Annotated in this window: 49 protein-coding genes and 1 tRNA gene (1 of these 50 running past the window's edge); 36 read left to right on the forward strand and 14 right to left on the reverse strand. The window is 70.6% G+C overall.

Going from position 1 to position 57671, the window contains the following annotated elements; translation table 11 throughout:
* From CAP_RS52660 to CAP_RS29115, 7 genes are all read left to right on the forward strand, one after another.
* On the forward strand, positions 1–225 hold a 225-nt coding region (locus CAP_RS52660; protein ID WP_044246931.1), incomplete at its 5' end, for a hypothetical protein.
* A 25-nt stretch (positions 226–250) separates the two neighbouring features.
* A complete protein-coding gene (locus CAP_RS45780) occupies positions 251–715 on the forward strand; it encodes a low affinity iron permease family protein (protein ID WP_052376254.1) in 465 nt (154 codons plus the stop codon).
* 146 nt (positions 716–861) lie between these two features.
* Complete coding sequence (locus CAP_RS45785; protein WP_081865371.1) at positions 862–3579, forward strand: FG-GAP repeat protein; 2718 nt, start codon at positions 862–864, stop codon at positions 3577–3579.
* 85 nt (positions 3580–3664) lie between these two features.
* Complete coding sequence (locus CAP_RS29100) at positions 3665–5287, forward strand: ABC-F family ATP-binding cassette domain-containing protein (RefSeq protein ID WP_044246932.1); 1623 nt, start codon at positions 3665–3667, stop codon at positions 5285–5287.
* A 195-nt stretch (positions 5288–5482) separates the two neighbouring features.
* Positions 5483–5929: a hypothetical protein gene (locus CAP_RS51070; protein WP_052376257.1), complete on the forward strand. Its 447-nt coding sequence runs from the start codon at positions 5483–5485 to the stop codon at positions 5927–5929.
* A gap of 118 nt (positions 5930–6047) precedes the next feature.
* Positions 6048–6884 (forward strand): hypothetical protein, encoded by an 837-nt coding sequence (locus CAP_RS29110; protein ID WP_156041230.1) that lies wholly within the window; start codon positions 6048–6050, stop codon positions 6882–6884.
* A 21-nt stretch (positions 6885–6905) separates the two neighbouring features.
* Positions 6906–8159, forward strand: a complete 1254-nt coding sequence (locus CAP_RS29115; RefSeq protein WP_156041231.1) for a DUF3570 domain-containing protein — start codon at positions 6906–6908, stop codon at positions 8157–8159.
* Positions 8160–8367: 208 nt separating this feature from the next.
* Here CAP_RS29115 and CAP_RS29120 read toward each other — a convergent pair whose 3' ends face one another.
* From CAP_RS29120 to CAP_RS29130, 3 genes are read right to left on the reverse strand one after another with little or no spacing between them, the layout of a single operon-like run.
* The gene (locus CAP_RS29120) at positions 8368–9165 is read right to left on the reverse strand and encodes a hypothetical protein (RefSeq protein WP_044246935.1); all 798 of its coding nucleotides are present in this window, start codon (positions 9163–9165) and stop codon (positions 8368–8370) included.
* Positions 9152–9406 (reverse strand): DUF4266 domain-containing protein, encoded by a 255-nt coding sequence (locus CAP_RS52665; protein WP_052376259.1) that lies wholly within the window; start codon positions 9404–9406, stop codon positions 9152–9154. The genes CAP_RS29120 and CAP_RS52665 overlap by 14 nt, the downstream gene beginning before the upstream one ends.
* A 19-nt stretch (positions 9407–9425) precedes the next feature.
* Complete coding sequence (locus CAP_RS29130; RefSeq protein WP_044246936.1) at positions 9426–10103, reverse strand: DUF2271 domain-containing protein; 678 nt, start codon at positions 10101–10103, stop codon at positions 9426–9428.
* A gap of 112 nt (positions 10104–10215) precedes the next feature.
* Between CAP_RS29130 and CAP_RS29135 the strand changes: the two genes are divergently transcribed.
* Both CAP_RS29135 and CAP_RS29140 read left to right on the forward strand, forming a co-directional pair.
* A complete protein-coding gene (locus tag CAP_RS29135) occupies positions 10216–10710 on the forward strand; it encodes a hypothetical protein (RefSeq protein ID WP_044246937.1) in 495 nt (164 codons plus the stop codon).
* Positions 10707–11234 carry a hypothetical protein gene (locus tag CAP_RS29140; protein ID WP_044246938.1) on the forward strand — a complete coding sequence of 176 codons (528 nt, stop codon included), beginning with the start codon at positions 10707–10709 and terminating at the stop codon, positions 11232–11234. The genes CAP_RS29135 and CAP_RS29140 overlap by 4 nt, the downstream gene beginning before the upstream one ends.
* Before the next feature lie 39 nt (positions 11235–11273).
* On the opposite strand, the gene rsgA is transcribed toward CAP_RS29140, so the two are convergent.
* Positions 11274–12383 (reverse strand): ribosome small subunit-dependent GTPase A, encoded by a 1110-nt coding sequence (rsgA, locus tag CAP_RS29145; RefSeq protein ID WP_052376261.1) that lies wholly within the window; start codon positions 12381–12383, stop codon positions 11274–11276.
* A gap of 339 nt (positions 12384–12722) precedes the next feature.
* Between rsgA and CAP_RS29150 the strand changes: the two genes are divergently transcribed.
* From CAP_RS29150 to CAP_RS29160, 3 genes are all read left to right on the forward strand, one after another.
* Entirely contained in the window at positions 12723–13568 is an 846-nt protein-coding gene (locus CAP_RS29150; protein ID WP_231511753.1) for an alpha/beta fold hydrolase, read from the forward strand.
* 61 nt (positions 13569–13629) lie between these two features.
* Positions 13630–14604, forward strand: coding sequence for a serine/threonine-protein kinase (locus CAP_RS29155; RefSeq protein ID WP_044246940.1), 975 nt, complete (start codon positions 13630–13632; stop codon positions 14602–14604).
* Between the two features lie 4 nt (positions 14605–14608).
* Complete coding sequence (locus tag CAP_RS29160; RefSeq protein ID WP_044246941.1) at positions 14609–15115, forward strand: endonuclease V; 507 nt, start codon at positions 14609–14611, stop codon at positions 15113–15115.
* Positions 15116–15191: 76 nt separating this feature from the next.
* Here CAP_RS29160 and CAP_RS29165 read toward each other — a convergent pair whose 3' ends face one another.
* Positions 15192–16625 (reverse strand): pyridoxal phosphate-dependent decarboxylase family protein, encoded by a 1434-nt coding sequence (locus tag CAP_RS29165; protein ID WP_044246942.1) that lies wholly within the window; start codon positions 16623–16625, stop codon positions 15192–15194.
* A 102-nt stretch (positions 16626–16727) separates the two neighbouring features.
* Complete coding sequence (locus CAP_RS29170; protein WP_044246943.1) at positions 16728–17699, reverse strand: alpha/beta fold hydrolase; 972 nt, start codon at positions 17697–17699, stop codon at positions 16728–16730.
* Positions 17700–17876: 177 nt separating this feature from the next.
* On the opposite strand from CAP_RS29170, the gene CAP_RS29175 reads away from it, so the two are divergent.
* Entirely contained in the window at positions 17877–18671 is a 795-nt protein-coding gene (locus CAP_RS29175; RefSeq protein ID WP_044246944.1) for a hypothetical protein, read from the forward strand.
* Positions 18672–18675: 4 nt separating this feature from the next.
* Here the strand turns inward: CAP_RS29175 and CAP_RS45790 are convergent, their stop codons facing one another.
* The gene (locus CAP_RS45790; protein WP_052376263.1) at positions 18676–19818 is read right to left on the reverse strand and encodes a hypothetical protein; all 1143 of its coding nucleotides are present in this window, start codon (positions 19816–19818) and stop codon (positions 18676–18678) included.
* A gap of 109 nt (positions 19819–19927) precedes the next feature.
* Between CAP_RS45790 and CAP_RS29185 the strand changes: the two genes are divergently transcribed.
* The gene (locus CAP_RS29185) at positions 19928–22099 is read left to right on the forward strand and encodes a hypothetical protein (protein WP_044246945.1); all 2172 of its coding nucleotides are present in this window, start codon (positions 19928–19930) and stop codon (positions 22097–22099) included.
* A gap of 59 nt (positions 22100–22158) precedes the next feature.
* Here CAP_RS29185 and CAP_RS29190 read toward each other — a convergent pair whose 3' ends face one another.
* A complete protein-coding gene (locus CAP_RS29190) occupies positions 22159–23889 on the reverse strand; it encodes a L,D-transpeptidase (protein WP_156041233.1) in 1731 nt (576 codons plus the stop codon).
* 221 nt (positions 23890–24110) lie between these two features.
* On the reverse strand, positions 24111–24965 hold the full coding sequence (locus CAP_RS29195; protein WP_044246984.1) for an aldo/keto reductase: 855 nt from the start codon (positions 24963–24965) through the stop codon (positions 24111–24113).
* A 603-nt stretch (positions 24966–25568) separates the two neighbouring features.
* Between CAP_RS29195 and CAP_RS29200 the strand changes: the two genes are divergently transcribed.
* Entirely contained in the window at positions 25569–26228 is a 660-nt protein-coding gene (locus CAP_RS29200; RefSeq protein ID WP_044246947.1) for a Uma2 family endonuclease, read from the forward strand.
* Here CAP_RS29200 and CAP_RS29205 read toward each other — a convergent pair.
* Both CAP_RS29205 and CAP_RS29210 read right to left on the reverse strand, forming a co-directional pair.
* Positions 26205–26519 carry a hypothetical protein gene (locus CAP_RS29205; protein ID WP_044246948.1) on the reverse strand — a complete coding sequence of 105 codons (315 nt, stop codon included), beginning with the start codon at positions 26517–26519 and terminating at the stop codon, positions 26205–26207. The two genes, CAP_RS29200 and CAP_RS29205, sit on opposite strands and share 24 nt — an antisense overlap.
* A gap of 9 nt (positions 26520–26528) precedes the next feature.
* Positions 26529–26939 (reverse strand): hypothetical protein, encoded by a 411-nt coding sequence (locus CAP_RS29210; protein WP_197041400.1) that lies wholly within the window; start codon positions 26937–26939, stop codon positions 26529–26531.
* Between the two features lie 455 nt (positions 26940–27394).
* Here CAP_RS29210 and CAP_RS29215 point away from each other — a divergent pair, with 455 nt between their 5' ends.
* Complete coding sequence (locus tag CAP_RS29215; protein ID WP_044246950.1) at positions 27395–27961, forward strand: hypothetical protein; 567 nt, start codon at positions 27395–27397, stop codon at positions 27959–27961.
* Between the two features lie 15 nt (positions 27962–27976).
* Here CAP_RS29215 and pgm read toward each other — a convergent pair whose 3' ends face one another.
* Positions 27977–29626 carry a phosphoglucomutase (alpha-D-glucose-1,6-bisphosphate-dependent) gene (pgm, locus tag CAP_RS29220; RefSeq protein WP_044246951.1) on the reverse strand — a complete coding sequence of 550 codons (1650 nt, stop codon included), beginning with the start codon at positions 29624–29626 and terminating at the stop codon, positions 27977–27979.
* Between the two features lie 69 nt (positions 29627–29695).
* On the opposite strand from pgm, the gene CAP_RS29225 reads away from it, so the two are divergent.
* Complete coding sequence (locus CAP_RS29225; protein ID WP_044246952.1) at positions 29696–31435, forward strand: thioredoxin fold domain-containing protein; 1740 nt, start codon at positions 29696–29698, stop codon at positions 31433–31435.
* Between the two features lie 117 nt (positions 31436–31552).
* Positions 31553–32284, forward strand: a complete 732-nt coding sequence (locus tag CAP_RS45795) for an FmdE family protein (RefSeq protein ID WP_052376267.1) — start codon at positions 31553–31555, stop codon at positions 32282–32284.
* 170 nt (positions 32285–32454) lie between these two features.
* On the opposite strand, the gene CAP_RS45800 is transcribed toward CAP_RS45795, so the two are convergent.
* Positions 32455–33657, reverse strand: coding sequence for a TerB N-terminal domain-containing protein (locus CAP_RS45800; protein WP_081865374.1), 1203 nt, complete (start codon positions 33655–33657; stop codon positions 32455–32457).
* Between the two features lie 173 nt (positions 33658–33830).
* Here CAP_RS45800 and CAP_RS52670 point away from each other — a divergent pair, with 173 nt between their 5' ends.
* A complete protein-coding gene (locus CAP_RS52670; protein WP_197041401.1) occupies positions 33831–36542 on the forward strand; it encodes a DUF4215 domain-containing protein in 2712 nt (903 codons plus the stop codon).
* Between the two features lie 4 nt (positions 36543–36546).
* On the opposite strand, the gene CAP_RS29245 is transcribed toward CAP_RS52670, so the two are convergent.
* The gene (locus CAP_RS29245) at positions 36547–36927 is read right to left on the reverse strand and encodes a VOC family protein (protein WP_231511754.1); all 381 of its coding nucleotides are present in this window, start codon (positions 36925–36927) and stop codon (positions 36547–36549) included.
* Positions 36928–37025: 98 nt separating this feature from the next.
* On the opposite strand from CAP_RS29245, the gene CAP_RS29250 reads away from it, so the two are divergent.
* The 17 genes from CAP_RS29250 to CAP_RS29330 all read left to right on the forward strand — a co-directional run.
* Positions 37026–39335, forward strand: a complete 2310-nt coding sequence (locus CAP_RS29250; protein WP_081865380.1) for a S9 family peptidase — start codon at positions 37026–37028, stop codon at positions 39333–39335.
* 106 nt (positions 39336–39441) lie between these two features.
* A tRNA-Pro gene (locus CAP_RS29255) sits at positions 39442–39515 on the forward strand.
* Positions 39516–40779: 1264 nt separating this feature from the next.
* The gene (locus CAP_RS29260; protein ID WP_052376273.1) at positions 40780–41178 is read left to right on the forward strand and encodes a hypothetical protein; all 399 of its coding nucleotides are present in this window, start codon (positions 40780–40782) and stop codon (positions 41176–41178) included.
* Entirely contained in the window at positions 41175–42509 is a 1335-nt protein-coding gene (gene tssK, locus CAP_RS29265; RefSeq protein ID WP_044246953.1) for a type VI secretion system baseplate subunit TssK, read from the forward strand. Before CAP_RS29260 ends, tssK begins: the two co-directional genes overlap by 4 nt.
* Positions 42510–42516: 7 nt before the next feature.
* On the forward strand, positions 42517–43314 hold the full coding sequence (locus CAP_RS29270) for a DotU family type IV/VI secretion system protein (RefSeq protein ID WP_044246954.1): 798 nt from the start codon (positions 42517–42519) through the stop codon (positions 43312–43314).
* Entirely contained in the window at positions 43311–47333 is a 4023-nt protein-coding gene (locus CAP_RS29275) for a type VI secretion system protein (RefSeq protein WP_044246955.1), read from the forward strand. Before CAP_RS29270 ends, CAP_RS29275 begins: the two co-directional genes overlap by 4 nt.
* A 25-nt stretch (positions 47334–47358) precedes the next feature.
* Entirely contained in the window at positions 47359–48429 is a 1071-nt protein-coding gene (gene tssA, locus CAP_RS29280; RefSeq protein WP_052376275.1) for a type VI secretion system protein TssA, read from the forward strand.
* 206 nt (positions 48430–48635) lie between these two features.
* On the forward strand, positions 48636–49136 hold the full coding sequence (tssB, locus tag CAP_RS29285; RefSeq protein WP_044246956.1) for a type VI secretion system contractile sheath small subunit: 501 nt from the start codon (positions 48636–48638) through the stop codon (positions 49134–49136).
* Positions 49137–49174: 38 nt separating this feature from the next.
* The gene (gene tssC, locus CAP_RS29290; protein WP_044246957.1) at positions 49175–50662 is read left to right on the forward strand and encodes a type VI secretion system contractile sheath large subunit; all 1488 of its coding nucleotides are present in this window, start codon (positions 49175–49177) and stop codon (positions 50660–50662) included.
* A 137-nt stretch (positions 50663–50799) separates the two neighbouring features.
* On the forward strand, positions 50800–51288 hold the full coding sequence (locus CAP_RS29295; RefSeq protein ID WP_044246958.1) for an Hcp family type VI secretion system effector: 489 nt from the start codon (positions 50800–50802) through the stop codon (positions 51286–51288).
* Between the two features lie 18 nt (positions 51289–51306).
* Positions 51307–51768: a type VI secretion system baseplate subunit TssE gene (tssE, locus tag CAP_RS45810; protein WP_052376277.1), complete on the forward strand. Its 462-nt coding sequence runs from the start codon at positions 51307–51309 to the stop codon at positions 51766–51768.
* Positions 51765–53564, forward strand: a complete 1800-nt coding sequence (gene tssF / locus CAP_RS29305) for a type VI secretion system baseplate subunit TssF (protein ID WP_044246959.1) — start codon at positions 51765–51767, stop codon at positions 53562–53564. The genes tssE and tssF overlap by 4 nt, the downstream gene beginning before the upstream one ends.
* Entirely contained in the window at positions 53528–54583 is a 1056-nt protein-coding gene (tssG, locus tag CAP_RS29310; RefSeq protein ID WP_044246960.1) for a type VI secretion system baseplate subunit TssG, read from the forward strand. The genes tssF and tssG overlap by 37 nt, the downstream gene beginning before the upstream one ends.
* Positions 54584–54602: 19 nt before the next feature.
* Positions 54603–55634 carry a DUF2169 family type VI secretion system accessory protein gene (locus CAP_RS29315; protein WP_044246961.1) on the forward strand — a complete coding sequence of 344 codons (1032 nt, stop codon included), beginning with the start codon at positions 54603–54605 and terminating at the stop codon, positions 55632–55634.
* The gene (locus CAP_RS29320) at positions 55631–56704 is read left to right on the forward strand and encodes a hypothetical protein (protein WP_052376279.1); all 1074 of its coding nucleotides are present in this window, start codon (positions 55631–55633) and stop codon (positions 56702–56704) included. Before CAP_RS29315 ends, CAP_RS29320 begins: the two co-directional genes overlap by 4 nt.
* An 11-nt stretch (positions 56705–56715) precedes the next feature.
* Positions 56716–57099 (forward strand): DUF4150 domain-containing protein, encoded by a 384-nt coding sequence (locus CAP_RS29325; RefSeq protein ID WP_044246962.1) that lies wholly within the window; start codon positions 56716–56718, stop codon positions 57097–57099.
* 21 nt (positions 57100–57120) lie between these two features.
* Positions 57121–57671 carry the 5' portion of an AHH domain-containing protein gene (locus tag CAP_RS29330; RefSeq protein ID WP_044246963.1) on the forward strand. 229 nt of this gene lie beyond the right edge of the window, so the window shows 551 of its 780 coding nt (coding positions 1–551); the start codon lies at positions 57121–57123; the stop codon falls past the right edge of the window.

Raw genomic sequence — 57671 nt, forward strand, 5'->3', positions numbered from 1 at the left:
CTCGTCGTAGAAGTAGCCGAGCTGGGGGCGGGCGCAGGCGCCACGGGCGACGACTTGCTCGTCTGGGGGAGGGGGTGCGCGTGCACGACGGGCAGCGCCTCGGAGCGAGGTGGCCTCGGCGCGGGCTGGCTCCTGCTCGGGGTGCTCGGCTTGCGCCGCGCCCGCGGGCGTCGGGGGAGCGGGCGCCTCGCGGAAGCGTCCTCGCGCGGGCTCCGGGCGGCGTGACGGGCGTGACGGAAGGAGGCACGAGGTGAGTGGGAGGGCTGGCAAGCACGCAGGGCGCCGCAAGGCGAAGAAGTCGGGATCGGCCGTGGGGCGCTGGCTCGAGCGCGCCACCGGGACGACGATCGTCACGTTCCTGATGGTGTTCCTGATCCAGCGCAGCCAGAACAAGGACTCGCTGGCGGTGCAGATCAAGCTGAACGAGCTGGTGGCCGCGATGAAGGGGGCGAGCAACCGTCTCATCGACGTCGAGGACCTGAGCGAGGACGAGCTGCGTCTGCTGCACAAGCACTTCGCGGCGCTCGCGGCCCTGGCGAAGCGGGACGGGAACCTCGGCGAGTCGCATTCCGTGGAGGAGGCGGAGACGCGGCATGGCCGCAAGAGGAAGCCTGCGAAGGAGCCCGCCCGCGAGGGAGCCTCGGGGAGCGCGGAACCGCCGATCGAAGGCAAGACGGGAGAGCACACCTCGGCCTGGGACGACGGGACCGGCTGAGGGTCCTCCGCGGAGGCGCGTGCCGGGCACCGCCATTCCCACCCGTACGCACAAGCGTCGCTGGATGCCGACACGCGCATCCACCGAGCGGCGCGACGCCGGAGGATTTCCAGGGACACCGGGGTGATTGTGATAGTGCTGGAAGAATGAGCCCCAAATCGCCCCAGTTTCGGAGGCCACAGACGTTTGGAGCATTCGCCTCGCTGCTGATGGTGGCGTCGTGCGGCGCGGATGCGTCGCCCGACATCCCCGAAATGCACGCGGGTGGCGCAGCTCCTCCAGCCGCCGCGGTGGAGACGCCACCGCAGGAAGCGACGACCCCGGAGCCCTCACGAGCGCTGCGCGCGGCGTACATCGCGGCCGTGCAGGCCGACGCTCCGACGGAGTACGAGGCGATCGCTGGCGCGGCCGGCGTCATCGCCGACAACCCTGCCCAGGGCCTGATCACGGAGCTGTCGGCGGCCGGGGTGTGGCTCGCGCCGACGCGCGGAGACGCCGGGTGGAGCTTCGGGCTCACGCCGCGGGCCTGGGGCTGCGCTGACGCGGGAGGTCTCGCGGAGGACGCGCAGGAGCGCCTCGCCGCGCAGGCCGTGGAGCCCGAGGTGGACGGCAACCGGGTGACGTTCGCGCGCGAGGGCCTGACGGAGTGGTACGTCAACGGGCCGCTGGGGCTGGAGCAAGGCTTCACCTTGCCGGAGCGGCCCTGCGCGGTCGCGGGGAGCGCCGGGGGCGCGGGGCTGGCCATCGAGGTGGAGATCGGGGGAGACCTCGCGGCGACCCTCACCAGCGCGGGCGATGCGCTCTCGCTGCGCGACGGCTCCGGGGAGGAGGTGCTGCGCTACAGCGATCTGCACGTGGTGGACGCGGCGGGGAAGGTGCTCCCGGCGCGGCTCGCGCTCGACGAGGGGACGTTGACGATCCACGTCGACGACGCAGGCGCGACCTATCCGGTGGTGGTCGATCCGCTGGTGTGGACGGAGCAGCAGAAGCTCCTGCCCGTCAATGCGCCACAGACTGCGGAGGTGGGACAGCATGTGGCCGTCGCCGGCAACACGGCCGTGATGACCTGGTACAGGACCAACTTTGGAGTCCCCTGGGGAGGCTCCGCTTACGTGTTCGTGCGCTCGGGGGAGGTCTGGAGCCTGCAGCAGCAGCTCGTGCCGAGCGACGCGTCTTCCGGGAGCAAACTCGGCTCGTTCGTGTCGCTGTCCGGGGACACCCTGGCCGTGGGGGGAGGACGCGCGATCGGGGGCCTGAGTCATTTCGTCTATGTCTTCGTGCGCAGCGGCGGGGTCTGGACGGAGCAACAGAAATTTCAGGCACCTTCTCAACGGGCATTCCGCTCCGGCGCCATCTCGGGAGACACGCTGATCCTGGGCGCCCCCGAAGAGAACGCGCCCCTCTTTCAAGCCGGGGCAGCCTACGTCTTCACGCGGGCGGGCGGGGTGTGGACCGAGCAGCAGCGGCTGGTCCCCTCGACGCCGAGCGCCGACGCCGACTTCTCCAGGTCGGTGGCGATCTCCGGAGACACGGCGCTCCTCGGCGCCGAGGATCAATCCAGCCCCACGGGCAGCATGGGAACGACCTACGTCTTCGTGCGCTCGGGAGGTGTCTGGACCGAGCAGCAGAAGCTGTTCCCGGAGAACGGCGACAGCACCTACCGCTTCGGCCACGACCTCGCGCTCTCCGGCGATACGGCGGTCATCGGCGCCCTCAACGACAACGCGAACACCGTCTCGAACGAGTACTCGGGCGCCGCGTATGTGTTCAGCCGCTCCGGCGCGCTCTGGTCACAGCAGCAGAAGCTGCTCCCCTCCGACGCGCTGGAGGACGGCATCGGCCGGGCCGTCGCCATCTCGGGCAACACCATCCTGCTCGGCGCGTCCGCGGACGACACCCATGGGACGTTCGCGGGCGCGGCCTACGTGTTCGCGCGCTCCGGCGGCGTCTGGGTCGAGCGCCAGAAGCTGTTCCCGGCCGATGCCAGTCAATCCGATCAGTTCGGCGGCGCGATCGCGCTCGACGGGGGCACGGCGCTCCTCGGCGCCCCGTTCAGTGACGGGGGCAGAGGTTCCGCGTACATCTTCATCGGGCTGATGGAGGGGGAACTCGGTGAGCCGTGCGTCGACGCGGACGGGTGCCTGAGCGGGTTCTGCGCCGACGGGGTCTGCTGCGACGTGGCGTGCGACGACGACGCGTGCCAGGCGTGCTCCGTGGCGGCCGGCGCCTCGTTGAACGGGACCTGCGGGCCAGCGACCGGCAAGCCATGCGACGACAGCAACGCCTGCACGGTGGCCGATACCTGCCAGGCCGGCGTCTGCGCGGGCGGCTCGGCGGTGGTGTGCGCGGACCCGGTGGGGGAGGTGTGCCAGGCGGGGAGGTGCGATCCGGCGAGCGGCGCGTGCCTCGCGGTCGACAAGGAAGACGGCACGCCGTGCCCCGACGGGGAGTGTCTGGACGGTGAGTGCGCCGTCGATCCGGGCGCGGGCGGCGGTGGCGCGGGCGGCGGTGGCGCGGGCGCTGGGGGCAACGGGGCTGGAGGCGCGGGCGTCGGCGGCAACGGCGCCGGGGGGAATGGCACCGGGGGCAACGGCGCTGGAGGCGCGGGCGTCGGTGGCAACGGCGCTGGAGGCGCGGGCGTCGGCGGCGGGGGGGCCGCACCTTCCGGGACGACTGGCTCTGGCGCCGGGGCGACGGCGGACGAGGCGCTGCTCTGGGGAAGAGGCTGCGCGTGCACCACGGGCGCCACACCGGAGCGCGGTGGTCTCGGCGCAGGTTGGCTCCTCCTCGGGGTGCTCGGCCTGCGCCGTGGACAGCGGACTCGAGCACGCGAGCGCGCCCGTGCCCTCCGGCCGCTTGTCTGAGGCGCTCGCAGGGAAGCCGAGGCGTGTGATAGACCCGCGGGCCCTTTCGCGTCCCCGAGTCCTCTAGCCGTCGGCACGCCATTCCATGATCCGCCTCGATTCCATCAGCAAGCAACACGGTCGGCAGATTCTGTTCCTGGAGGCCAGCGCCGCGATGAACCGCGGCGAGAAGATCGGCCTGGTGGGGCCGAACGGCGCTGGCAAGACCACCATCTTCCGGCTCATCACCCGCGAGGAGGCTCCCGATGACGGGCAGGTCGCCGTCGATCGCGGGGTGACCATCGGCTACTTCAGCCAGGATGTCGGCGAGATGAGCGGCAAGACGGTGGTCGCCGCGACGCTCGACGGCGCAGGCCCCGTGTCGGCGGTGGCGGCGGAGCTCGCGGAGCTGGAGCACGCGCTCGCGGATCCGGAGCGGATGGACGAGATGGACACGCTCGTGGAGCGGTTCGGCCACGTGCAGGCGCGCTACGAGGAGCTGGGCGGGTACGCGCTCGACGCGCGGGCGCGGGAGATCCTGGCGGGGCTCGGGTTCGCGCAGGAGGTAATGGACGGCGACGTGGGGGCGCTCTCCGGCGGGTGGAAGATGCGCGTCGCGCTCGCGCGCATCCTGCTCATGCGTCCCGACGCGCTGCTGCTCGACGAGCCGACCAACCACCTGGATCTGGAGTCGATCCTGTGGCTGGAGAGCTACCTGAAGCAGTACGAGGGCGCGCTGCTCATGACCTCTCACGACCGGGAGTTCATGAACCGGATCGTCTCGAAGATCCTGGAGATCGACGGGGGCGAGCTGACGACGTACTCGGGGAACTACGACTTCTACGAGAAGCAGCGCGCGGTGCACGAGCAGCAGGCGGAGGCGCAGTACGAGCGGCAGCAGGCGATGCTGGCGAAGGAGATGCGCTTCATCGAGCGGTTCAAGGCGCAGGCCGCGAAGGCGGCGCAGGTGCAGTCGCGGGTGAAGAAGCTCGAGAAGATCGAGAAGGTGGAGCCGCCGCGCCGAAGGAAGACGCTGACCTTCGACTTCAGGTCGCCGCCGCGCTCGGGCGAGGACGTGGCGCGGGTGGAGGGGCTGAAGAAGGCGTACGGGAAGAGGCCCATCTACAGCGGGCTCGATCTGCTCATCCGGCGACGCGAGCGCTGGTGCGTGATGGGGGTGAACGGGGCGGGGAAGTCGACGCTGCTGAAGCTCATCGCGGGGGAGTCGAAGCCCGACGCGGGGCGGATCAACGTGGGGGGCAGCGTGAAGATGGCGTACTTCGCGCAGCACGCGATGGAGCTGCTCGACCCGGCGCAGAGCGTGTGGGAGACGCTGACCGGGGCATTCCCGCTGGCGTCGCCGGGGGCGCTCCGGACGCTGGCCGGGGTGTTCGGGTTTCCGGGCGACGACGTGGACAAGCCGTGCCGGATCCTGAGCGGCGGAGAGAAGGCGCGGCTCGTGCTCGCGAAGATGCTCTACGACCCGCCGAACTTCCTGGTGCTCGACGAGCCCACCAACCACCTCGACATGGCGACGAAGGAGATGCTCATCAACGCGCTCGCCGACTTCGAGGGGACGATGCTGTTCGTGTCCCACGACCGGCACTTCCTCGGGGCGCTGTCGAACCGGGTGCTGGAGCTCTTGCCGGAGGGACCCCGGGTCTATGGCGGCGGCTACCTGGAGTACGTGGCCCAGAGCGGTCACGAAGCTCCCGGGATGCGGAGCTGACGAACGGGCGCGCGGCGAAGAGACGGGGGGCGTGCGGGTGTTGACACCCAGCCGCGTCCTCCACTAGCGTGAAGTTGAAAGTTATTTTCACATCTTCACCGCTCGCTTCGTGAGCAGCGCACCGGACGGCAACTCACCGGACCTGTGGGCGCTGCAACGGAGCCGTGTGCTGCGCAAGCCAACCGAGGAACCCGCATGGGACTCCGCATCAAGCGTCCGACTCTGACTGCCCTCGCAGGATTCGCTTTCCTCTTCGCCGCCCCCATCGTCGCGCCCGCGTGCGCGGCGATGGATGAGCTGGACTACGGCGACGGGGACACCTCGTCCCAGGACGGCACGACCGGCACCGGCGTCGGGGGCGATGGCGGAACCGGTGGCGCAGGTGCCAGTGGCAGCGGAGGCGCTGGCGCTGGCGTCAATGGCAGCGGAGGCGCTGGCGCAGGAACCGGCGGCGACGACAGCGACGACGACGACGACGACGACGACGACGACGACGATGACGACGATGACGACGATGACCTGCCGGATGGCGGGGTTGGTGATGGGGGTGGCACCGGCGGCGCTGGCGGCGCTGGGGGTGGCACCGGCGGCGCTGGGGGCGGCACCGGCGGTGGCGGCATAGGCGGGAACGTGATCGGCTAGAGGCTCCTTGGACGCCCCCACGGGAGGGGTGGGCGGCCGTCGCGGAATGAACATGCTGTGGTCGTCCAGGTTGGGCGCGCCCCGTGCGACGCTCAGACGCGCTCTCCTTTCCCTCAGCGTGGTCACGGCCTCGCTGCACACCACGCTCGCCGAGGCCTCTCCCGGAGGCGTGTCGGCCGGGCAGCTCGGCGGGCAGCCAGTGCAGGCCCAGGCGGCTTCGACGGCTGCACCGATCGCACCGACCGCAACGGCCGCACCGGCGGCATCACCAGGCAGACCGGCGTGGTGGATCGGCTCTGCGCTGCAGATGGATACCGTGCTCCTGCCAGGCGGCGACGTGTGCGGCCGCGAAGGTCAATCCACAGGGCGCTATGCGTGCTTCCGGCAGGACGGCGAGCAGTACCTGGGAGCGCCAGCGGGAGCGTCGGGCGAAGGCGCAGCGACGCTGGCCTACGGGACGACGCGGATCCTGCTGCACGCGGAGCGATCGCTGCTGCCGTGGTTGAGCGCGGGAGGACGGCTCGGGATCGCGTTCGGCGGTGGGCCGCAGTCGGCGCAAGGGGCGGCGTTCATGCCGCTGCACATGGAAGGACGGGTCGCGTTCTGGGTGCTGGGCGGGCTCGACTCCGAGCAGCCGTTGAACCTGTTCGTGACGGCGCTCGGCGGGCTCGGGCAGGTGGATGCGTCACGGAAGATCGCCGTGGAGGAGTGCCAGGCGACGGGCGGAGGGTGCACACCGGCGAGCAACGAGCAGCCCGGTGGGCCGAACCCGGTGCGGCAGGAGCTGGATGCCTACGTGAAGCTCGGTCAGGGCTTCGCGGGGCTGGGGTTCGGGGTGATGTACCGGTTCTTCGGGGAGAGCGCGGCCGTGGCCGACCTGCGGGCCGTGCAGACCTTCCCGAGCAGCGGGACGTCGTTCTCGCTGTCGCTGTCGTATGTCGTCCGGGCGCCCTGAGTGGTGAGGGTGGTGGGCGCGATGCGTCAGCCGAGGGCTTCGCGCGGGCGGTGGCTCGGCCTGGGGTTGCTCGTGGCGTCCTTCGTCGCGGGAGTCACGCGCGCTGACAGCGCAGAGCCGGGTGGAAGCATCGGGGCCGCAGGCGCAGCGGGCGCCGCCGGGTCCCGGGAGATCGCGCTCTCGGATCTCACGGTGACGGTCAGCTCCGAGGTCTCCGGGTACACGGACGACACCGATGTGCACGTGCTCACGCCGACGGTGGCCACCACGATCGAGAGCCCCACGGGGGGATGGTCGGTGGGTGGGCGCTACCTGGTCGACGTGGTGACCGCAGCATCGCCGGACATCGTGGCGACGGCTTCGCCTGCGTGGACGGAGCACAGGCACGCAGGGTCGCTGCATGGCGATGTCCAGTCCGGGGATTACCGGGTGGGGGTGCAAGGGTCGGTGTCCGTGGAGCCGGATTACCTGTCGCTCTCGGCGGGCGGGCAAGGGTCGCTCGATCTGGACGAGAAGAACTACACGGTGCTGCTGGGGTACGCCTTCCGGCACGACACCGCCGGGAGGGCGGGGACGCCGTTCGCGGTGTTCCAGCGGGTGCTCACCCAGCACGCGCTGACCGGGGGGCTCACGGTGGTGATCAATCCAGACGCGGTGGCGGCGTTCGGCGTCGACGCGATGCTGGAGCGAGGGAACCAGGCGAAGCCTTACCGGTACGTGCCGCTGTTCGACCCGACGGTGGCCGGCGGCGTGCCGGTGGGGGCGAGCGTGGCGGAGGTGAGCGCGCTGCGGCTGGACGCGCGGCCGCTGGAGGCGCTGCCGCTGCACCGGGAGCGGTTCGCGCTGACGGGGAGGCTCGCCTACCGGTTCCGCGGAGCGACGCTGCGGCTGGAGGAGCGGGCGTACGCGGATACGTGGAGCGTCGTCGCCAGCACCACGGACGCGCGGTACATGTTCGACGTGGGGCGGCGGGTGACGCTGTGGCCGCACCTCCGGGTGCACGTGCAGAGCGGGGCGTTCTTCTGGGAGCGGGCCTACGGGGCCTCGCGGGGTGCATCAGGGGCGATCGAGGCGCCCACGCTGCGCACGGGAGACCGAGAGCTGGGGCCGCTGAACTCGCTCACCGGAGGCGGCGGGATGTCGGTGCTGCTCGCGACGGGATGGACGGCGACGCTGCAGGTGGACAGCATCTTCACCCATTACCTGGATACAGTTTACCTGACCCATAGGCAGGCGCTGTTCGGGGCGCTATCGGTGCAAGCGGTCTACGACTGACAGGGCGTCGGCAGACGGTACGCCGGCCGTGACGCCAGCACTCCGTTTCCCACGTTCTTCCCGGGTCCTCGGCTCGGCGTTCGCGCGAAGTCACGGGGGTAGCGACCAACGGGAGCGTAGGGGCCGCAAGGCCCCTGCTTCAGGGTACGCAGTACCGACCAACGGGAGCGTAGGGGCCGCAAGGCCCCTGCTTCAGGGTACGCAGTACCTAAAAGCCGAGCAGGAAGCCCAGCTCGGGGGAGGCGATGGTGCCTGAGGAGGGGAAGAAGCGGGCGAGGCGGAGGCCGAGGGAGAAGCCTGCAGCAGGGGTGACGGCGTAGGTCGCGGTGGCGCCGCCGCCGAAGAAGCCGGTGCCGGAGCGCTGGTAGGCGCTCAGGGTCTGGGTGGGAGGGTTGTCGAGCTGGCTGACGGGGGGCGGGACTGACTGGTCTTCGCGGATGAAGACGCGGTGCTCGGTGTCGACCTGGGCCACGCCGGCGTTGACGAAGAGCGCGAAGCGCAGGCCGGCCTCGCGGAACGGCGTGGCGCCGAAGGTGTAGGCGGCGCGCAGCTCACCATGAAAGGGCAGGAAGCTAGAGCCGTCGGTGCCGCTCTCGCGGGGGCCGCCGCCTTGGAGCACGTAGCCGAGGCGGAGGCCGAGGGAGAGGTTCTCTGTGAGGACGCGATCGTAGCCGACGAGGATGCGCGCCGTGGCGGGCTGGAGGAAGGAGCCGATCTCGCCGCCGCGGCCAGGCTCGGGGGTGCCGTGGTACTGGGTGCCGCCGCTGCGAAAGCACGCGAAGCCCTCGTCGAGCTGGCTTTGCCTGGAGCAGACGTCTGCGCCCGTGCCCAGGCCGAAGTCCTGCACGAGAGAGAGGGTGAGGAGGTTCGCGCGCTGCGGAGGCAAGACGGGAGGGCGAGGCTCGGCCGCGCGTGCACGCCCAGGGAGGGCGGCGACGAGGAGGGCGGTGAGGAGGGCGGCGCGGGCGCGGTGCGGGCGCCGCGGGGGGGCGTCAGTTGCAGCCACAACCGCTCTCTGCGCCGACGGCTCCGCCGGTCGCGCCTTCGTGGACCGCCTGCATGTGGGACTCACCAGGTCCGGCGGAGGGACCGATCGCCATGGTGGGGTGCGCGAGGCGGGCGCGGTCGTAAGGCACCACGTGGGTGCACGCGGAGAGGGCCAGAAGGCCAGCGAGGAGCGCGTTCAGAGCGAGGACGCGGCCGAGGGGAAAGGCGCGCGGGGTGAAGCGTCGTGCGATCGCGGTCATGGGGGAGAGGACGCTGCGGTCAGGGCGTGAGGGACAGGTGAATGCCGGCGAAGTTGCGCTGGTCGGGGACCGCGCGCTCCTCGGGGGCAGAGCCCTTCGTGAAGTCGATGGACATCCAGGGGCCGGCAGGCTCTCCCTCGGAGGAGTTGTCCTCGGTGAACTCGACGTAGATGCGGTAGGCCCCATCGGGAACGGTCTGCCCGCCGTTGTCGGTGCCGTTCCAGAGAGACTGGTGGGCGACGTGGGTATGGCGGGTGGCGCGGGTGATGGCGTCGACGACGTCGTGGCCCGCCGAGGCGGACTGCCATTTGATGAGGTGCTCGTCGCGCTTTCCGGCCCAGACTTCGAGGGTCTTCACGAAGGTGTCCTGCGCGTCGGTGACCCACACCGCGCCCACGTTCTCGGGCTCGTACTCGCCACCGACGGTGGCGGTGGTGAAGCTGAGGGTGAGCAGGGTGTCCGCAGGCGTCGGCGTGGTGCTGCCGCCGCTCGTGGTGGAGGTGCTCGACGGGCCGGAAGGTTCGGGCTCCGGCTCGCCGCCGCTCGTGTCACCGGCGTGAGGTGCCCAGAACTCGGGGTCGCTGTGGGTCGCGGGGGTGCATCCAGCCGCGAGGAGGGTGAGGGCTGCCAGGAGCGCGGGGGGCGCCGCGTATCGCTGAGCGCCCAGGGTGCGGGGGCGTGTCGTTGACGGGACCAAGGTCGTCCAGGTATGGAGTGGCGTGAGAAGTTGAATGTCGTTTTCACTCTAGGAGACGGCCGGGCGTGTGACAAGCATCATGGTGGGTCTGAGAACGAGGGGGGGTGCGGTCGTGCTGGGGTCTGGCCTCGTTTTCGCGCAGCTCGGATGCACCGATCCCGTGCAGGAGGAGGCGATCCTCGCGCTCGGTCCCGAAGCTCCGGGCGTCGCTCCCGGTCCGCTGCACCGGCCAGGGCAGCCGTGCCTCGTGTGCCATGACGGCGCGACGGCGACGCCGCTGTCGGTGGGTGGAACGATCCACCGGCTGGCCGAGGAGCGCGCGGTGGCGCCGTTCGTGCGCGTGAGCCTCGTGGACAGCCGGGGGGAGACGTTCGAGGCAGCGACGAACTGCGCGGGGAACTTCTTCGTGCGGCCGGGGGATTACACGCCGGAGTACCCGATGTGGGTGACGATCTCGCGCGGCGAGTGGCAGCAGGAGATGGAGTCGCCGGTGAACGGGGACGGGTCCTGCGCGACGTGCCACACGGCCGAGGCGGGCCCGCGGTCCGCAGGGCGAGTGTACCTCCTGCCGTTCGAGGTGGGCGACGAGGAGACCGGGTGCCCATGAAGCGCACCGAGAGAGCGGCGGGGAGGTGCAGCGGGAGCGCTGCGGCGCTGATCGCCACCGCGATGCTCGTGGCGTGTGGACCTCTGAGCGAACCCGCGGGGGAGCTGCGCGTGCCCGACCGGGAGACGTTTCCGCAGGTCTCGGACGCCCTGGAGCACCGGTGCGCGACGCTGGACTGCCATGGCAAGCCGGAGCGGAACCTGCGGCTCTACGGGAGCAGCGGGCTGCGGCTGTCCGCGGAGGACGCGCCGGGCTCGGGGTCGACCACGGACGAGGAGTACGGGGCGAACTACCAGGCCATGGTGGGGCTCGAGCCGGAGATCCTGAGCCAGGTGGTGGACGAGGGGGGATGGCAACCGGAGCGGCTGACGCTGGTGCGGAAGGGACGCGGCACGGAGCACCACAAGGGAGAAGCGGTGCTGGTGCCCGGGGAAGACGCAGACCGCTGCCTGACGAGCTGGCTGGCATCGGCAGTGGACGAGGAGGCGTGCACGCGGGCGAAGGATTTCGGGGCGCCCCGGTAGTCCTGGGGCATCCGATCTCCAGCGCGCGACGCCTGACGATCAGCCCTTGGGGTGGCGCCGGAGCGAGCGGCTGATCTGCTTGAAGTGGCGCTTGGTCTCGGCGCGGGCGCGGGCGTCGTGGCGCTCCCGGAGGTAACGGCCCTCGGCTTCCAGCTTGTGGAAGCCTTCGAGGCGGTCAGGGACGAGGGTGCCGTCGGCGAGCGCGCGCTCCACGGCGCAACCAGGCTCGCCCTGGTGGGAGCAGTCGCGGAAGCGGCAGGACGCGGCGAGGGCGCGGATGTCGTCGAAGCCTGCGGGGCCTCCCTCCCCGAGGTTCCACGGTTCGAGCTCGCGGATGCCAGGCGTGTCGATGAGGAGGCCGGCGTCCGGGAGCAGGAAGATCTCCCGCCCCGTGGTGGTGTGGCGGCCTCGCTCGTCGTGCTCGCGGATGTGTCCTTCGCGCTGCACGCTGACCCCGAGCAGACCGTTGACGAGGGTGGATTTGCCGACCCCGGAGGAGCCGACGAAGACCACCGTCTCCCCTGCGCCGACATGCGCACGAAGCGCGTCGAGGCCCTGCCGGAGGAGGGCACTGACGAGGACCACGGGCGCCGACGGGGCGATGGCCTGGACCGCATCGAGAAAAGGGGCGGCGTCCTCGCAGAGGTCGGCCTTGCTGAGGACGAAGACGGGCCGGGCGCCGCTGTCGAGGACGACTTCCAGGTAGCGCTCCAGGCGGCGGGGGTTGAAGTCCGCGTTGAGGGAGCTGACCACCATCACCGTGTCCACGTTGGCAGCGAGGACCTGAGCCTCGGCCTTGCGCCCCGCGCCCTTGCGAAGGAGGCAGGTGCGTCGGTCGAAGCGGTGCACGAGGAGGCCACCGCCTCCCGGACGGAGGCCCACCCAGTCACCGACGGCGGGCAGGGCTGCAGGCTCGTCGGCTTGATGGAGGAGCCGGCCGCTCAGGGTGGCGCGCTCTGGACCGCGCTCGGTGAGGACCTGGTAGGTGCCTCCGCCACCCGAGGCGATGCGCGCCGGCGCCACAGGGTCGGCGAGCGCCGCGCGCTGCTGCTCGAAGAAGGGGCCCCATCCGAGGCGATCGAGAGACGAAGACAGGGAAGACGCGGACGAGAACGAAGAAGACGCGGACGCATTCGAGAGAGAGTTCATTCGACGCGAGCTCCGAGCGCTGACATGCCGCGAGGGCATGGCGTTGCAGCCAGGGGCGCGCAGGCGAGGGGCCAGCGCGCCCGGGAACGGGGGTCTCGGCGAGGCCGAGCACAGCGCCCGTCCAGGGCTGCTCGAACGCGAGCGCGCGCAACCGGCAGGTGGCCGGGTCAGCGCGGAGAGGTCGCGGGCTTCTGGTGCATCACGCCCCCGGGGTGTGGGGGCGGAGCGACGTCAGCAGCGCGGGCTCGCGGCGGCGAGGACGGGTCGGGAGCTGGAGACGACTCTGGCTACAATCACGGCGCCTTCCCTTCTCGCTGTCTGGTCGAGCGAGCGGCAAGGATGCGCTTTCATCGCGGCCCCGTCAACTGCGGCACGGGCGTTCGCGGCGTGGGAAAGTGCGGCATGGTGAGCTTTCTGGAGGTCGATGGAACCCGGCTGGAAGTGGAGCGGATTGCCGGGCACGGGGCAGCCGCGGGGACGACGCTCGTGTTCCTGCACGAAGGCCTCGGGTGCGCTGGGAGCTGGAGGGAGCTACCGGCAGCGCTGGCCGAGGCGACCGGGTGCGCGGCCCTCGTGTACAGCCGGCGCGGGTACGGGCGCTCGGCAGCGGCTCCCCTGCCCCGTGCGGTGACCTTCATGCACGAGGAAGCGCGCCGGGTCCTGCCGGCGCTGCTGGAAGCCGCAGGCGTCGACGATGTGGTGCTGGTGGGACACTCGGACGGCGCCTCCATCGCCTTGCTCCACGCCGGCTCGCCGGAGAGCACGCGCGTGCGTGTCCGGGGGTTCGTGCTGGAGGCCCCGCACGTGTTCGTGGAGGAGATGTGTGTCCAGGCGATCGCGGCGCTGCGCGGCGCGTACGCCGGGAGCGAGCTGCAGGAGAAGCTCAGGCGGCGGCATGATGACGCGGACGCGATGGTCGAGGGCTGGACGGACGTGTGGCTCCACCCCGAGTTTCGCGCCTGGAACATCGAGGGCGTGCTGCCGGACGTGAAAGCTCCGGTGCTGGTCATCCAGGGCACGGCAGACGAGTACGGGACGCTGGCCCAGGTCGAGGCGGTCTGCGCCCAGGTCCAGGGGTCTGCGGAGCGGCTGATTCTGCCTGCCGTGGGCCATCTCCCCCACCGGGATCGGCCCGAAGAAGTGCTCCACGCGATGTCGGCGTTCGTGCGTCGGCTGCTCGGATGAGGCGTCGTTCCGGGCACCACGGGTGCCCTCCGCGGCGCGGGGTGGTAGCCTGTGTGGCGCGATGATCATCGAGACGGACGAGGAGGGGGCCGCCTCGGAGCGGGTGGGCACACGGGTCGGGTCCTGGACCGTGGAGCAGGTCATCGGCGTGGGCGGCATGGCGAGCGTGTTCCTCGGCCGCCGTGACGACGGCTGGGTCGCAGCGCTGAAGATGCTGCACCCCCACCTGGCGAGGCACGACGAGCTGCGCAAGCGCTTCCTCCGCGAAGGCCCGATCGGGAGCGCTCTGGCCGCTGTCGGACCTCTCTGCGAGGGGCTCCCCCAGGTGCTGGAGTCGGGAGTGACCGAGGACGGCGCGGTCTACATGGCCATGGAGCTCCTGGAAGGCGAGACGGTGTTCGACCGTATGGCGAACCTCGGCGTCCTTCCCTACGAGGAGGTGCTCGCCCTCGCGGACAAGGTGCTCGACGTGCTCTCGGTGGCGCACGCCCACGGCGTCGTGCACCGGGACCTCAAGCCGGAGAACCTGCACCTCGGGCGCGACGGGCGGGTAAAGGTGCTCGATTTCGGGATCGCGCGGGCCAAGGACGCGCTGCTGGAGGGCCTCGCGGATCTGCCCGAGAAGACGGCCACCAAGACGGGGGTGGCGCTGGGGAGCTGCGAGTACATGGCCCCGGAGCAGGCACTCGGCGACGTGAGAGACATCGACGGAAGGACCGATCTCTTCGGGCTGGGCGCGACGATGTTCCACCTGCTCTCCGGCCGGCTCGTGCATGGCGACGCCGAGGGGACCATGCTGCTCATCGCGGCCGCGACGCAGCAGGCCCCGCCGCTCGCCACGGTGGCCCCCCACGTGCCACCCGCGGTGTGCACGGTGGTGGACCGAGCCATCGCGTTCTCGAAGGGAGAGCGCTACCCGGACGCCGCGACGATGCGCGCCGACGTGCGGGCGCTGCGCACCGGCCGGGCCCCCACGTACGTGCAGGCCATCGCTGAAGGGCAGATCAGGCCAGGAGAGCGCCTGCGCCTGCGCTGACGTCATGATCGCGTGCCTCGACGTGAGCTACGGACAACGAGGCGCCGCTGCCGCGTGCCTCCTGTTCCGCGCCTGGACGGACGCGCACGAGCAGCGCGCCCACGTCGCCCACGTCGCCCCCGTCGCGCCCTACCAGCCGGGAGCCTTCTACCTGCGCGAGCTGCCCTGCTTGATGGCCGTTCTCCAGCAGGTGGAGGCCCCCCTCGCGACGATCGTGGTGGATGGCTTCGTGTGGCTCTCGGCCGAGAGGAGGCCTGGGCTCGGTGCCCACCTCTTCGAGGCGCTCGGCGGCGAGGTGGTGGTGGTCGGCGTCGCCAAGACCGGCTTTCACGGCGCCGAAGGCTTCGCCGAGCCGGTGCTGCGCGGTGTGAGCCGCAAGCCGCTCTACGTGACGGCCTCCGGCACGGACGCGGCGACGGCCGCGGGGTGGATCCGCGCGATGCACGGCGCGCACCGGATCCCCACCCTGCTCCAGCGCGTCGACCGCCTCTGCCGCCAGGAGAGCCCCTGAGACGTACCGTGGGGGGGTGCGACATTTGCGCGATGTTGCGCGATGTTGCGCGATGTTGCGCAATGTTGCGCGATGTTCAGCGCGCGTAGAGGCGGTGGATGTACTCGACGAGGAGGCGATCCCGGACAGCCGGTGGGATCGCGTTCATCAGGTTGTTGATGCCATCCATGCGGGAGGGCATCGTCGTCCCGTCGGTGCCGATCATCGATGCCAGCTTGTCGAACAGATCGGGCGGCGGATCCTGGAAGAGCGCGAGGAGCGGCGCGGGGAGTTCCACTGCGTCTGCCGCAGGCTCCCGGGCGCCTCGCGCAGCCACCGCCTCGCGCAGGTCCACGAGGAACGCCTCCACGTTCGGCGCATTGCCGGCTCCCACCGACAGGTGGATGTTGGGCGGGCAGCTCGAGAACCCGAACTGCGGCTGGATGTACCAGCCCCGCTCCTTCATGTCCTCGGCCAGCGCGAATACGTCGACCGTGCGGCTCGCGAACGAGAGCATGTTCATCCGCGGCTCGCCGAGGACCTCGATGCCCGGAATGTCCGCGAGCCCCTCGCGCAGCCGCTCGGCGGCGGCCTGCGTCCGGCGTACGAGGTCGAGGTACCCTGCCATGCCGAGGTGATGGAGGATCGCCCAGCACGCCGCGATGGGTCCCCCCGACTTCGACGACTGCACCGTGGGATTCACGATGGTGTACCCGATCCAGCCCGACCACGCGAAGATCTGGTACTTCCGCAGATCGCCGTCCTTGTAGAGGATCGCCGACGCTCCCTTCGCCGCGTAGCCGTACTTGTGAAAGTCCAGCGAGAGCTGGGTCACTCCGGGCACCGAAAGATCGAAGTCGGGGATCTCGTGGCCGAGGCGCCGTGCGAACGGCAGGTACATTCCGCCGACGCAGCAGTCGACGTGGAACAGCAGCTTGTGCTTCAGGGCGATCTCACCGAGCTCGCGGATGGGGTCGATAACGCCGAGCGCATAGGAGGGCGCCGACCCCACGATCATGATCGTGTCCGGCGTGATCGCCGCCTCCATCGCCGACGGTGAGGCGCAGAAGGTCGACGGGTCGACGGGCACCACCACCGGCTTCACGTCGAAGTACGCGCACGCCTTGAAGAACGCGGGGTGCGTGGTCTCGGGCAGGACGACCTCGGGCTTCTGGATCTCAGGGCGCACCGCGCGCGCGTGGTCGCGCGCCGTCTTGACCGAGAGGAGAATGCTCTCGGTGCCGCCCGAGGTCATGCTCCCCTTCGCTCCCGGGCCGCCGTTCATCAGATCGATGGCGGCGGCGATGACGTCCCGCTCCATCTCCAGCACCGAAGGGAACGACGTGGGATCGAGGCCGTTCTCGGTCAAGAACAGCGCATTGGCCGCCTTGACGAGCTGCATCGCCTCCGGCCCGGCGTCATAGATGTACGCGAACACCCTCCCCTTGGCCCAGGGGACGTCGCGGGCCTTCTTCTGTTCGAGGGCGGCGAGGAGATCTGCGGGGGAACGCCCCTCGGCGGGAAAGGACATGGGCTTCTACGTCTCCAATCGGTGGTCTCTGCGTCTCTGCGTCTCTGCGGTAGCGCGAGGCGGTGCACCACGGCGCGAGCGGAGCGCGATGCTGCGGGCGCCTCAGCGAGAAGCGCCGAGATCCCGCAGGAAATCGAGCAACAGGGCGTTCACGATGTCCGGCTTCTCCTGCTGCGTCCAGTGGGCACAGTCGGGCACCTGAGCCACGCGCAGGTCCTGGACGAAGGGTCGCATCAGCGCCACGAGATCGGGCCTGAGCACGGAATCCCGCTCCGCCGTCACCATCAGGGCGGGCACCGTGATCAGCGGCGAGGAGAGGTGCCGCTCCTCTTCCCAGGAGAGGTCAGCGGCGCGATACCAGGACAGCCCCCCCCGGAATCCCGTCTTCTGGTAGGTGCCGACGTACACGTCGAGCTCCGCCTCCGTGAGCAGCGTCTCGCCCGGGCCGATGCCGGTGAGCACGCCGCTGTCATCGTCGTTCACGTGCGCGAACGCCAGCATGTCTCCGGCATGGGCCGCAGGGCGCATCAGCTTCTGGAAGGTCAGGCGCACATCGGCTTCGAGCTCTGCCTCGGCCCGGCCCGGCCGCAGGAAGTAGTCCACGTAGAACGGCTTGCCGGTGCGCCCCGAGACCTCCCGGTACGCGGTGGAGAACGGCACAGGGCTCGCCGGAAAGTAGGGCGTGTTGAGGCTGACGACCCGCTCGACCCGCTCGGGGTGCCGCAGCGCGACCTGCCACGCGACGGAGCCACCCCAGTCGTGACCCACCACCACCGCCTTCGGCAGGCCGAGCGCATCGAGCAGCCCGATCACGTCACCCACGAGCAGGTACTGGGTGTAGGCCGAGATCTCGGGGGGCGCCTCCGTGCCCCCGTAACCCCGCATGTCGGGCGCGATGGCATGAAACCCCGCGGCCGCGAGCGCCAGCATCTGATGACGCCACGAGTACCAGAGCTCGGGGAAGCCATGGCAGAAGACGACGGGGTAGCCGGTCCCCGCCTCCGCGACGTGCATCTGGATCCCGTTCGTATCGACGAGACGGTGCCGGACGCCCGAGAGTTCCGTGCTGTACATGGGAGATCTCCTCACCGCCGTGCGGCGGCGCGATGCTAACCGGCCACCTCTCAGCCGTCCATGTGCGAGGCCACCAGCGACCTCGCGCGACCTCGCGCGACCCCGCGCCACCCGCGTGGTCTCCGCCGTCCTCCCCGCCTTCGCGGCCCGCGGCACTCGCCGTGATACGCTGGAGCGATGTTCGTCGTGGCGATCATCGCGCTGCATACGCCCCTCGAAGCCGAGGCAGCGGCGCTCGCCACGGACCTCGGCTCGACGGCCTACGAGCAGCGCCTGCACCTCACCTCCGGCACCCCCGCCGTGGTGCTCACCACGCCGGATCCAGACCGCGCACGCGCGCTGCTCCGATCCGTCCGCGGTCGCGGCCACGAGGCCGTCGCCTTCGACGCGTCGGCCATCGTTCCCAGCGGCGAGATGCTCCCGCTGCGGCGCGGACGCCTCGATCCGGAGGGCATCACCGCCGAGGAGCCCGCTGCCACGCACACCCCCGGAGCCCTGGGGCGCTTGCCCTTCGAGGACATCCTGGCGCTGATCCGCGCCTCCCAGCGCGTTCGGTTGGAGACCACCGTCGAGGTCAAGGAACAGAAGATCGGCCTCGGTCGTGCCGTGACCACCGGCGGCCTGGTGATGACGAAGACCGTGACCCGCCAGCAGACCCGCGTCAGCGACGAGCGCGCCGAGGTGCTCTACCTCTACCGGCGCAGCGGCGAGCTTCCCTGGATCCTGCGAGAGCGGAGCGCCTCCTACACCTGGCTCGGTGATCGGATCGCCCCCGTCAGCCTCCAGAACTTCCGGCAGACCGTCGCCCTCCTGCGCGAGCGCGCCCCCCGCGCCCACTACGACGAGCGGCTCACGGGCCCCCGGCGCGCACTGCCCGCCGCAGGAGAGCCGAGCGCCGCGTCCTCCGACCCGACCGCCGACCTTCTCGCCCACGCGCTGGCCCTCTGGGCATCGCGCCAGGCGCCCGCTTGACCGGTCAGGGCGCGCGCCCCTCCGGCAGGCACGCCCGCAACCCTTCCACGAGTGGCGACGCTTCCTTCTCCAGCCGATCGCGCAGTGCGCGCGACATCTCCACGTGCAGAAACGGCGCCCCCCGACGCCGGCTCACGGCCGCCTGCGCGTTCGTCGTCCCCCCGAGGCGATCGATCTCGTCGGGGAAAGCCCGGACCACGGCCGGCGCGAGGTGGGTACGGAGCACCTCGGCCACAGGCCCGATCTTCAGCTTGGTGCGCGACGCGCTCACGACCATGTCCACCCCGGGCGCCGATGCATCCTTGAAGCCGTGGAGCTGCACGGTCAGGAGTTGCGGCTCCACCTCCAGCAGCGCCTCGTGCGCGCCGAGGAAGTGCGAGCTGGGCGCGTGCGCCACGTCGGAGTCGCTTCCCCCCATCTCCTCGTCCGCGGGCGCCTTGTGCCCGATGCTGGCGTAACGGTGCACGGTGTTGATCAGGAGCGCCCGCGCCCGGAGTCCCTCGAACGCCGCGATGGCGATCGGCAACGTCCCCCCGTCGTAGAACGTGTGGGGAGCCTCCACCAGCACCGGCCGCGCAGGGCCCAGGCGCAGCAAGATCGCCCCCGCTCCCCGCCGCCGATCCGGCGCCTCCACGATGGCGAGCAGATCGTGCCGCCCCGCCACCGCCCTCACCTCGATCCCGTTCCCCAGCAACGCCCCGCCCTCACCCCCGGGCAGCGGCTTCTCTCCCACCCCCGCCACCTCGCGCGCGAGCACCTCGGCTGCCGGCGCCTGCGCACCCATCCCCCGCCTCGCCAGCGCCGCGACGAGCGCCGCGTGACGCTTCACCTCATCTTCTCCCGGCACCACGAACGCGACCTCTCGCCCACCGCCGCGCCGCGCCTCCTTGAGGAGTTCCTCGATGGCGCTTCTCCCCCTGCCGTTCGACACGTCCGCCTCCTCCCCTGGCGATACGCTCGCCGGATCCGCAGGCGCTGCGCTCGCCGCGGAGGCAGCAGAGAGGGTCGGCGCCGCTCCAGCGCCCGAAGCCGCTTCCGAGCCCGTCGGAGGCGTCGCCCCCGTCCCGCCCGACGCCCCGCAGTGCTGACACCCTCCCGCAGCGATCACCAGCGCCGCGCACAGGCCAGCGAGTCCCAGCCGCGCCATCGGAGCCTCTCTTTCATCAGCCCGGAATCATCCGCATCCGACAGCGCCCGTCAAGGATCCCCCTTCCCGCGCAGGGTGATAGCTTCCCGCGGCCTCGACGGACCGACCGATGGATCAGCTCGACCTCTTCGCCGCCGCCTCCCCGCCCCGACCTCTCCCCCGCGACCCTGCCGTGTGGATCGCGCGGCTGCTCCTCCTGCGCGCGCCTGCCCTCGCCGACGACGCCATCGTCCGCGACATGGCCTTCCGCCGCGGCCTCAACATTCTCTGGGCTCCTCCCACCCCCCTCGCTGGAGGCAACCGCCTCCGCGAGGGACGCCTCAGCGGCCACACCGCCGGCAAGACCACCTTCTGCCGCATCCTGCGCTACCTGCTCGGCGAGGAACGCTTCGGCACCGCGCGTACCCAGGAGCGCATCCGCGCGCGCTTCCCCGAGGGCTGGGCCGTCGGCGAGATCGTCGTCCGCGGCGACCGCTGGATCGTCGGCCGCCCCTTTGCCCTCGGCCTCCACCCCTTCGCCGTGCGCGGCGCGTCCGTCGCGCAGGCCCTTGCCCAGCGCGGCCCTTACCAGGACTTCCTCACCGCCCTCACCGACGCCACCACTGCCACCCTGCCCGTGCGCGCCTTGCCGCACGCCCGCCGCCCCCTCGACTGGCCCCAGCTCCTCACCTGGATCGCCCGCGATCAGGAGGCCCGCTTCGCCGGCATCGTCGAGCTGCGCCACCCCGGCAGCGAGTCCTCGAGCCCGAGCCCAACCATCGCCGACCGCCACGTCGTCCTTCGCGCCACGCTCGACCTCATGTCCGACGAGGAGCGCACCCTCCAGCAGGAGCAGGAAGACCTGGCCGACCGCCGCAAGCGCATCGAGAGCGAGGGCGCCCTCCTCCGACGCCGCGCCGACGAGGATCGACGACGCCTCGTCTCCCTGCTCGCGATGGCCCCCGACGAGGGTGAAGCCGGCCCCCTCTTTGCGACCCGCCTGCGCGAGCGCGTCGCGAGCCACCGCGCCGCCCTCGAAGGCGAAGCCATCACCCTCGCTCCCGAGGAAGCCGCCGCGGCGGAGATCCTCGACGCAGCCACGCGCGCCGCAGGCGAGCTTGCCCTCCGGGATCACCAGCGCCGCGAAGCCGAAGCCGCCCTCGCCCAGCACCGCGCCCGGCTCTCGGCCCCCGAGCCCAGGACATCCCCTTCCACCGAGGCGGCCCCCGCGGCCCCCCTCGCCCTCCAACCCCACCCGCCCCCCAGCGTCTCTCTCGCCCTCCAGCCCCACCCGCCCCCCGACGCTCCTCTCGCCGCACCACCCGGCCCCCGCGCCGCCGGGCGCTGCAACGTCCCCCTCACGACGGCCCTCGCCCGCGGCTGCCCCCACGCCGCCACCGAGGCCGAGACCCACGCCGCCCACGCCGCCCTGCCCCTCTTCGCTGCGACCTTCGCGCGCCCGTCCTCCACCCTCTCGCTCGCCCCTTCAGATCACCACGCTACCGACGCCGGACGGACGGACAGCCACCCCCGCCAGCTCCCCGCCGACCACCTCGCCGACCACCTCGCCGACCTCGAAGCGCGTGCCGCCGCGAGCCACCAGGCGTGGCTCGACGCTGACGCCGCGGGCCGCGCTCTCCACGACGCTTACCTCCAGAAGAACGCCGCCGTGCAGTCCCTCCGCGCCCGTCTCGCCGAGGGCCGCGCCGCCCTCGCGGAGGCCGAGCGTCTCCACGGCTACGCCAGCGCCTCGCTCGATCTGGTCCAGGACCACGAGCAGGCCCTCGCCCGCGTCACCCGCGCCACCGAGGCCCTTTCCAAGCGCAAGTCCCAGCAGCAGCGACAGCACGGCGAGGCCCTCGCCTGCTTCTCTGCCCGCTTCCACGACGTCGTCCAGGCGCTCCTCGGCCGCGACGTCATCGGCCGCGCCGACGTCCGCGCTGGTGAGCTTGGGCTCCACATCAGCGAGCACGGAGAGCGCGACGGCGCCGCCATGGAGACCGTCAAGGTCCTCGCCTTCGACCTCGCCGCCCTATCCCTCGGCGCCGAGGGCTCCGGCCACTTCCCTGGCCTCCTCATCCACGACGGCCCCCGCGAAGCCGATCTCGACAGCCTGATCTACGAGCGCCTCTTCCTCTACGCCGAGGAGCTCGAAGCCCGCTCCCCCGGCGAGCCCTCCTTCCAGTACCTCGTCACCACCACCGCACCTCCCCCCGAGCGCCTCCAGCGAGCCCCCTGGCTCCTCGAACCGCGCCTCGATGCCTCCACCCCCGAAGGCAGACTCCTCGGCCTGGATCTCTGATCCACGCGGCCGGGCCTCTCGCCCACGCGCCGCCCACCGCGCGGACGGTTGCGGACGATTTACTGCCCGTGGATCACGATCCGCGTCGCGGGCCCCATAAGCTTGCTGGGGCGCACGGAGTTCCACCCCTCCGGCAGCGCGGGCAGCGTCCACCCGAAGAGCCATTCCCCGTCGAGCGGTGACACGTTCAGGCACTCCGCGCTCCGCAGGTGCCCGAAATCCTCGTGCCAGTAGGTCACGTGCAGTGCCAGCGGCGCGTGCACGTACTGGATGTGCGGCACGTCCGAGAAGAAGAAGACGCTCGGCGCACCCTTGTCCGGCGACATCGTCGCCACCTTGTCCTTCCACTGGAACGCGAAGATCCCCGTCTCCGTCGTCGCGAAGCGCTTCGGATCGTTCCCCTTCACCGGCACGCCGCCCTTCCCCGCCGACCACAGCGTCGTCCACACCGGCCTCAGCCCCTCGTACGCCACCATCGTCCCCGGCAGGATCCGCGCCTCGATCCACTTCTCGTCAGCCCCGATCGAGCGAGGCAGCCGCTCTGCCGCCTGCACCACGCTCACCGCCTCCGACTCCGCGAGCCACCCCCCTTCGCGGCTCTCCCAGTGCCGCACTTTACCCACCAGCGCGCTCTTGCCCGTCAGCGCCACCAGCGTCTTCGTCGCCCACGCCTCCCCTCCCCCCGGCGCCATGAACACCCCCTCTCCCCCCCTCACCAGCTTCTTCACCAGCGCCCCCCGGATCCACGCCGCTGGCAGCGACGCGCCCTCCCCGCCCCCGCTCCCCTCCCCGCCCTTCCCCAGCAGCACCCCGTGAAACGCCGTCGGCTTGTACGGGAACACGCGGTCCGCCGGCACGAGCAGGAGGTCCGGCGTCAGCAGCCACGTCCTCCCTGCTGCCGCGAACGCCTTCACGTACGCAAGCCCGGATCCCGCCGGGATGGTGCGCACCTTCGCCAGCGCCTTCGGGTTCCATGGACTGCCCGGAATGCTCCGGTGATCCCGGAAGTACTCCGGCACCTCCGCCGTCGCCTGGATCGCGTCTCCCTCCGCCGTCGACACCAGCCGCTCGTGTCCCTCCGACCACTTTCCGAGCGGCTTGAAGGTGCGCACCGGCCCCAGATCGAGCTCCGCGTTCCGCTGCTCCTCGACCGTCGGCACCCGCGAGTACATGGGCGCCCCGGTCGAGAATGCATACCTGTACGGCAGCGCTCCCGGCCCTGGCGAAAGCTCCGCGAGTGCCTTCCAGTACGCCGAATCGAAGTCGAACGTCGTCGTCTCGTCCGCGCACACGTAGCCCAGCGGCTCCACCGCATACCAGCGCGCCGGACACCCTCCACCCGGGACCGGCTCGCGCGACTTCAACGCGATCGACGTCCCGAACCGGATCGACCCGATGGGCAGGTGGTTCTTCGGCCGATCCGGCGTGGACCAGATGTGCGTGATCCACTTGACGCTCCCGATGCGGGGACGGCCATCGTCGACCCGTACCGCCCCCCCAGCCGCCGCGGCCACGGCCGGTACACGCGCCACCGCACCGGCCGTGGCGCTGCTCGTGACACTGACCGTGACCTCCCTCCCCAGCGCCGGCTGCGCTCCTGGCATCCCCTGCGGCACGGCTCCCGGTGTCGCGTGTCCCCCTGGTGCTCCTGAGGCGACCGCCGTCATCCCTCGGGCGACCTCACGCGGGGCACTGGCGCCTGGTGGGTAAGGCGTCCCGTCAACACACGACACCTGGAGGATGACGACGCCGACCCCGAACGCGCGCCTGGGCACCACGATCGCATTCATGACCCGGCCACCGCCCCGCGGAAAGAGGGATCACGTACCCAGAACCCCCTTGAGACGCGCAGGGCGATCCATGTGCCAGGAGACGTCGATGCCCGGGGCCCCCGCAGGGCTCGCGACGAACCCCACGTCCCAGGCCCTGGAGTGGCGCTCACCGCTGGCCACGGGGGTAGCGACCATCGGAAGGCAGGGGCCGACAGGCCCCGACCCAGGGTGCGCAGTCCTCAGAACGTCGCCTCGATGGCGGCGACGTCGGAATTCGACAGCGACACGTCGCCGGCGGCGGCGCTATCGCGCACGCTCTCCTCACGACGCGCCCCGGGGATGGGGATCACCACCGGGCTCTTGGCGATCATCCAGGCCAGGACCAGCCGGTGCGACGACATCCCCTGCTTCTCGGCGAGGGCAGCGAGCGCCTTCATGCTCCCGAGTGACCGCGCGCCGCTCGCGCCCCCGAACGGGGAGTAAGGCAGGAACGCGATCCCGTGCTTCTCGCACGCCGCGAGTACCCCGTTCTTTTCAGGGCTCCTGTCCTGTGGGTTCCAGCGGTTCTGCACGCTGGTGATGGGTACGATCCGGAGCGCCTCCTCGATCTGCGCCACGCTCACGTTCGACAGCCCCACCCGCTGCACCTTGCCTGCCTCGCGGAGCCGCGCGATCGCCCCGACGCTCTCGGCGAAGGGCACGTTCACGTCGGGCGCGTGGAGCTGGTAAAGCGCGATCTTCTCCACCTCCAGCGCCTTCAGGCTCGCCTCGCAGGCCGCCGCGAGGTGCTCGGGCCGCCCATCGCGCCTCCAGTCCCCGCTGGGCCTCACGAGCCCCCCCTTGGTCGCCACCAGGACCGACTCGCCCCGCCCTTTCAGTGCCTTCGCGATGAGCCGCTCGTTGTGCCCGATGTCGCGGTGATCGAGGCAGTACACATCGGCCGTATCGATGAACCGCATCCCCGCATCGAGCGCTGCGTGGATGGTGCGGATCGCCTGCGCCTCGTCCGGGCGCCCCTGGATCGACATGTACATCCCGCCGAGCCCCACCACGCTCACCAGGGGCCCGTCTTTACCCAGCTTTCGCTCCTGCATCTGCGCGTCTCCTTCGTGGATCAGCCTCCGCGGCACCCGAAGCCCCGTCGGCTGCCGACGTCCTAGCGCATCCAGCCCCATCCGACGAGCGACGCATCCCGCCACCCCGCCACCCCGTATTACCGACACGCACATCATTACGTTCGTCGAAACCGCTCCGCCCATCCTCCGACCCACACCCCCCACCTGACGCCCGACACCCCTGCTGCCACTTCCGACACCCTCCCCCCCAAGAAACCTGCGCCAATTCCCCTGCTTCTCGCATGGCACGCCGCTCGCTCATCGGCCCTGCATGCATTCGAGCCGACGCTCTCTCCGCGCCCACGGCAGCCGCCCCGGCGCGCTTCTTCCTTCTCCTCTCAACCTCTCCACCAATCCTCCCCCACTCCCCGTAACTCCTCAGCGGAGCCCTCCCCTCCTCCCCGAGGTCGCGGTCTCCATTTGCCACCCATTCAAGGAGAACACTCAATGGCTTACCCGTTCGAACCACTCCCCATTTCAGAAAACAACGTCACGCCTTTCGGCAATCGCCATCTCCGGAAAGCGCCATCCCTCGCCCCCTTCTCCCTTGCACACGCTCCCCACCCCCTTCAGGTTGAGACCATGGCAACTGACGACGCTCCCCCATACCCCTTTTCAGCTTCCGCCCTCCCTGGCGGCCCACTGAGCGACGAGCCGCCCATGGAGACCGTCAAGCACGTGCAGCAGATGAAACTTCTGCTGGACCTCATCGAATGGGCATTCCGCGATCGTGACGACGTTTTCGCCTCCGGCAACATCACCATCGACTTCAGCCCGAAGCAGCTCCGCCGTCAGGATTTCCGCAGCCCCGACGTCTTCGTCGTCCTCGGAGCTGCACAGCGCCCGCGCAATAGCTGGGTGGTGTGGCAAGAGGGAGGCAAGTTCCCGGACGTGATCGTGGAGCTGCTCTCCAGCAGCACCCGCGAGAAAGATCTCGGCCCGAAGAAGGACATCTACCAGGATGTCTTCAAGACCCCCGAGTACTACGCCTTCGATCCCGAGACCGAGGAACTCTTTGGCTTCGAGCTGGTGGAAGGCCGTTACCGCAAGCGTACCCCCGATGCCTCGGGACGGCTCTGGAGCAAGGCGCTCGGCCACCACTTCGGCATCGAGCAAGGACTGCTGCGGCTCTACACTCGTGAAGGGCTTCCCGTGCCCACGGGCATGGAGCGCGGTCTGCGCGCCGAAGCCGCCGAGCGGCAGCTCACGCAGCTCGGCCTAGCCGTTCCCGCGACCGGCTGACGACGAGGCACTCGTCCGCTCCACCCAGACCAGCCCCTCGACGCCGTCCACGTGGGCCTCGACCATGCCGGGCGTCAGCTCGCTCGTCGCCATCCAGATCACCTCACGCGTCGTGGCGTCATAGACACGCACCATCGCCATGGCCCCCTCGCCCTCCGGCTCGGGACGCGGCAATGGCCCTGGGGCCGGAGGCGCCGGCTTGCTCTGTCGCAACGGGGGGCGCTGCGGCTGCGGACGGACCATCCACCAGACGACGAATCCGAGCGCAATCAGCAGGAGGAGCTTTCCCATGGACGCGCGTTACTTCGTGAAATTCCCGGTGCAGAGCCACTCGCAGCCGCACACCTGCAGGTGTCGCCCTCCCCCGATGCACGCGTCCTGAAACGCGGCGCTCGCTGGAGGTGGATCGCAGTCGGGCACCGCCGGCTCGCAAGGTTTCATCTGACCGCTCGCGTCGTAGTAGCGCTTCGGATCGCGGCTCACGTCGCCCGTGCAGAGCGAAGAGCAACCACACTGGACGATCCGGTAGCCACCGAGGGCGCAGCGATCGGAGAACGCCAGGTCTGGAGCAACAGGTGGGCAGGAGGCCTGCGGTGGCGTGCAGGAGAGCGCGGTCCCCCGGGCGTCGTACACCTTCGTCGGGTGGAGGGCCTTGGAGGGTGTCGGCGCCAACAGCGGCTGGTCAGGTGACGCCGACGTCGACTCCGGCATCGGCGGCGCATCGGCAGGGCGATCGGTAGCCCCACATGCCCCGAGTCCCAGGCTGCAGGTGCCAAGGCACAGGAGGAGCGAAGCGCCCCTGGGTGAAAACGAGACGTGCACGCGCCGCAGTGTACAGCGCTTGCCCCTCCCGCACGCCCTCCTCGTGCCAGCGGCGCGTGACGGGCCAGCCCCACGGCAGCTCCGACCGCAGGGAGCCAGCGCGGCTGTGCCTCGCCCGGTCGTCGCCACCCGCTGGATCCCGCCCGTGGCACCTACCGTGCAACCCAGCATGAAAAGCGTGCAAAAGCGTGCAGATGCACGCAGGTGCAACCTGAATGCAACCTAAAGGGACGGCGAGCAAGGAGCGGTGCTGCGCGCACGTCACGTGATGCGCCGCAGCACCACGCCGTCGAGAAGAAGGGAACGCGATATGGACCGTGAAAGAGACTGTGAAAGGAGGGCGCATGGGTAAGCTCACCACGGCACCCGAGATCCTTCAGGGTCTTGGCCTCGCTCCGGGGTTTGGTAGTCCCCTGTTCGGCAGCAGCAACCGCGCCGAGGGCGTCAAGAGCGCTCCGGCGGTGAGCGCAGAAGCCCCGCTCACGAACGATGCGAACGATGCGTTGAGCGTCGCGAACCGCATCACCGCCCTCTCATTCGGGGCCGCGGCGGCCACGTTGCTCCTCGGCTGGATGCTCCTGCCGCGGCGCGCCAAGCGTCGCGAAGCCAACCCTCTGGGGCTCGCCAGAGACATCGTGCTCGGCGCCACCCTGACCTCGGGCGTCGCGAGCCTCATCGGTAGCGAACTCAGGCGACGCCAGCCTGACGACGCGCACCTGCTGGCTGGGGATACGACGAAACCCGCCCTGGCGACCTCTCCCGTGGCCCAGACCGCCCAGCGGGTCCTCACCACCGCGGGCCCCGTGGAGATCGCCCTCGCGGGCGCGGCGGTCGGAATCACCGCTGTGCTGGCGCTGAAATCGGGACAAGCTCCCGACCGGTGGAGCTTCCTGTCGCGTCTGCTCCCGTGAGCGAGGGCGGGCGCGTCAACCCGCTGCCTTGAACGCTTCGTCCACGAGTTGACGCGCCTCGACCACGAGCTGGTCGAGGTGCTCCTGTCCGCGGAAGCTCTCCGCGTAGATCTTGTACACATCCTCCGTCCCCGAGGGGCGGGCTGCGAACCAGCCGTTCTCGGTGACCACCTTGAGCCCGCCGAGGTCGGCGCCGTTGCCGGGCGCGCGGGTGAGCTTCGCCTGGATCGGCTCGCCAGCCAGAGACGCGGCGCGCACCGCCTCGGGGGACAGCCGCTTCAGCACCGCCTTCTGGGCGGGCGTCGCTGGTGCATCGATGCGCGTGTAGGACGCAGCCCCGAAGCGCGCCACCAGCTCCTGGTAATGCTCACCTGGATCCCGCCCTGTGCGGGCCAGGATCTCGGCCGAGAGAAGATCCAGGATGATCCCGTCCTTGTCCGTGGTCCACGCTGTCCCGTCGCGCCGCAGGAACGACGCCCCGGCGCTCTCCTCCCCTCCGAACCCGAGCGTCCCGTCGAGCAGCCCGGCCACGAACCACTTGAAGCCGACCGGAACCTCCACGAGCGGCCGCTTCAGATCCCTCGCCACCCGATCGATCATGCCGCTCGACACCAGCGTCTTGCCCACCGCCGCGCTCTCGCTCCACCCGGGCCGGTTCTGGAACAGGTACGCGATGGCCACTGCCAGGTAATGGTTGGGGTTCATCAGCCCCACGCTCCGGGTCACGATGCCGTGCCGATCGGAGTCGGCATCGTTGCCAAACGCGATGGAGTAGCGGTCCTTCAGCGCGACGAGGCCCGCCATGGCGTGGGGCGACGAGCAATCCATGCGGATCTTGCCGTCGTGGTCCACGGGCATGAACCCGAACGTCGGGTCCACCGTGGCGTTCACCACGGAGATATCGAGCCCGTACACCTCCGCGATCGGCCCCCAGAACGCCACGTTGGCCCCGCCCAGCGGATCGGCTCCGAGGGAGAGCTTCGCCCCGCGGATCACCTCCATGTCGACCACGTGCCCGAGGTCCCGCACATAGGGGGTGACGTAATCGTGGACGTGCGTGGTCGGGGCGCGGATGGCCTCCGCGTGCGACACCCGGCTCACCCCGACGAGGCCAGCGGCGAGCAGCGCATTCGCGCGGTCCTCGATCCACCGCGTCGCCTCGGTATCGGCGGGCCCGCCGTGCGGCGGGTTGTACTTGATGCCCCCGTCCTCGGGAGGGTTGTGCGAGGGCGTGATGACGATGCCGTCCGCGAGGCGCTCCGTGCGGCTCCGGTTATGGACCAGGATGGCGTGGGAGATGACCGGCGTCGGCGTGTACCCGCCCTCCGCAGCGACGAGCACCTCTACCCCGTGCGCCGCGAGCACCTCCAGCACCGTGCGCTGCGCCGGTGCGGAGAGCGCGTGGGTGTCCATGCCCAGGTAGAGCAGCCCGGTCACCCCTTGCACCTGCCGGTACTCGCAGGTTGCCTGCGCGATGGCGAGGATGTGGGCCTCGTTGAAGCTCCGACGCGCCGCCGAGCCACGGTGCCCCGAGGTCCCGAAGCTGACCCGCTGCTCGGGGATCGAGGGGTCCGGGCGCTCGTCGTGGTACTGCGCCCGGAGCCTGTCCGGATCGATCAGCAGCGAGGAAGGCGCAGTCTTGCCGGCGAGAGGGTGGAGTGCCATGGGGAGGTCCTACCAGCTCGCGGCTGCGCGGGCGATGACGACCCGCCCTCCTTGTGCTCCGATCGGCCCATGCCGACCGGCGCCCTCGCGCTCGCGCCTCCTGCCCCCATCGCGCTCCTCGCGCTCGCGCTCGCCGCTTCTCTCGCCGCGTGCCGCTCCGAGCCGGCCCCGCAAGCGTCCCCCGCTCCCGGCGCAGCCCTCACGTCCGCCGCATCCGCCGCATCCGCCGCGTCCGCCGCCGCCCCTGCCATTCCCCTCCCTCGTGCCGTCCACGACGGCGCTCCAGCGGCGCACCCTGGCGCGCCGGTCTGGTTCGAAGGCCCTCCGGATCAGGCGCTCCAGAAGGCAAGGACCGAGGCCAGGCCACTCCTCGTGTACTGGGGTGCCGCCTGGTGCCCGCCGTGCAACGAACTCGCCGCCGAGGTCTTCGAGCACCCGCGCTTCCCCGAGATCGTGCAGGGCCTCGTCCCGCTGCACCTCGACGGCGACACCGAGGAGGCCCAGACCTGGGGCGAGCGGCTCGGCATCTCGGCCTATCCCACCGTGCTCCTCCTCGGCCCCCAGGGCGACGAGCTGCTCCGCCTCAACGGCGCCGTCGATCTCGCCGAGATGGAGCGCGCCATCCGCGCCGCCCTCGGCCGCGGCCAGAGCTTCGACGCCGCCATGAAGCGCCTCGACGAGGGCACCGCGGCGCAGCCGGGCGATCACCGCGTCCTCGCCCACGCCGCCTGGGAGCTGCTCCCCGAGCCTCCGTGGACCCCTGCGCGCCGCCTCACGGCCCTGCACAAGGCCACCTCCCGGTGCCCGCCCGACCTCGCCCCCGAGTGCGCCCTGCTCGCCTCGAACCTGCTGAGCCTCGCCCTCGCAGGGCGCACCGACCCCACCCTCGCCGCCGAGATCCAGGCCATCCGCCCCGAGATCCCGCGCTTCCTCGACACCATCTTCCAGGACCGCGCGTCCATCCGGGCAGCCCGCACCTTCGTCACCATGCGCGTCGCCGACATGCTCGCCTGGCTCCACGGCGACACCCCGGCCCCCACCCCACCTCAGGCCACCTCTCCCGCCCTCCCCTCATCGCCCTCTCCCCTCCTTTCCGAGGCCACACTCCGCCAGCGCTGGCTCACCGCCGCCGACACGCTCGGCGCGGATGAGAGCGCCTCCAGCGAAGCCCACCTCTGGGCCGTGCGCCCGGCCCTGGACATCGCCCGCCGCGATCAGCCCCAGGGCCCCCTCCCAGCCGCGCTCCGCGACCGCATCGTGCAGGCCGCCACCAGGGCCGTGCAGCGAGCCGAGCGCAGGACTGCCCGCCAGGCCATGGCCGCCGGGGCCTCCTACCTCCTGCGCCGCGCCGGCGCGCACGACGAAGCCCGCGCCATGCTCACCGCCGAAGCCTCCCGCGATCCGACTCCCTGGTACCACCACACCCTCCTCTCGGCCCTGGAGCAGGAACTCGGGCGCGCGGACGAAGCGCGCCGCTGGTCGGCCGAGGCCCGCAAGAGCGCCACAGGCCGCGCCACCCGGCTGCAGTGGATCGCCAGCGACATCGCCTTGAACGCCGAGCTGCCCGGCGCCGAGCAGCGCGCCTACCTCCTCGGCCTCGCCGACGAGTACTACGCCCTCGCCACGCAGCTCCCCGACGGCTTCTCGGGGCGCAACCGCTCTCGCGCCGAGCAGGTCGCGCGCGCGCTCGCCCCCTTCCGCGCCGACCCAGCCCTCGTTGCGCTCCTCGCCCGCCACCGCGCCCGCTGCGCGTCCTTGCCAGAGGATCGCCGCACCGCCTGCACGGGCCACCTCGACGCGCTCCGGTAGCGCACCGGCACGTCCCCTTCCATCCCCAGGGCCCTCCCCACGCTCCCCATGTCCCGTCCCGCCCACGCCCACGCCCCTCCGGTTGACGCCCCCTGCAGGCGCAGACAAGCAGGAGCAATGCTCTCCCGAACGCGCCCTGCCCGCCGCGCTGCCCGCGCGCTCTCCCTGTTCACCCTGCTCCTTGCAGCCGGCTGCGCGAGCGTTCCGCAGGCCACCTCGGCCGCCTCGGCCACCTCGGCCACCTCCACGCCGGAGCACGCAGCAGCGCCCCCGCACCACGACGCCGCCACGCCTGGGCACGATGCCGCCCCGCAGCACGCCACGCCCGCCCATCCCGGCAGCGGCCACGGCACACCTGGTTCTCACGCTGCACCTGGTTCTCACGACGCACCTGCTCCTCACACCGCATCGCCAGCCGCCTCCGGAGACATCGACCAGCAGCTCGCCGCCGTCGCCCGCATCCACGGCGGTACAGGCCCGTGGGCAGTCGCCGGCTACCGCATGGGCCAGCACGCACTCGCGCGCCTCGGCCTCGCAGCGCAGAGCTTCGACCTGGAAGTCGTCCACCATAGCCCCCGCGCCGTGCAGTTCACCTGCATCGCCGACGGCGCTGCCGCTGCCACGGGCGCGAGCCTCGGCAAGCTGAACCTTTCCCTCGTCGAGGAGCCCGACGAGACCGCCGTCTCCACCACCTACCGCCGCCGTTCCACCGGCACCTCCATCACCCTCCGCCCCACCGCCGCATTCCGCACCCGCTTCAAGAACGTCCCCCGCGAGCAGCTCCCGACCGCCGGCCGCACCGCCATGGAGCTCCCCGCCTCCGAGATCTTCGAGGAAGCAAAGCCTTAGGTACTGCGTACCCTGGTGCAGGGACCGAAGGTCCCTACGCTCCCGATGGTCGGTACTGCGTACGGCACTTCAGGGACCTAAGGTCCCTACGCTCCCGATGGTCGCTACCCCCGTTGCCTTGATCTAACGCCGCGCCGAGGACCCGGTACGAACTCGGGAAACGGAGTACCTCAGGCTGACCCGTGCTCGACGTCGAGCTGCTCTGCAGCGCTCACCGAGGCGGGCGAGAGTTCCTCGGCGCAGCGCTGGACGAGCTGGCGCAGGCGCTCCACGGGCTCTCGCATCGGCGTTACGTCGGGGACACCGGGTGCCCCGAGGACCAGGCCACCGCCGAACGAAGCGCTCGCCGGGCGGTAATGCACGACCAGCTCGCGGCCTTCGGGCCTGCGCACCAGACCTTCGCCGAAGACCTCCGCGTAGCGCGCGCCGAAGCGCTCGCGCAGCGCGTCGGTGGCGCGGCCCCCGGCGGCGAAGGAGGGGCGCGGCTCGTCGGGGTGGGCGAGCGCCCACGAAAGCGCCCACGGCGCCGGAATGGGGCGGCCGTCGCGCACGAGCTGACCGAGCCCCAGGCGGAGCAGGAGCGGCAGCTCTCCGGCGCGCGGCTCGTCGGGGGGGACGAGGCGCTCGTGCACGGCCGAGTCCTCGCCCATCCACATCGCCCCGAGCAGGCCCCAGGCGTAGCCGCGAAAGGAGGCGCTGCGCGCGTAGCAGTCCCGCAGGGCGAGGATCTCGGCTTCGAGGGCAGACCTCTCCGCCGCGGAGAGCGGGATCCGCCGCGCATCGGCCAGGAGGCGCCGTTCGAGGCCGTAGAAGAAAAGGAACACGTGGCCGATGTCCGCGTCCGGATCGCGGCGGCCGCGCGCGAGCCAGCCGAGAAACCCCGCGCGGTGCTGCGGCGAGAGTTCGCGGTAGGCAGGCCAGCAGGACATCGCGTCGTCGCAGCGCTCGGCGTGGCCAGTATGCCCGGCGTGCGCGGCGTCCACGCGCAGGCGCGGATCGAGCAGGGCCGGCTCGACCTCGTAGGGTTCGGCGACGGGCGGGAGGTGCTCGCCGACGTAGAGCATGCCGCCGGTGAGGTGATGGCCACCGACGACCACGCTGTCCGCACCCGGCGGAATCCAGGTGGCCAGCGCCGGAGAAGAGACCGGGTGCGGTTCCGCTGTGGCGTCGGCTCCCGCCGTTCTACCGGACGTCGCGACGACCGGAACCTCGTGCGCGCGGCGGCCGGCGAACCACCCAAGCAGCGCCGCGAGCCATCCGGTGGCGCGACGCTCTTTTCGCAGTGGCACGTCGCCATGGGAGGCGAGGTGGCCCGCGCCGTCAACCACCGACGCGCACATCCCCCACCCCTCCCCCGAAGAGGAGCGCTTCATGGACAACCACCGACACACACATCACTGAACATCCCTGGAGAGCTGTGGAGGAATTGTCCGGCGGGAAGTGACCGTCGTCCTCGGCAGATCGATGAACCCCCGCAGCTCGGCCTGTGAGACACTCGGCGCCGCCGGCCAGGGTTGTCCATCTCGGCACGGCACGGGAGGCGAGCATGATCCGACGCTCTTTGTATGTAATCACTGCGCTTACCACCAGCTTCGCGCTCATGGCGTGCGGCGGCGATGACGACGGCTCCGGCGGAGGTACCACCACCGACACGGGCACCACCACCGACACGGGCACCACCACCGACACCACGACTGGCAACCAGGGCGGCGGCGGCGGCGGTCAGGGTGGCAGCGGCGGCCAGGGTGGTGGTCCCGTCGAGGGGTGCGGCGACGGCCTGGTGTCCGCGGACGAGGAGTGCGACGACGACAACACCGTGAACGGCGACGGCTGTGACAACGGCTGCTCCGTGGAAGACGGGTATGCCTGCACCGGCGAGCCGAGCGCTTGCGGCCCGGTGTGCGGTGACGGGCAGATCCTCGGCGCCGAAGCAAACGGGTGCGACGACGGCAACACCGCCGAAGGCGACGGCTGCAGCGCCACCTGCACCGTGGAGCCCGGCTACACCTGCACGGGCGAGCCGAGTGACTGCTCGGCCGAGTGCGGCGACGGCCTGGTGTCCGCGGACGAGGGGTGCGACGACGACAACACCGCCGCGGGCGACGGCTGCAGCGCCACCTGCACCGTGGAGCCCGGCTACACCTGCACGGGCCAGCCCAGCACCTGCAGCGCGGCGTGCGGCGACGGCGACATCGCCGGCAGCGAGGCGTGCGACGACGGCAACACCACGAACGGTGACGGCTGCAGCGCGCAGTGCCTGGAGGAGCCGGGCTGGACCTGCACCGACGCGCCGGGCGGCTCGGACTGCGCGACCACCTGCGGCGACGGCATCAGGATCATGGGTGTCGAGGGCTGCGACGACGGCGACACGATGGGCGGCGACGGCTGCAGCGCCACCTGCACCGTGGAGGCCGGCTACACCTGCGCGAACAACCCGGGCATGCCGAGCCAGTGCGTCACGGGCTGCGGCAACGGCATCATCTCCGGCGGCGAGACCTGCGACGACGGCAACGCCGTGAGCGGCGACGGCTGCAGCGCGGCCTGCACCACCGAGACCGGCTACACCTGCAGCGGCACCCCGAGCGCGTGCTGCTTCGCCGAGACCGAGGCGAACAACACCTACCAGACGGCGGACGGGCCGCTCGGGGTCGGCGGCAAGGCGTGCGCGGCGATCACCCCGGCAACGGACGTCGATTTCTTCTCGTTCACGCTCCAGACAGCGGGCGACGTCACCATCGAGACGCTCCCCGGGGGCGGCAGCGGCATCTGCCCCTCGACGCTCGACACGGTGCTCGAGCTGTACGGGACGAACGGCACCACGCTCATCGCCAACAACGACAACAAGGCGAACGGCGATCACTGCTCGAAGATCGACCCGGTGACCCACCCTGGCGCGGCCTCGCTCCCGGCGGGCACCTACTACGCGCGCGTCATCGACTGGCAGCAGGACGGCGTGATCACGAGCTACCGGCTCTCGGTGAAGGCCACGGTCTGCGGCAACGGCATCACCGAGGGCAGCGAGGAGTGCGACGGCGGCACCGGGTGCAGCGCCACCTGCCAGCTCGCCACGCCGGGCCTGGGCCAGAGCTTCACGACCGCGCAGCCCTTCACCGCCTGCAACATCACCCCGAACTCCAACGCGCGCGTCGACGTGCCGAGCTGCTTCCCCCAGGTGGGCGGCGTGCACTGGTACTCGTTCAACACCGCGAACGGCCTGCTCGCCCTCACCGCGAACGCGGTCGGCCCGGTCGCGCTCTACAGCGGCCTCGGGCAGGAGCTCGGCTGCTTCAGCGACGCGACGCAGGCGCCGCTCGGCACCCTGACCAGCGCAGGCGGCACCGTGTACGCCGCGGTCGCGGTCCCCACGGCCATCAACTGCCTGACCTTCGCACAGACGCCCTACAACGGCGTCGGCACCACCGCGACCGACATCAACGTCAGCTTCGACACGCCGCCGGCGATGGACTTCGGCATGACGGTGAACTCCGGCTCGGTCTTCCTCGGCACCCACACCGAGATCTTCCAGTTCCCGAAGACGGGCGGGGTGATGGCCGAGGAGTACAGCGTCGCCGACGGCATCCAGTTCCAGCACCTCGGCTATGACCTGAAGTTCGCGGGCGGCAACCTCTTCAGCGTCACCAAGTCGGCGTCATCGAGCGCGAGCCGCATCTACCGGCTCTTCAACGAGTCGAGCAGCACCTGGGGCGCGACGCCCTGGGACACGACGCCCACCTACCCCTCGAGCGCGCCCTTCTACACCCTCACCTACGACGGGACGAACATGATCGGGGCCACGCGCACCACGCAGGGCACCGTGCACTTCTTCTCGTTCTCGGCCACCGCCGCGGGCACGCCCGCCTCGCTCGGCACGAACACCTCGGTCGGCTACGTCGTCGGCCTGGCGGCCGACAGCCAGTACTTCTACGTGGCTGGCCTCGGCGCGAGCGGCGAGGGCGTGTACCGCATCAGCCGCGCCAACGTCTCGGCGCCCGCCACCCGGATCGCGCGGGTCGAGACCACGACCTCGCACAACCCGATCGCGCTCGACAACACCGGTATGGCCAACTACCTCTACGTCCGCACCGAGGGTGAGATCCACGTGGTCGCGAACCCCGCGGGCACGCCGATCTACGCGGGTGCGCTCTCCACGCTGGGCGGGCCGGGCGATCAGGCCATGGCCTACGACCCGATGACGGACTCGATCTTCTTCGTGGAGACCGAGACCACGGGCAGCGCCCGCATCATGCGCCTCCAGTAAGCCGTCACGCCGGGTAGTGGCTCAGGCCCACGAGGTTCCCCTCCGGGTCGCGCACGTAGAGCGTGTACGCGCTCTCTCGCTCCACGTGCGCCCCGGCGGCCGCGAGCCGCTCCCTCCAGCGCTCCCGCGCGTCCTTGCCGATCGCCAGCGCCACGCAGTGAAAACCAGGCGCAGCGTCGACCCGGGTGGGCCCCTCCGCGCCAGCGCGCTCGACGGCCAGGAACGCCCCGCCCCCGAGCCCGAGCCACACCGAGCGCGGCGCTCCCGCCTCGTCTGTCCACCGCCGCACCACCGGCAGGCCGAGCAAGCCGCCGTAGAACGCCTCCGCGCGCTCCAGATCATGGACGACGACGGCGAGGTGGTGGACGGCGAGCGGCTCCATCATGCGCGTTCCTCTGGCACGACCCCGTCCGCGCGCCCAGCCACGCGCCCAGCCACGCCGAGGCCTTTGACTTCCCCCCTCCCGTGGCGATGATGGCGCCCATGCGCCTGACGCTGGCCTGGCTCTCCGTTCTGCCCGCCCTGCTCTCCGCCTGCACCCCGCCCGCTGCGACCCCTGCCCCACGCGACGCCACCGCGTCCTCCGCGCCGGCGGTCCCCCCGGCCGTACCGGCGGCGAGTGCCGCGGGTCAGAACCGCCCCTCCCTCCTGGGTCCGGAGGCGAGCGCCATCACCTTCGACCGGCTGGCGAAGTTCGGCGAGCCCGGCCTGCACACCCCGCGCGCCTTCGCCTACTCGCCCGACGGCAAGTGGCTCACCTACCTCGCGAGCGAGACGAACGACGACCAGATGGCGCTCTTCGGCTTCGAGCTCCAGACCAAGACCTCCCGCGTGCTCCTGCGCGCAAGCGACCTCGCGAAGACCGCGAGGCCCCTCTCCCGCGAGGAGGAGCTGCGCCGCGAGCGCCAGCGCAGCAAGATGATGGGCATCACCCAGTACACCTGGGCGCGCCGCGCGCCGGTGCTGCTCATCCCCCAGAACGGCGACGTCTTCCTCCGCGACGAGAGCGGCACCATCACCCGGCTCACCGAGACCCCCGCCCCGGAGCTTGACCCGCAGATCTGTAGGGGCGGCGAGAAGGTCGCGTTCGTGCGCGACAGCGAGCTTCACGTCGTCGACGTGGCCTCGAAGCGCGAGCAGCAGCTCACCCGGGGAGCGCCCACCGGCGTCACCCGCGGCCTCAGCGACTACGTCGCGCAGGAGGAGTTCGGCGAGCAGAGCGGCTACTGGCTCTCGCCTGGCTGCGATCGCCTCGCGTACCTGGAGGTCGACGAGCGGCAGGTCGATCAGCACCCCATCGTCGGTTATCGCGGCGGCAACCCCGACCAGATGCAGCAGCGCTACCCCGCCGCCGGCCAGAAGAACCCGCAGGTGCGCGCCGGCATCCTCGACCTGAAGACGCGCCGCACCGTCTGGCTCACCTTCCCCAAAGGCAAGGAAGCCGAGGAGCGTTACCTGGTGCGCTTCACCTGGGGCCCAGACGGCAAGTCCCTGTGGTTCCAGTCCCTCGATCGCGAGCAGAAGCGCCTCACCCTGATGCGCGCCGACGCGGCCACCGGGGCCGCCACTGAGGTGCTCACCGAGACCTCGAAGACGTGGATGGACCCCGGCGAGATCGAGCTGCTCGAACGCACGCCGCGCTTCCTCTGGACGCCCGTCGTCGACGGCCACCACCACCTCGCCCTGCACGACGCCGCGACCGGAGCGCGCATCGCCCAGCTCACCTCGGGCGCGTGGGACGTCGACGTCATCCACGCTGTCGACGAGACCAGGAACCTGGCCATGATCAGCGGCTCCCGCGAGTCGCCCCTGGAGAGCCACCTCTACGCCGTCCCCCTCGCTGGCGGCGAGCTGAAGCGCCTCACCAGCGACCGCGGCGACCACCGCGTCGTCGTCAGCCGCACCGGCGCCGGCTTCACCCACAGCCACTCCGCCGTGGATCGCCCGCCCCGCGTCGAGATCCGCGCTGCCGACGGCACCGCCCTCGGCGCCCTCCCCACCCCCGTCGACCCCGAGATCGAGGCCTTGCGCCTCCGCACGCCCGAGCTGATCACCGTGCGCGGACCGAGCGGCGACACCCTCCACGGCGCGCTCCTCAAGCCGAGGAACCTGGAGGCTGGCAAGCGCTACCCGGTGGTGGTGATGGTCTACGGCGGGCCTGGCGTGCAGACCATCCGCAATAGCTGGTACCCGCGCCTCACCTGGCAGCACCTCGCCGACCGCGGCTTCGGGGTCTTCGCGCTCGACAACCGCGGCTCCACGGGGCGCGGCCCCGCCTTCGAGGGCGCCCTCTACGGCCGCCTCGGCAACGTGGAGCTGGAAGACCAGCTCGCCGGCGTCGGCTACCTGCGCGCTCAGGCGTGGGTGGACCCGGGTCGGATCGGCATCTACGGCCACAGCTACGGCGGCTACATGGCAGCGCTCGCGATGCTCAAGGCCGCAGACCACTTCAAGGTCGGCGTCTCGGGCTCACCCGTCACCGACTGGCGCCTCTACGACACGGGCTACACCGAGCGCTTCCTCGGCCTGCCCTCGAAGAACGCCGAGGGCTACAAGGCGTCGAGCCTGCTGCCCCTCGCGCCGAACCTGCGGGGCAAGCTGCTCGTCATCCACGCCCTCATGGACGAAAACGTCCACTTTCAGAACACCGCCGAGCTCGTGGACGCCCTGGTCGCGGCCGACCGCACCTTCGATCTTCTCGTCCTCCCGGGCGAGCGCCACGGCTACCGCAACCCCCTGGCGCGGCGCTACGTCACCCGGCGTGTGGTCGACTACTTCGTGGAGCACCTGTGAACGGAGCGCTGCCGCGGCCCCCCCAGCAGCTTCACCGGCCGCCTCTTGAGCGTCTTGCTACGAAGAAGCACGTCGTCTAAGTTCACTCCCGCGGCATAAACCGCACCGGGGAGTCGCACAGTCCGGTAGTGCACGAGCTTTGGGTGCTCGTCGTCGCGGGTTCAAATCCCGCCTCCCCGACCCAGATCGCCGCCGCAAACGCCTCGAATCCCAGAACGCTTGCTCGCCAGGCCGTCGTCGAGGCAGGTCGCCCTCGTGCTCGGAAACGAGTCGCAGATGGAGACCCGGGCTGGTCAGAGCAGCCATGAGCCGCTCTCCGCGACGCGCCAGGTTACCAGCCACGCTCTGGTCCACAGGCCCACGCGCCTCACGCGCCATGGCCTCCTCGCCCTCATCCTCCTCCTGCTCGCTTACGCCCCACGGCGCGCCGAGGCAGCCACCGCGCGGCGCTCCACCGCGTGGCGCCTCACCGCCCCGCGCTCCCTGCGGGATCTCGGTCGTCGGCACGGTCCAGTACAGGCTGATGTTGTTCGCCGTGATGTTCTGCCCGGGCAACCACACCGCCGGCGCGCTCGGATCCTGCGCCAGCCCCGCGGCGAGCTTCTGCCGGTCGATGGCGCCGATCCAGAGCTGCTTGCACTGATTCATCCCCTTCGCCTTGCAACGGCGGTATTCGCCCCGTTCCACCACGAGTCGCGCGCCGCGTTGAAGGCGAGGTGCCCAGGTCACCTTGCTAGCCCCTGATCCCCAAAACTACACTCAACAACACGACGCTTCACGTCATTCACACAGCATGATTTGAATGGCGGGCGCTCCCGGTGGGCAGAATGGCATCCCTGGAGGGTGCGCGCGGGCAACGCATCGCTGCGGGTGCCACGTCTCTAATTTCTGCTGATCACGTCTCGGTCTTCCTATGGAGAGAGACCCGAACCGTCGTACGGCGACGTCACGCCATCGCCTCCTCTGCACGCGTTCGAATGGGCGCGCAGGCTTGGGTCTTCCCGCATCCCCTGCCCTCCCGTATCCCCCGCGGACTGCGGGAGGCACCGACCCCAGCAGCTTGCGCGTAGGGTGGAGGGCGGCCGCGCCGGGACTGGACCGCCCGCGCGGGTTCGCGCGTTCCCCGCTCTCGGCGATGGCATCGCCGGAGTGCTCCCCGCAGTGCGGCGCAAGCAGGTCTTCTTCGCGCCGATGGCGGACGGGTTCGAGGTGCTCGCATCTCGCGTCGACCTGCGTGTCACGTCGCGCCGGTGCCGAGACGAGGCCGCACGCAGAAAGGACGTGGAAGGGTGTTCTGGTACTTTTTTAGACGAAGCCATGCCGCGCACGTATGATCCATTGCTAGATGGCGTACTCGACCCGTAGCACCGGGCGCCGGGCGCGCTCTTGCATCGCCCTCGGCCTCTGCCTGACGACGTGCGTCGTGATGGGTTGCGGCTCGTCCATGCGCCCATTCCGCCTCCTCGTCGAGGTGCAGGTCACTCCGCAGTCCAACCAGAACTCTCCTATCCCCGTGACGCTGGTGGCCGTCTATGACCGGAAGCTTTACGAGCAGTTCTCGCAGATGGCCGCCAAGCAGTGGTACACGCAGCGGGATCAGCTCCGGCGCGATCATCCAGGCGGCGATGTCTTCATCGAGTGGGAGTGGGAGTTCGTGCCAGGGTTCACCCCTCCTCCGGTCGTGGTCGAGATCCGCGGGAATGCCGTCGGCGCGTTCGTCTTCGCCAATTACCGGTCGCCGGGGCCGCACCGCGTCCGCCTCGGCCCGCATCAGCGCATCCGCATCAACCTGGAAGAGGACGACGTGACGGTCAGCACCCTGGCTCCCCCGGAGGGCTCGTGAGGCGCGCTGGCGAGGTCCCCGGCGCCATCCAGTGGCATGACGGGATGCTGCTGTCCCCGCAGCATTTCCAGGAGTCCGCGCGCCGGTTCGAGCGACTCCTCGATTACCACCTCGGCCACGCGGGCCCGTTCCACTACGGGGTCCACCACCTGGAGATCGACCTGCGCCTCCTCGTGAGCGGCACCCTGCGCGTCATCGAAATCGAGGCGGTGATGCCGGACAACCTGATCGTGCACCAGGCCGCGCAGGATCCGGAACTCACCGTCGATCTCAAAGCGCACGCGGAGGGCTTCGCGGCAGGTCCCCTCACCGCCTGGCTCGCCGTGCCCCGGGAGCACCTCGGCGGCCCTGCGGCGGGTGGGGAGTTCGCCCGCTACCGCTCCGTCGATGGCGAGCCGATCCCGGACCACAACACCGGCGACGAGCCGCTCGCCATCCCGCGCCTCGCGCCGCTGGCGCGGCTGGTCATCGCCGCCGAGCCACCGGCGCGCTTCGTGTGCCTGCCCGTCGCGCGCATCCGGCGCGACGGCGAGGCCTTCACCCGCACCGACTACGTGCCCCCTTGCCTCGCGGTCGCCCTGACCTCGCCGCTCGGCGCCTTGTGCCAGCAGGTGGTGTCGCGGCTTCGCGAGAAGGCGCTCCGGCTCGCTGACAAGCTGGGCGCGCTGTCCCTGACCACCGACCGGGAGCTCATCGGCGAGATCCGCCGGCAGATCCACAGCCTCGTCGCCGCGCTCCCTCCCTTCGAAGCGGCGCTCGGTACTGGCCGCTCTCACCCTTACCCGCTCTACCTCGCGCTCGCGGGGCTGGTCGGCCAGCTCGCGGGCTTGGCGCAGACGCCAGTGCCGCCGATCCTGCCCACCTACCGCCACGAGGACCTCCGCGCCACCTTCCAGACGGCGCGGGATCACGTCTTCAAGCTGGTGGATGAGGGCATCCTTGAGACCTTCACGGCCCACCCGCTCGATTTCGCGGAGGGCCGCTACCGCGTGGAGTTCCAGCGCGCGTGGTCCGGTCGGCCGGTGCTGATCGCTGCACGGGGTCGACGCGGTGCGCAGGAGAAGGACGTCCTTGCCTGGCTCGACGCCTCGCTCATCGGGTCCCTGCGCCGCGCACGCGAGATGCAGCAGGCCCGCGTGCTCGGGGCAGGACGCCGCCGCGTCGATCGCCACGGAGACCTGATCCCGCCGGGCGGCACCCTCCTCTTCGAGATCGAGGAGGAGAGCCCGTACATCGAGCCCGGCGAGCCGCTCGTGGTGTTCAACACGGCGGATCCAGCCGCCGCCACGGGACCGGCGGAGCTGGTTCTCTACGTGAAGGCAACGGAGTAAGGGGTCGATGACCACCGCGCCGCTCGCGATCGCAGGACCGAGGAGCCGCCGGGGCGCGCCGCCCAGGGGCGCCCTCGCGCCCGCTGGCGCGAGCGTGACGCTGCTGCTCAAGGCCTTCCAGGACTTCTACGCGGAGGTCGCGCGACAGAAGGCGTTACTCCTCCACCCCATGGGGGGCACTCCCCCCTCGCCAGACGCCGTGCGCCAGCACCTCGTGGATCTCCTCGAGTCGCAGGCGGTGGCCCTCTCGCGGCACCTCGCAGAGCACGAACTCCGGCTCTACGACGACGCCCAGTACATCATGGCGGCGACCGCCGACGAGGCGCTCCTCGATCTCGACTGGGTGGGGCGCTCCGACTGGGCCGAGCGGCCGCTCGAGGCGCATCTCTTCCACACCCACGACGCCGGCGAGCGCTTCTTCCGCAAGCTCGACGACGTGCTCGAGGGCCGGGCGACCGTCTCCACGGCGCTCTTGCTGGTCTACCTCGCGGCGCTGGGGCTCGGCTTCCAGGGCAAGTTCCGCGCGCTCGGCGCCCGCGACCAGCCCGAGATGTACCGGAGACGCCTCGCGCGGCACCTCGGCCGCATGGATCCGGCCCTGCTGGCGCCGAACCAGGGGCTCTGCCCCGAGGCGAGCGCGCACACGCTCGAGAACGCGCCCCGCGCCGAGCTTCCGACCCTACGCGCCGGCTGGGTACCTCTCTTCGCGGTCGTAGCCTGCCTGCTTCTGGTCGCGCAGCTACTCTGGGCCTACCGTGTCACGGACGTGAACGAGGCGCTCGATCGCGTCGAGGGGGTCAGGTGAGGACAGCGCTGCTGATCGCGCTCGTACTGTTCCTCGTCGCCGTCGTCGTCGCGGTGGTGATCTTGCTCCTGCGCGCGCGCCGGAAGCGGATGGCCGCGGCCGGTCCGGCGCAGGTCGATCACGGCCTGGAGATGCAGCGGCTCTTCGCGGCCGGGCGCAGGCTCCAGAACGCCGCATCGTCGAGCGCGCTCTCCCACGCGGCGGCGCCGCGCCTGCTCCTGCTCGGCCTCCCCGACGCGGGCAAGTCGACCCTCATCGCGGGCGCCGGCCTGAAGCCGCGCTCCGGGCCGGCCCCCCTCCCGCTCGGCAACGCAGCGACCTGCCAGCTCTGGCTCTTCGAGCGCGCCGTGGTGATCGAACCTGCGGGGCGCACCCTCGTCGGCGAGCCCCGCGCCGAGGGACAGGCTCCGGACACCGGCGCCTTCGACGCCATGCTCGACGCCGCGCGGCGGGACCGGCCAGAACGGCCGATCGACGGGATCATCGTCGCCGTCTCGGCGGCCGATCTGCTCGATCCCGAGGGCGCACCCCAGGATCTCCGGCGCACGGCCGCGCTCCTGCGCCGACGGGTGGACGAGGCGCAGAGGCGCCTCGGGATGCAGGCGCCCATCTTCCTCGTCGTCACCCAGAGTGATCGCGTCGCCGGCTTCGACAACCTCGTCGAGGAGCTCGACCCTTCTCTCCATCAGGCCATGCTCGGCTGGTCCAACCCCCGCTCTCCGGCCGCGGAGGTCACGGCGGCCTGCGTCGACGAGGCGCTCGACAGCATGGGGGATGCGCTGGCCCTGGAGCAGGCCCGCCGCCTCGCTGCCGAGCGGTCCTTCGCCGGGGACGCCGAGGCGTACTTGCTCTTCCCGGAGGCGCTCGACGCGCTCCGCACCTCGCTGCGGGCCTACGCCGAGGAGCTGCTGCTCCCGATGGAGGGCGGCGAACCGACGGCGCTGCGGGGCATCTACCTGGTAGGGACCGCGGAGCCTGGGGCCTCCGCCGAGCCCTCACCCGGGCGCCCTGTGCTCTTCGCGCGCGAGATGCTCGAGCGGAAGATCCTCGCCGAGGCAAACCTCGCGCGCCCGGGGGCCACGGCACTTCAGCGCCGGCGCCGGACGCTGCTCGCCCTGCACGCGGGCACCGCAGCCTTCGCCTTGATCTACGGGGGCGTCCTCGCGATCGCCACCGCCCGGGTCGCCCACCATGCCACCCTGATCACGCCCTTCCTCGACGACCTGCAGTCCGCCCTGCTGGAGATCAAGCCGCCCGTGCCCCTGGACCAGCAGGAGATCAGCGCGGACGTCGACCCTGCCGGGCAGGCGCGCCTCGCACGCTCGGCGTATCTCCTCAAGAAACTGAGCGAGTTCGAGACCGACCGGCTTCGCTCCGCGGCGGTCCCAGGCTCCTGGCTGAGCAGCATCGACGATCGCCTTGAGCAGGCGATCGCCAAGACATACCGGCGCATCCTCCTCGATGCGTTCCACGTGGGCCTGGACACGCGGGCGAGACAGCTCGCCTCGCTCCCGCTCGCCGCGCCCCTCGGATCGGGTGCGCCAGGCACCCTGGATCAGACGCCCGAGTACAGAGCCCTGCAGGACTGGCTGGCGCAGGTGGCCGCGTTCGAGGCCAATGTCGCACGGTACGATACGCTGGTCGCGGGCCTCACCGGCTCGGATGCGGACGACACGACGCGGCTCCGGGCCTCGCTGGATTTGACGGGCTACCTCGTCCAGGAGCAGATCGGCCAGGGCCGGAGCGCGGGCTACCACGAGCGCGCGCTCCTCCGCCTCACGCCGCGTCCCCCCTTCAACCTCGGCCCTCACCGCAACAGCGTCCAGCGCACGGCCGACGAACTCTTCTCGCGGGTCGGCGCCCGTGTCTCCCTCACCGTCAACGAGGCGAAGCTCCGGAGCGACGTGGAAGCCCTCAAGACCGGGCTCGAAGCCCTCGGCATGGGCGGCGCCGAGTACCGCACCGATAAGCTCGACGCCCTCCAGGGAGCCATCCTCCGCACGGAGGGCCAGCTCGCCGCGCCCACCCTCTCCTGGGTGGGTGGTGGACAGCTCCCGATGGGCGAGGAACGCGAGCGCCTGCTCAGAGCCGTGCGGGCCTCCCGCCTCCTCGACGGGAAGACCTACGGAGAACTCAAGCAGAGCGATCTCGAGCAGAAGCTCAAGGACCTGCAGCGCTACCTGACCGAGGCCGAGACGGCAGTCTCGGGCCGCATCTTCCTCGACAAGGAAGGGACCGATCAGCTCGCCCTCGGCACCGTCGTCTCCGCGCTCAAGGAGCCGACCGGAGCCCTGCTCCGGCAGCGCTTCATGGCGCCCACGGACGAGGAGGATCCCGTCCCGGAGGACCTCGATGGGGCGCGCCTGAGCTGGGACCTGGAGATGCTCAAGGACGCGGTCAAGTTGCTGAAAGGGTACGAGGCCTACGTCCAGTCCGACGGGCTCAAACCCTTCCCGGAGAAGGTCCGGGGGACCGTGACCGAACTCAGCACGCGCAACCTCAAGGACAACGTGCTGGTCACGGTGGGCAAGGCCGCGCGGCGCGAGATCGCGCCGCCTCCGAGCGAGACGCGGCTGATCGAGACGGTGCGCGCGGACGTGGTGAGCCTCGCGCAAGCGAGCGAGGCGCTGCGGGAGATCCTCGCGGCGTCGGGGCGCATCGGGCTCGAGGAGGTGCGCGAACGGGTGCGGTCCCTCCTCCGCGGCCAGGGGGCGCGGCTGCTCAACCTCGCGAGCCGCGTGCTCGCGACCGAGTCGCTCTACGAGGTCAAGGGCAACACCTTCGCCTGGTGGAACGGTGAGCGCCCCCCGGTGTTCGAGGCCTTCGGCGTCTCCGACGCGGCGCGGCTCGCCGAGTACCTGATCATCCAGCGCGGCCGCATCGACAGCCTCACTCACTCCCTCGCCGACCCGGTGCTCGGGCTCCTGGAGAGCGCCGAGGTCGGCGCCGAGACGGCACCGGTGGAGGGCATGAAGCGCTGGCAGCGCATCACCAGCGCGCTCCGCGATTACGAGAGCAAGAAGCCCGGCAACAGCGTCGGCTCACTGGAGCGCTTCCTCCTGACCGACCTGCCCGCAATCACCTTCGAGAACTGCCTGGAGCAGCTCGGGCGGGCCCCGGTGGACGTGGAGACCATCGATCTGTTCAGCGAGCGCCGCCGCGGCATTCACGCCTTGCTCTTCGAGCGGTGCGCCACGCTCGCCGAGCGGGAGATCAGCGAGAAGTACCCCCGCCTCCGCCGCTTCTTCGCCCGCGCCCTCGCGGACCGCTTCCCCTTCGCCAAGATCGAGCCCGGCGTCGATCGCGAAGACGCGAACCCCGATGACGTCAGGCTCTTCATCCAGAACGCCGCCGACTTCCGCAAGCGCTACCGCGGCGTCCTCGCGGTGCGCGGCGACAGCGCCGCACAGGCGGTGGTGCGCTTCCTCGACCGCATGGAGAAGGTGCGGGAGTTCATGGATCCCATGTGGGGCGCGGGCGAGTCGTCGGCAGACGGGCGCTTCGACGTCAACGTCGCGTTCCGGGTCAACCGCGGCCGCGAGGTCGCCGGCAACCAGGTCGCCGAGTGGAGCCTCCGCTTCGCCGACGAGCGCGTCACCATGGACGGCCCGAAGCCCACCGCGACATGGCGCATCGGCGATCCGCCGCGGCTCCAGCTCCGCTGGGCGAAGAACAGCCCCGACATCCCCTTGGGCGAGCAGGATCCGGGAGTCCTCGTGAAGGAGCGTCTGGTGACCTTCGAGCAGAAGGGCACCTGGGCGCTGCTCCGCCTCATCGCCACGCACCGGACCTCGGCCGAGGACGCCGAGAGCAAGGAAGACTCCTCCTCGAACGTGCTGCAGCTCGTGGTGTTCACCATCCCCGACCCGGCGGGCGGCTGGGTGGAGCGGGTGGACACGCCCGAGGTGGGTGGTGTGGCGCGCGTCTTCGTGCGCCTGGGCCTCACGGGCAAAGAAAAAGACAAGCCGCTCAAGTACCCCGATTTCCCCACGACTGCGCCGATGCTGGACCTCGAGTAACGCGAGCCCCCCATGGAGCCGAAGTATGGCCAACGTTTCCATCGCGATCGATCTCGACCACCTGCTCGCCCCCATCTCGGAGGGCGCCCCCGCCGGAGCGCACCTCCGTTACGAGGGCACCTATGACCGCATCCGAGAGGCCCGACGTGAGGATGACCCGACTCTCCCCCAGGGCGTCTGGGTGACCCGCCTCAAGTCCGCCGATTGGAAGGGGGTGACCGCGCTCTGCGCCGAGGCCCTGGAGCACCGCTCCAAGGACCTGCAGCTCGCGGTGTGGCTCGCGGAGGCGTGGGTGCAGATCCATGGCTTCGGCGGCGTGGCCTCGGGGGTCCGGCTCGTCTCTGCGCTCTGCGATCGTTACTGGGACACCCTGTTCCCCGCGCTCGGCGACGAGGGCCCGGAGCCGCGCGCCAACCTCATCTCGTGGCAGGACGAGGTGCTGGCCCGCAAGCTGCGGCTCTTTCCGCTCGCGGAGATCGGCGAGGACCAGCCACCCTATACCCTCGCCGACTGGGAGGCGGGCCGTAGACCGGGCGCCCCCCCCGCCGAGGGCGCGGAGCTGCCGGGCGCCGAGGCCTTCCTCGCCCGCGCCTCGCTGCTCGACCGGAGCCGCTGGACGTCGCTCTTCAAGGCCGCGCGGGCCGGGCTCGTGGAGGTGGACGCGCTCGAGCGGGCCCTCGCCGCACACATGGAGTCGCCGCCCGTGCTGCACCGCGTCCGCACCGTGCTGCGCAGCCTTGAGAACCTCATCGAGGCCACCATTGGACTGCCGCAGGAGGAACGGCTCCCCGACGTCGCCGCGCCCGCGGGCGGCGCCGACTCCGTCGCGCAGCCTCGGACGCCTGGCGAGGTCAACGCGCCACGCCTCCCCGGCGCCCCCCTCCAGAGCCGCGCCGACGCTTACCGGCAGCTCACAGAAGCTGCCGATTACCTCCTGCGCACCGAGCCCCATAGCCCGGTGCCATACCTCGTCAAGCGGGCCATCTCCTGGGGGAACATGTCCCTCGCGGAGCTGCTCGCCGAGTTCGTCGCGAGCCCCGACGATCTCGTCTCGATGTACCGGCTGCTCGGGATCCGCGGAAGGGACGAGAGCTGATCGTGTGACGCGCGTCGAGGCAGCGCCCGGGACCGCGGTCCCCAGCGCGAGGTGACCGCCCGCGTGGAGCGGGCATTGAAAGGCTCCTCTTCCGGACCGATGACAAGCGACGACAGGACGAAGCGACGACAGAAACATGGCGCTCGGGCGCCGATTCCGCGAGGATGGTGAATCATCCTCCACAGGCCCCGGAGAAAGGATCGACGATGGCAGAGAGCAAGCAGCACTGGCTGAGCAGGAACCGCCCGCCGCGGGTGCAGATCACCTACGACGTCGAGATCGGCAACGCGACTGAGAAGAAGGAGATCCCATTCGTGGTCGGGATCATGAGCGACCTGTCCGGCACCTCCGAGGCGCCGCGGCCGAAGCTCAAGGACCGCAAGTTCGTCGAGATCGATCGCGACAATTTCAACGAGGTGATGACCGCGGTGAAGCCCGAGGTCACCTGCCTCGTCGATGACAAGCTCACCGACAGGGGCGGGAAGCTGAAGGTCAACCTGTCCTTCTCGCACATCGACGATTTCCGGCCCGAGCGCATCGTGGAGCGCGTCGAGCCATTGCGGGAACTCCTGCGCGCGCGGGAGCGGTTGAATGATCTGCTGGCCAAGCTGGAGGGAAATGACGACCTGAACACGCTGCTCAAGCAGGTCGTGGAGGACACGTCGCGGCTCCAGACGCTGAAGCAGGAGCTGGAGAAGGACGGCTGAGCCCCGCGGCGGGCAGGGAGAGAGTGGAGGGACAAGCCATGGCTGAAGAGACCAGCACGCAGGGCACGACAGCGGGAGCTTCCTCGACCGAGGAGATGAGCCTGCTGGATCAGATCCTCGCCCAGGGGATGGTACGAGGCAACGTCGAGTCGCAGAAGCGGCACGCCCGCGACCTCGTCGACGAGTTCGTGAACCAGGTCGTCGACCAGAAGATGAAGGTCGACAAGGACACGGTCGCGTCCATCGAGGCACGGATCGCCGAGATCGACGCGCGCATCAGCGCCCAGCTCGACGCGATCTTGCACCACAAGGAGGTCCAGAAGCTGGAGTCGCGGTGGCGCGGCCTCCACTACCTGGTGACGAACACGGAGACCTCGACGCGCCTCAAGCTTCGCGTGCTCAACGTGAAGAAGGACGAGCTGCGAAAGGACGTCGAGGCCGCGGCCGACTTCGACCGAAGCGCGGTCTTCCGCAAGGTGTACGAGGAGGAGTACGGCACCTTCGGAGGCGCCCCTTACGGGCTGCTCGTCGGCGATTACGAGTTCGACGGCACGAACCCGGACGTCAACCTCCTCACGGAGATGTCGAAGGTCGCGGCCTCGGCGCACGCCCCATTCATCGCGGGGGCCTCGCCCGAACTCTTCGACATGCCAACCTTCGCCCAGATCGGCGTTCCCGGGGATCTCGCGAAGGTCTTCGAGAGCACCACCCTCATCAAGTGGCGCGAGTTCCGCGAGACCGAGGACTCTCGCTACGTGGGCCTCGTGCTCCCCCACGTGCTCATGCGCCTGCCTTACGGCCCGAAGGGCACCCCGGTCGAGGGCTTCCAGTATGAAGAGCAGGTCGGCGAGGGGGATCAGAACTTCCTCTGGGGCAATGCGGCCTACGCGCTCGCCCAGCGGATCACGAACGCCTTCGCCCTCTATGGCTGGTGCGCGGCCATTCGCGGCGTCGAAGGTGGCGGCCTGGTCGAGAACCTGCCGGTGCACACCTTCAGGACCAGCGAAGGCGACGTCATCGCCAAGTGCCCGACCGAGGTGGCGATCACCGACCGGCGCGAGAACGAGCTGTCAGAACTCGGCTTCATCACGCTCTGCTACAAGAAGAACAGCGCGCAGGCGGCGTTCTTCGGCGGAAGCACGGCGAACAAGCCGAAGGCGTACAACCTTCCGGAGGCGAACGCGAACGCGCGCCTCAGCGCGCAGCTCCCGTACATCCTCGCGTCATCACGTTTCGCGCACTACATCAAGGTGATCATGCGCGACAAGATCGGCACCTTCGCGAGCCGCGACGTCGTCGCCAATTACCTCAACAACTGGGTCGCCGAATACGTCCTGCTGAACGACAACGCCGGCCAGGAGACCAAGGCCCGGCTGCCGCTCCGCGAGGCGCGGGTCGACGTCGCCGAGGTGGCCGGCAAGCCCGGGGCCTACCGCGCAGTGGTCTTCCTGAAGCCGCATTTCCAGCTCAATGAACTCTCGGTCTCGATGCGGCTCGTCGCCGAGCTGCCCCCCCCCGCGGGCTGAGCTGGAAACACCGGGGCGGGGTGAGCCGCCCCACGATGGTTGCCCGCACGCATCGCGCCCTGTGATAGGGGTAGATAGCGCGCCTCCGTGGGCGAGCGGGGTTCGATCACAGGGTAGAGGCAGAGGAGGAGAGCGTCATGCAGAATGTCTTCTGGGAGATTGAGGGTATCAAGGGCGAGAGCACGTCCGCACAGGGCAAGGAAATGGTTGAACTCCTGTCGTTCAACCACGGGGTCTCAATGCCGCTCACGGCGGGACCCTCGAACACGAGCCGCGCCAGCGGCCGCGCGGTGCACCAGGATTTCACCGTCACCAAGTACCTCGACATCACCTCGCCGACGCTCAACCTCAAATGCTCGGGCGGCGAGGACATCAAGGCCATGAAGGTGCACGTGTGGAAGGCCGACGCTGCCGGAGCACCGCACAAATACATGCAGTACACCTTCGAAAGCTGCATCGTCACTTCGGTCTCCGTAGGCGGCGGCGCGGATCAGCCCATCGAGACCGTGACCTTCAACTACAAGAAGATCAGCTGGGAGTACGCTCAGCAGCTCCAGACGGCTCCGGGCGGCGCCAAAGGCAAGGCCGCGGCGGCGTGGAGCCTCGAACAGAACACGGGCAAGTAGCGGCGGAGCCTCCGGAGAATGGGCAACGACTGGGGGGCCAACGACGCCGGGCGCGTGCCCCTTTTCGATCGGCTGGTCGACGAGCACCGGTACCAGCGGAGCGAGCCCCGTCCGAAGCGAAGCCTCGACCGCGACGAGCTGCGCGCGTCGATCCACCGCGAGCTCACCCGGCTCTTCGGGACGCGCTGCCCGATCACGGGCGACGTCGCCCTCACCCGGCAGCGCACCACCCTCGATTACGGACTGCCCGATCTCGAACTCGGCGGCCGCGCCCTCGTCAAGGAGGACCGGCTCCGCGTCGCCCGCCTCCTGCGCCAGACCATCGAAGCCTTCGAGCCGCGCCTGCAGCGCGTCGAGGTGGAGCTGCTCGATCGCCGTGACGGCGGCACGCGCCTCGTCGTCGCCATCCGCGCGGTGCTCGTCACCGAGCGCGTCCGCGAGCCGCTCAGCTTCGACATGCCCCTGCCGGAGGGAACATGAGCACGGCCCACAACGACGCGGAGCTGCTCGATCTTTACGCCCGCGAACTCGCCTATCTGCGCGAGCGCGGCGCCGAGTTCTCCGCGGCCTACCCCAAGATCGCTCCCCGGCTCGGCCTGGAAGGGCGCCACTGCTCCGATCCTCACGTGGAGCGCCTCCTGGAGTCGTTTGCTTTCTTGACGGCGCGCCTCCAGCACCGCCTGGACAGCGATCTCCCGGAGCTGACCACCGCACTCCTCGGCGTCCTCTACCCTCCCCTGCAGAGCCCCGTCCCTTCCATGGCGATCGCCGCCTTCGACGTGAAGCCGAAGGACAGCAAGCTCACCTCCGGCCTCGTCATCGAGCGCCACACCCCGCTCTTCGCGGAGGCGCGCGGTGGACCGACCTGCCGCTTCCGCACCTGCTACCCGGTGACCCTCTGGCCCATCGCCGTGGAGAGCGCCGGCTTCACTGCTCCGGAGAAGCTCGACCTGCCCTCCGGCGCCTCCGGGGTGATGGCCGCGCTACAGCTCCAGCTCAGGAGCGGCGGCCCTCCCCTGCGCGCGCTCGGCCCGACACGCCTGCGCTTCTACCTGAACGCCGGCGGGATGGTCGGCTACCGCCTCTACGAGCTGCTCTTCGGCCACACCTTGCGCGTGCTCGTGGCCGACGCGGAGGGCCGTCCCGTCGGCGAGGCCCGCCTGCACCCGGTCGGCTTCGGCGCGGACGAGGACGCCCTCCCCTACCCCACCCACGCGCACGCCGGCCACCGCTGGTTGCAGGAGTACTTCGCCTTCCCGGAGAAGTTCCTCTTCTGCGACGTCGAGCTCGGAGCCCTGCCCGAGGGCGCGGCGATGCAGATCCTCTTCCTCCTCGACCGGCGTCCGCCCGCGAGCCTCGTCGTGCGCGCCGACACCTTCCAGCTCGGCTGCACCCCCATCATCAACCTGTTTCCGCGCACCACCGAGCCAATCCGCGTCGACGGACGCTTCCCCGAGTACCGCCTCGTCCCCGACGCGCGGCGCGAGCGCACCACGGAGATTCACTCCATCCTGCGCGTCACCGCCACCGCTCCGGGCGAGGCCGAGCAGATCGACTACGCGCCCTTCTTCTCCTTCAGCCACCATCGCGAGGGTGCGGGCCCGCGCGCCTTCTGGCACGCCCGCCGCGTGGCCACCGATCGCGAGGAAGTCCCCGGCACGGATGTCTTCCTCTCCTTCGTCGACACGACATTCTCCCCGGCCCAACCCCCCTCCAGGGCCGTGTACGCCTCGGTGCTCTGCACCAACCGCGATCTCCCCGAGGAGATGAGCGCCGGCGTCCGGCTGCAGCCCGAGCGCGGCGCCGCCGTGGGCACCATCTCCTGCCTCACCAAGCCCACCCCCCAGCGCGATCCTCCCCTCGCGGGCCAGGCCCTCTGGCGCCTCGTCTCCAACCTCTCGCTCAACCACCTCTCGCTCTCCGGCCCGAGCGGCCTCGACGCCCTGCGGGAGATCCTGCGCGTGTACCTCCCTGACCAGATCCCCGACGCCGAGCGCCAGATCCAGGGCATCGCCGCGGTCTCCGCGCGCACCGTCGCGCGCCGCACCGGGCCTGACGCCTGGCGCGGATTCTGCCGCGGCACCGAGGTGACGCTCACCTTCGACGAGGAGCAGTTCGTCGGCCAGAGCCCCCTGCTCTTTGCCGAGGTGCTGGGTCGGTTCCTCTCGCTCTACGCGCACATCAACACGTTCACCGAGCTGGTGCTGAAGAGCACCGCCCGCGAGGAGGTCTGGAAGCGATGGCCACCCATGGCTGGGGCAAGGCCGCTCCTCTAGAGGACTGGCTGTTTGCCGAGGGCTACCGCTTCGATTTCTTCCAGGCGGTGGCGCTGCTCGAAGCGCGCGCCCCGGGCACCCGCTCCCTGGGCGAGGGCGCCGAGCCCACGGCCGAAGCGGTCCGGCTCCGCGCCACCCTCGATCTCGCCTTCCCCGAGGCCGACATCGCGAAGGCCAGGCGCCCGGAGCTTCCTGGCGCGCAGCCCGAGCTGACCGTCAACTTCCTCAGCCTCGCCGGCGCCCTCGGCCCCCTCCCCGCGCCCTTCGCCGAGCTGGCCTACCAGCGCGCCGCGCGCGGCGATCTCTCCATCCGCGACTTCCTCGACATCTTCCACCACCGCCTGCTGTCGATCCTTTACCGCAGCCGCCGACGCCACCGCATCGGCCTGGGCATCACCTCTCCCGAGCAGGACGACGCCGCGCGCTACCTGTACGCGCTGCTGGGCCTCGGCCTCCCTTCGCTGCGGGACCGCCTCGGCGAGGTGAGCGACCGCGCCCTGCTCCATCCCGCGGGCCTGCTCGCCCGCGAGGTCCGGTCCATGGCGGGGCTGGAGGCCCTCCTCAGGCACCACCTCGACGTGCCCGTGGAGGGCACGCCGCTCACGGGCGCGTGGCACCCCATCGAGCCGAGCGATCAGACCCGCATCGGCCCGCGGGGCACGAACCGGCGCCTCGGCCGCGAGGCCATCCTGGGGCGGCGCGCCTGGGATCAGGAGGCAGCGTTCGAGCTGGTGGTCGGCCCGCTGCCGCTCGTGCAGTACCTGCGCCTCCTGCCGGCGGGCGACATGCTCGGCCCCCTGTGCACCCTCACGCGGTTCTACGCGGGAGAGATGCTGAGCTTCACGGTCCTGCTCCGCCTGCGCGCCGAAGAGGCGCCAGCGGCGCGCCTCGGGCGACGGCATGGGGCGCTGCTCGGGTACACCGCCTGGCTCGGCGGGAGCCGCAAAGGGCGCCCCATCGTGGAGAAGCGGCTCGGCGGGCTCGCCCTGCGGGGCGCAGCGGCCCGTCGCTCGGAATAGGCTCGGTGCCAGTGCCCCCATGCTCCAGCTCAAGAACACCTCCCCGTTCAAGGCGAGCATGGCGCTCTTCCCCGATGCGGCCGGCGTCGACACCCTCTACGTCGCCGTGCGCGCCACCTTCACCGTGCGCGGCGGCGCCCTTCAGGTCGCCGAGGTACAGGAGCCGCTCAAGCTCGCGGACGAATACTGGGGCGAGCCAGGCGCCTCCAGCCTCAAGCACGCCGCAGACCTCCACCTCGGCAAGCCCGCCACCGACATCGCCTTGCTCGGAGACGCCTGGGCTCCGCGCGGACGCCCCGTCCCTCAGCGCGACGTCTCCCTCCGTATCGGCCCGGTGACCAAGACCGTCCGCGTCTTCGGCGAGCGCACCTGGCGCGGCCCCCTGGACCTGCGGATCTCACCGCCCATCCCCTTCGAGCGCATCCCCCTCGTCTACGAGCACGCCTTCGGCGGTGTCAGCAAGCACGACCCCGAGAAGGGCCCTCTGGAGATCGACTGGCGCAACCCCGTCGGCATCGGCTTCGGCATGCGCAAGGCGCCGGAGGATCAGGCCATGCGCAAGCTCCCGAACCTCGAGGATCCCCGACAGCTCATCACGAGCCCCCGCGATCGCCCTGCACCGGCCAGCTTCGGGTTCATCGCCGCCTCGTGGGAGCCACGGCGGCGCTACGCCGGCACGTACGACGATGCCTGGCAGGAGACGCGTGCCCCCTACCTCCCCAAGGACTTCCAGCCCCGCTTCTTCAACGCCGCGCACCCGGACCTGGTGTGCCCTGGCCACCTCCGCGGCGGCGAGCCGGTGCACGTCGAGGGCGCCTCCGTGGATCCCCTGATCTTCCCGCTCCCCGCCTGCGACCTCGACGTCGCCGTCACCATCGCGCGCGACGTCGCCCGACCTCCGATGAAGCTGCAAACGGTGGTGCTCGAGCCCACGCCGGGCCGACTGGCGATGGTGTGGCTCGGCGCCGTTGGGTGCGACAAGCGCACCCTCAAGGTGAAGCTCGTGGAGATCGCGGTGAAACGGTTGACCCTCGCCGGGGCCCCCCGATGAGCCCTGGAGGTGCCGACATCGTCCGCGTGGGCATGGTCAGCCCCGTGGGCCTGAGCGCCGAGGTGACCGCCGCCGCGGTCCAGGCGGGCATCGCTCGCTTCCAGGCGGGCTCGATCCTCGATCGCCGCTTCAACCCCCTGGTGATGGCGCTCGTCGCCACGCCCGATCTCCCGCCCCTCATCCCCGAGGTGGACGCCGTGCTCGGCCTGACCTCGCGCCAGATGCGCATGCTCCGCCTCGCCGGCCCCGCCCTCCAGGAGTGCCTGGACGGCCTCCCTCCCACACCTCTCCCCCTTCTGCTCGCCGGCCCCGAGCCCTTCCCCGCGGGTCGCCCCGCGCCCATCGGACCTGTCTTCCTGGAGCATCTCGCCAGGCAGTCCGGACGCGCCCTCGCCCTCGCCCACAGCCGCGTCTTCCCCGCCGGCCGCGCGGGTGTCTTCCTCGCCCTCGCCGCGGCGCTGGAGGGCCTCGCGGCGAGGCGATACCCTCGGGTGGTGGTGGGCGGCGTCGACACACTCCTCGACCTGTACCTGCTCGGAACGCTCGACCTCGAAGAGCGCCTCCGCGCCGACGGCGTGTTCGACGGCGCCATCCCCGGCGAGGGCGCGGCGTTCCTGCTGCTGACGCGACCGGGGGCGGGCGACGGCGCGGGCGGCGGCGCGCTGGCGCGGATGGAGGGCGTGGGTGTGGCGGAAGAGCTGGGCCACCGGTACGCAAAGGACACGCCGTACAAGGGCGACGGGCTGGATGCAGCCTTCCGGGCGGTCTTCGCGGCAGCGCCAGGGGATCCGGTGCGCGCGGTCTACGCGGGGTTCAACGGAGAGAACTTCTTCGCCAAGGAGTGGGGGGTCGCCTTCCTGCGGCACAGGAAGCGCTTCGTGGAGGACCACACCATGGATCACCCCGCCGACTGCGTCGGCGACGCGGGCGCGGGACTCGGGGCGATGATGGTGGGGCTGGCGGCGATGGCCGTCGCGGAGGGGCAGCGCGCGCCGCGGTGCCTGGTGTGGGGTTCGTCGGATCTGGCAGCGCGAGGCGCCGCGCTGCTCAGCAAGCCACAGGAGCGATGACGAGGTAGACCATGGGGACGACGGTGTTCGCGAACATGCGTGGCGTGGTGCACAAGGACAGCGGCGGCATGAGCATGGTCATGCCCGATGTGTGCAAGACGCCGGCACCGCCGGCGGGGCCGATCCCGATCCCCTACCCCAACATCGGACAGGCGACCGACACGTCGGACGGGCCGAAGAAGGTGCAGTGCGACGGGAAGATGCCCATGGTGAAGGGGGCCAAGTACGCCAAGTCGAGCGGCGACGAGGCGGGGACCGCGGGCGGGGTGGTGAGCGGGTGCAACCGGGGGGAGTGCGAGTTCATGATGTATTCGTTCGACGTGAAGTTCGAGGGGAAGAACGTGTGCCGGCTGGGGGATCCGCTGTTTCACAACAAGAAGAACATCATGGGTTGAGCGAGCGACCGGAGAACGACGATGACGAACATCGGTGAATCGATTTCGATCCCTTCGGTAGACGGCCCCTGGGAGTGCCCGTTCGAGCACGATGGCCAGAAGCACGAAAAGCACAACATCCTTCCTCCGCCTAACACCAAGAATGATGCCGCAAAGCTCGCCAAGAACATGGGCGAGGAGCAATACTTCCACGTCAGCATCGACGGGAAAGAACACAGGGCGAAGCTCGCAGCGCACCATGTGCTGCCTGGGAACGAATCCTGGCCGCATAGCGATCTGCACAAGTGGGTGAACAAGGCGAACAAGAATTACGTCACAAGCGACATTGGATACGACGTTAATGCCGCCGCGAACGGCGTGAACCTCTGCGACGATGAGTATTACCCAGGGGGTTCGCTCAAGAAGCAGGACTACGCTTACGCATTCATGAAGTCGAAAAATCGCCAGTTCCATGATCGGCATACCGCCTATTCGGAGTGGGTGATCAACCGGCTGAACAAGATCGCGATCAGGCTGGATAGGGAGGTCGCCGGGCGCAGCGGGAAGGGATGCGGAAAGGAGAATTGCCCGCT

The organism is Chondromyces apiculatus DSM 436, from assembly GCF_000601485.1.
GTDB classification, from domain to species: Bacteria; Myxococcota_A; Polyangia; order Polyangiales; family Polyangiaceae; genus Chondromyces; species Chondromyces apiculatus.

What these genes read in the sequence shown, in the direction of transcription:
- CAP_RS45785 (WP_081865371.1), top strand. Translation starts at nt 862, where the DNA reads ATGAGCCCCAAATCGCCCCAGTTTCGGAGGCCACAGACGTTTGGAGCA.
- CAP_RS29100 (WP_044246932.1), top strand. Translation starts at nt 3,665, where the DNA reads ATGATCCGCCTCGATTCCATCAGCAAGCAACACGGTCGGCAGATTCTG.
- CAP_RS51070 (WP_052376257.1), top strand. Translation starts at nt 5,483, where the DNA reads ATGGGACTCCGCATCAAGCGTCCGACTCTGACTGCCCTCGCAGGATTC.
- CAP_RS29115 (WP_156041231.1), top strand. Translation starts at nt 6,906, where the DNA reads ATGCGTCAGCCGAGGGCTTCGCGCGGGCGGTGGCTCGGCCTGGGGTTG.
- CAP_RS52665 (WP_052376259.1), bottom strand. Translation starts at nt 9,406, where the DNA reads ATGACCGCGATCGCACGACGCTTCACCCCGCGCGCCTTTCCCCTCGGC.
- CAP_RS29140 (WP_044246938.1), top strand. Translation starts at nt 10,707, where the DNA reads ATGAAGCGCACCGAGAGAGCGGCGGGGAGGTGCAGCGGGAGCGCTGCG.
- rsgA (WP_052376261.1), bottom strand. Translation starts at nt 12,383, where the DNA reads ATGAACTCTCTCTCGAATGCGTCCGCGTCTTCTTCGTTCTCGTCCGCG.
- CAP_RS29150 (WP_231511753.1), top strand. Translation starts at nt 12,723, where the DNA reads ATGCGCTTTCATCGCGGCCCCGTCAACTGCGGCACGGGCGTTCGCGGC.
- CAP_RS29155 (WP_044246940.1), top strand. Translation starts at nt 13,630, where the DNA reads ATGATCATCGAGACGGACGAGGAGGGGGCCGCCTCGGAGCGGGTGGGC.
- CAP_RS29160 (WP_044246941.1), top strand. Translation starts at nt 14,609, where the DNA reads ATGATCGCGTGCCTCGACGTGAGCTACGGACAACGAGGCGCCGCTGCC.
- CAP_RS29165 (WP_044246942.1), bottom strand. Translation starts at nt 16,625, where the DNA reads ATGTCCTTTCCCGCCGAGGGGCGTTCCCCCGCAGATCTCCTCGCCGCC.
- CAP_RS29170 (WP_044246943.1), bottom strand. Translation starts at nt 17,699, where the DNA reads ATGTACAGCACGGAACTCTCGGGCGTCCGGCACCGTCTCGTCGATACG.
- CAP_RS29175 (WP_044246944.1), top strand. Translation starts at nt 17,877, where the DNA reads ATGTTCGTCGTGGCGATCATCGCGCTGCATACGCCCCTCGAAGCCGAG.
- CAP_RS45790 (WP_052376263.1), bottom strand. Translation starts at nt 19,818, where the DNA reads ATGGCGCGGCTGGGACTCGCTGGCCTGTGCGCGGCGCTGGTGATCGCT.
- CAP_RS29185 (WP_044246945.1), top strand. Translation starts at nt 19,928, where the DNA reads ATGGATCAGCTCGACCTCTTCGCCGCCGCCTCCCCGCCCCGACCTCTC.
- CAP_RS29190 (WP_156041233.1), bottom strand. Translation starts at nt 23,889, where the DNA reads ATGAATGCGATCGTGGTGCCCAGGCGCGCGTTCGGGGTCGGCGTCGTC.
- CAP_RS29195 (WP_044246984.1), bottom strand. Translation starts at nt 24,965, where the DNA reads ATGCAGGAGCGAAAGCTGGGTAAAGACGGGCCCCTGGTGAGCGTGGTG.
- CAP_RS29200 (WP_044246947.1), top strand. Translation starts at nt 25,569, where the DNA reads ATGGCAACTGACGACGCTCCCCCATACCCCTTTTCAGCTTCCGCCCTC.
- CAP_RS29205 (WP_044246948.1), bottom strand. Translation starts at nt 26,519, where the DNA reads ATGGGAAAGCTCCTCCTGCTGATTGCGCTCGGATTCGTCGTCTGGTGG.
- CAP_RS29210 (WP_197041400.1), bottom strand. Translation starts at nt 26,939, where the DNA reads ATGCCGGAGTCGACGTCGGCGTCACCTGACCAGCCGCTGTTGGCGCCG.
- CAP_RS29215 (WP_044246950.1), top strand. Translation starts at nt 27,395, where the DNA reads ATGGGTAAGCTCACCACGGCACCCGAGATCCTTCAGGGTCTTGGCCTC.
- pgm (WP_044246951.1), bottom strand. Translation starts at nt 29,626, where the DNA reads ATGGCACTCCACCCTCTCGCCGGCAAGACTGCGCCTTCCTCGCTGCTG.
- CAP_RS29225 (WP_044246952.1), top strand. Translation starts at nt 29,696, where the DNA reads ATGCCGACCGGCGCCCTCGCGCTCGCGCCTCCTGCCCCCATCGCGCTC.
- CAP_RS45795 (WP_052376267.1), top strand. Translation starts at nt 31,553, where the DNA reads ATGCTCTCCCGAACGCGCCCTGCCCGCCGCGCTGCCCGCGCGCTCTCC.
- CAP_RS45800 (WP_081865374.1), bottom strand. Translation starts at nt 33,657, where the DNA reads ATGAAGCGCTCCTCTTCGGGGGAGGGGTGGGGGATGTGCGCGTCGGTG.
- CAP_RS52670 (WP_197041401.1), top strand. Translation starts at nt 33,831, where the DNA reads ATGATCCGACGCTCTTTGTATGTAATCACTGCGCTTACCACCAGCTTC.
- CAP_RS29245 (WP_231511754.1), bottom strand. Translation starts at nt 36,927, where the DNA reads ATGATGGAGCCGCTCGCCGTCCACCACCTCGCCGTCGTCGTCCATGAT.
- CAP_RS29250 (WP_081865380.1), top strand. Translation starts at nt 37,026, where the DNA reads ATGCGCCTGACGCTGGCCTGGCTCTCCGTTCTGCCCGCCCTGCTCTCC.
- CAP_RS29260 (WP_052376273.1), top strand. Translation starts at nt 40,780, where the DNA reads ATGCGCCCATTCCGCCTCCTCGTCGAGGTGCAGGTCACTCCGCAGTCC.
- CAP_RS29270 (WP_044246954.1), top strand. Translation starts at nt 42,517, where the DNA reads ATGACCACCGCGCCGCTCGCGATCGCAGGACCGAGGAGCCGCCGGGGC.
- tssA (WP_052376275.1), top strand. Translation starts at nt 47,359, where the DNA reads ATGGCCAACGTTTCCATCGCGATCGATCTCGACCACCTGCTCGCCCCC.
- tssB (WP_044246956.1), top strand. Translation starts at nt 48,636, where the DNA reads ATGGCAGAGAGCAAGCAGCACTGGCTGAGCAGGAACCGCCCGCCGCGG.
- tssC (WP_044246957.1), top strand. Translation starts at nt 49,175, where the DNA reads ATGGCTGAAGAGACCAGCACGCAGGGCACGACAGCGGGAGCTTCCTCG.
- CAP_RS29295 (WP_044246958.1), top strand. Translation starts at nt 50,800, where the DNA reads ATGCAGAATGTCTTCTGGGAGATTGAGGGTATCAAGGGCGAGAGCACG.
- tssE (WP_052376277.1), top strand. Translation starts at nt 51,307, where the DNA reads ATGGGCAACGACTGGGGGGCCAACGACGCCGGGCGCGTGCCCCTTTTC.
- tssF (WP_044246959.1), top strand. Translation starts at nt 51,765, where the DNA reads ATGAGCACGGCCCACAACGACGCGGAGCTGCTCGATCTTTACGCCCGC.
- tssG (WP_044246960.1), top strand. Translation starts at nt 53,528, where the DNA reads ATGGCCACCCATGGCTGGGGCAAGGCCGCTCCTCTAGAGGACTGGCTG.
- CAP_RS29315 (WP_044246961.1), top strand. Translation starts at nt 54,603, where the DNA reads ATGCTCCAGCTCAAGAACACCTCCCCGTTCAAGGCGAGCATGGCGCTC.
- CAP_RS29320 (WP_052376279.1), top strand. Translation starts at nt 55,631, where the DNA reads ATGAGCCCTGGAGGTGCCGACATCGTCCGCGTGGGCATGGTCAGCCCC.
- CAP_RS29325 (WP_044246962.1), top strand. Translation starts at nt 56,716, where the DNA reads ATGGGGACGACGGTGTTCGCGAACATGCGTGGCGTGGTGCACAAGGAC.